This is a genomic window from Acidimicrobiales bacterium, assembly GCA_035512495.1.
Classification (GTDB): domain Bacteria; phylum Actinomycetota; class Acidimicrobiia; order Acidimicrobiales; family CADCSY01; genus DATKDW01.
The window spans coordinates 1-56,924 of the sequence record DATKDW010000083.1 but is presented as its reverse complement, the minus strand read 5'-3'; the positions used below and the strand labels follow the sequence as shown (position 1 = coordinate 56,924).

At 69.7% G+C, this 56,924-nt stretch carries 59 protein-coding genes (1 of these 59 running past the window's edge); 32 read left to right on the top strand and 27 right to left on the bottom strand.

Annotation, left to right across the window (positions count from 1 at the left end):
• Positions 1 to 1,708: the 5' portion of an aconitate hydratase gene (locus VMN58_12345; GenBank protein ID HUF33987.1), read on the bottom strand. The gene continues 569 nt to the left of window position 1, outside the view; 1,708 of the gene's 2,277 nt are visible here — the first part of the coding sequence; it begins with the start codon at positions 1,706 to 1,708; its stop codon lies off the left edge, out of view.
• A gap of 82 nt (positions 1,709 to 1,790) precedes the next feature.
• Here VMN58_12345 and VMN58_12340 point away from each other — a divergent pair, with 82 nt between their 5' ends.
• On the top strand, positions 1,791 to 2,513 hold the full coding sequence (locus VMN58_12340; protein HUF33986.1) for a GntR family transcriptional regulator: 723 nt from the start codon (positions 1,791 to 1,793) through the stop codon (positions 2,511 to 2,513).
• Between the two features lie 53 nt (positions 2,514 to 2,566).
• Entirely contained in the window at positions 2,567 to 3,169 is a 603-nt protein-coding gene (locus VMN58_12335) for a hypothetical protein (GenBank protein HUF33985.1), read from the top strand.
• Between the two features lie 18 nt (positions 3,170 to 3,187).
• Here the strand turns inward: VMN58_12335 and gltB are convergent, their stop codons facing one another.
• The 6 genes from gltB to VMN58_12305 form a co-directional block, all read right to left on the bottom strand.
• Positions 3,188 to 7,621, bottom strand: a complete 4,434-nt coding sequence (gene gltB / locus VMN58_12330) for a glutamate synthase large subunit (GenBank protein HUF33984.1) — start codon at positions 7,619 to 7,621, stop codon at positions 3,188 to 3,190.
• Positions 7,622 to 7,774: 153 nt separating this feature from the next.
• A complete protein-coding gene (locus VMN58_12325) occupies positions 7,775 to 8,698 on the bottom strand; it encodes a lysophospholipid acyltransferase family protein (protein ID HUF33983.1) in 924 nt (307 codons plus the stop codon).
• A complete protein-coding gene (locus VMN58_12320; protein HUF33982.1) occupies positions 8,699 to 10,267 on the bottom strand; it encodes a lactate racemase domain-containing protein in 1,569 nt (522 codons plus the stop codon).
• A gap of 26 nt (positions 10,268 to 10,293) precedes the next feature.
• Positions 10,294 to 11,484, bottom strand: a complete 1,191-nt coding sequence (locus VMN58_12315) for a zinc-binding dehydrogenase (protein ID HUF33981.1) — start codon at positions 11,482 to 11,484, stop codon at positions 10,294 to 10,296.
• On the bottom strand, positions 11,481 to 13,868 hold the full coding sequence (locus VMN58_12310) for an HAD-IB family hydrolase (GenBank protein ID HUF33980.1): 2,388 nt from the start codon (positions 13,866 to 13,868) through the stop codon (positions 11,481 to 11,483). Before VMN58_12310 ends, VMN58_12315 begins: the two co-directional genes overlap by 4 nt.
• Before the next feature lie 64 nt (positions 13,869 to 13,932).
• The gene (locus tag VMN58_12305) at positions 13,933 to 15,066 is read right to left on the bottom strand and encodes a D-alanine--D-alanine ligase family protein (GenBank protein HUF33979.1); all 1,134 of its coding nucleotides are present in this window, start codon (positions 15,064 to 15,066) and stop codon (positions 13,933 to 13,935) included.
• Positions 15,067 to 15,093: 27 nt separating this feature from the next.
• Between VMN58_12305 and murF the strand changes: the two genes are divergently transcribed.
• Positions 15,094 to 16,458, top strand: a complete 1,365-nt coding sequence (gene murF, locus VMN58_12300; GenBank protein HUF33978.1) for a UDP-N-acetylmuramoyl-tripeptide--D-alanyl-D-alanine ligase — start codon at positions 15,094 to 15,096, stop codon at positions 16,456 to 16,458.
• On the opposite strand, the gene VMN58_12295 is transcribed toward murF, so the two are convergent.
• A complete protein-coding gene (locus VMN58_12295; protein ID HUF33977.1) occupies positions 16,455 to 17,771 on the bottom strand; it encodes an MFS transporter in 1,317 nt (438 codons plus the stop codon). The two genes, murF and VMN58_12295, sit on opposite strands and share 4 nt — an antisense overlap.
• 65 nt (positions 17,772 to 17,836) lie before the next feature.
• Between VMN58_12295 and VMN58_12290 the strand changes: the two genes are divergently transcribed.
• Entirely contained in the window at positions 17,837 to 18,751 is a 915-nt protein-coding gene (locus tag VMN58_12290) for a D-isomer specific 2-hydroxyacid dehydrogenase family protein (protein HUF33976.1), read from the top strand.
• A gap of 29 nt (positions 18,752 to 18,780) precedes the next feature.
• Entirely contained in the window at positions 18,781 to 19,389 is a 609-nt protein-coding gene (locus VMN58_12285) for a DnaJ domain-containing protein (GenBank protein HUF33975.1), read from the top strand.
• A 25-nt stretch (positions 19,390 to 19,414) separates the two neighbouring features.
• Here the strand turns inward: VMN58_12285 and VMN58_12280 are convergent, their stop codons facing one another.
• Positions 19,415 to 20,065: a hypothetical protein gene (locus tag VMN58_12280; GenBank protein HUF33974.1), complete on the bottom strand. Its 651-nt coding sequence runs from the start codon at positions 20,063 to 20,065 to the stop codon at positions 19,415 to 19,417.
• Between the two features lie 45 nt (positions 20,066 to 20,110).
• On the bottom strand, positions 20,111 to 20,905 hold the full coding sequence (locus tag VMN58_12275; protein HUF33973.1) for a VOC family protein: 795 nt from the start codon (positions 20,903 to 20,905) through the stop codon (positions 20,111 to 20,113).
• 149 nt (positions 20,906 to 21,054) lie between these two features.
• On the opposite strand from VMN58_12275, the gene VMN58_12270 reads away from it, so the two are divergent.
• Positions 21,055 to 21,711 carry an acetoacetate decarboxylase family protein gene (locus tag VMN58_12270; protein HUF33972.1) on the top strand — a complete coding sequence of 219 codons (657 nt, stop codon included), beginning with the start codon at positions 21,055 to 21,057 and terminating at the stop codon, positions 21,709 to 21,711.
• Here VMN58_12270 and VMN58_12265 read toward each other — a convergent pair.
• Positions 21,695 to 22,111 (bottom strand): DUF1992 domain-containing protein, encoded by a 417-nt coding sequence (locus VMN58_12265; protein ID HUF33971.1) that lies wholly within the window; start codon positions 22,109 to 22,111, stop codon positions 21,695 to 21,697. The two genes, VMN58_12270 and VMN58_12265, sit on opposite strands and share 17 nt — an antisense overlap.
• 139 nt (positions 22,112 to 22,250) lie before the next feature.
• Here VMN58_12265 and VMN58_12260 point away from each other — a divergent pair, with 139 nt between their 5' ends.
• Both VMN58_12260 and VMN58_12255 read left to right on the top strand, forming a co-directional pair.
• Positions 22,251 to 22,610 (top strand): response regulator, encoded by a 360-nt coding sequence (locus tag VMN58_12260; GenBank protein HUF33970.1) that lies wholly within the window; start codon positions 22,251 to 22,253, stop codon positions 22,608 to 22,610.
• A gap of 76 nt (positions 22,611 to 22,686) precedes the next feature.
• On the top strand, positions 22,687 to 23,271 hold the full coding sequence (locus VMN58_12255) for a VOC family protein (GenBank protein HUF33969.1): 585 nt from the start codon (positions 22,687 to 22,689) through the stop codon (positions 23,269 to 23,271).
• A 38-nt stretch (positions 23,272 to 23,309) separates the two neighbouring features.
• On the opposite strand, the gene VMN58_12250 is transcribed toward VMN58_12255, so the two are convergent.
• Both VMN58_12250 and VMN58_12245 read right to left on the bottom strand, forming a co-directional pair.
• Positions 23,310 to 23,546, bottom strand: coding sequence for a hypothetical protein (locus VMN58_12250; protein ID HUF33968.1), 237 nt, complete (start codon positions 23,544 to 23,546; stop codon positions 23,310 to 23,312).
• Between the two features lie 17 nt (positions 23,547 to 23,563).
• A complete protein-coding gene (locus VMN58_12245) occupies positions 23,564 to 23,725 on the bottom strand; it encodes a hypothetical protein (protein HUF33967.1) in 162 nt (53 codons plus the stop codon).
• Positions 23,726 to 24,220: 495 nt separating this feature from the next.
• Between VMN58_12245 and VMN58_12240 the strand changes: the two genes are divergently transcribed.
• Positions 24,221 to 24,526, top strand: coding sequence for a hypothetical protein (locus tag VMN58_12240; protein HUF33966.1), 306 nt, complete (start codon positions 24,221 to 24,223; stop codon positions 24,524 to 24,526).
• Positions 24,527 to 24,574: 48 nt separating this feature from the next.
• Entirely contained in the window at positions 24,575 to 25,102 is a 528-nt protein-coding gene (locus VMN58_12235; GenBank protein HUF33965.1) for an HNH endonuclease signature motif containing protein, read from the top strand.
• Between the two features lie 6 nt (positions 25,103 to 25,108).
• Here VMN58_12235 and VMN58_12230 read toward each other — a convergent pair whose 3' ends face one another.
• The gene (locus VMN58_12230; protein ID HUF33964.1) at positions 25,109 to 26,896 is read right to left on the bottom strand and encodes a M3 family oligoendopeptidase; all 1,788 of its coding nucleotides are present in this window, start codon (positions 26,894 to 26,896) and stop codon (positions 25,109 to 25,111) included.
• A gap of 102 nt (positions 26,897 to 26,998) precedes the next feature.
• Here VMN58_12230 and trkA point away from each other — a divergent pair, with 102 nt between their 5' ends.
• Both trkA and VMN58_12220 read left to right on the top strand, forming a co-directional pair.
• Positions 26,999 to 28,345, top strand: coding sequence for a Trk system potassium transporter TrkA (gene trkA / locus VMN58_12225; protein ID HUF33963.1), 1,347 nt, complete (start codon positions 26,999 to 27,001; stop codon positions 28,343 to 28,345).
• Positions 28,346 to 28,371: 26 nt separating this feature from the next.
• Entirely contained in the window at positions 28,372 to 29,841 is a 1,470-nt protein-coding gene (locus tag VMN58_12220) for a TrkH family potassium uptake protein (protein HUF33962.1), read from the top strand.
• A gap of 14 nt (positions 29,842 to 29,855) precedes the next feature.
• Here the strand turns inward: VMN58_12220 and VMN58_12215 are convergent, their stop codons facing one another.
• Together VMN58_12215 and VMN58_12210 are read right to left on the bottom strand one after the other, a co-directional pair.
• Entirely contained in the window at positions 29,856 to 30,653 is a 798-nt protein-coding gene (locus VMN58_12215) for an SDR family NAD(P)-dependent oxidoreductase (protein HUF33961.1), read from the bottom strand.
• A gap of 1 nt (position 30,654) precedes the next feature.
• Complete coding sequence (locus VMN58_12210; GenBank protein HUF33960.1) at positions 30,655 to 31,215, bottom strand: carboxymuconolactone decarboxylase family protein; 561 nt, start codon at positions 31,213 to 31,215, stop codon at positions 30,655 to 30,657.
• Between the two features lie 152 nt (positions 31,216 to 31,367).
• Here VMN58_12210 and VMN58_12205 point away from each other — a divergent pair, with 152 nt between their 5' ends.
• The 4 genes from VMN58_12205 to VMN58_12190 all read left to right on the top strand — a co-directional run bounded on the left by VMN58_12205 (position 31,368) and on the right by VMN58_12190 (position 34,115).
• Complete coding sequence (locus tag VMN58_12205) at positions 31,368 to 32,393, top strand: LLM class flavin-dependent oxidoreductase (protein ID HUF33959.1); 1,026 nt, start codon at positions 31,368 to 31,370, stop codon at positions 32,391 to 32,393.
• Between the two features lie 34 nt (positions 32,394 to 32,427).
• Positions 32,428 to 33,486: a TauD/TfdA family dioxygenase gene (locus VMN58_12200; protein ID HUF33958.1), complete on the top strand. Its 1,059-nt coding sequence runs from the start codon at positions 32,428 to 32,430 to the stop codon at positions 33,484 to 33,486.
• Positions 33,487 to 33,588: 102 nt separating this feature from the next.
• Positions 33,589 to 33,855, top strand: a complete 267-nt coding sequence (locus VMN58_12195; GenBank protein ID HUF33957.1) for a type II toxin-antitoxin system Phd/YefM family antitoxin — start codon at positions 33,589 to 33,591, stop codon at positions 33,853 to 33,855.
• A complete protein-coding gene (locus VMN58_12190; protein ID HUF33956.1) occupies positions 33,852 to 34,115 on the top strand; it encodes a type II toxin-antitoxin system RelE/ParE family toxin in 264 nt (87 codons plus the stop codon). Before VMN58_12195 ends, VMN58_12190 begins: the two co-directional genes overlap by 4 nt.
• Before the next feature lie 372 nt (positions 34,116 to 34,487).
• On the opposite strand, the gene VMN58_12185 is transcribed toward VMN58_12190, so the two are convergent.
• Complete coding sequence (locus VMN58_12185) at positions 34,488 to 34,925, bottom strand: hypothetical protein (GenBank protein ID HUF33955.1); 438 nt, start codon at positions 34,923 to 34,925, stop codon at positions 34,488 to 34,490.
• 248 nt (positions 34,926 to 35,173) lie between these two features.
• On the opposite strand from VMN58_12185, the gene VMN58_12180 reads away from it, so the two are divergent.
• The 3 genes from VMN58_12180 to VMN58_12170 all read left to right on the top strand — a co-directional run bounded on the left by VMN58_12180 (position 35,174) and on the right by VMN58_12170 (position 37,239).
• Entirely contained in the window at positions 35,174 to 35,920 is a 747-nt protein-coding gene (locus VMN58_12180; GenBank protein ID HUF33954.1) for a glycosyltransferase, read from the top strand.
• A 105-nt stretch (positions 35,921 to 36,025) separates the two neighbouring features.
• The gene (locus VMN58_12175; protein ID HUF33953.1) at positions 36,026 to 36,484 is read left to right on the top strand and encodes a hypothetical protein; all 459 of its coding nucleotides are present in this window, start codon (positions 36,026 to 36,028) and stop codon (positions 36,482 to 36,484) included.
• Positions 36,485 to 36,861: 377 nt separating this feature from the next.
• Positions 36,862 to 37,239 carry a hypothetical protein gene (locus VMN58_12170; protein ID HUF33952.1) on the top strand — a complete coding sequence of 126 codons (378 nt, stop codon included), beginning with the start codon at positions 36,862 to 36,864 and terminating at the stop codon, positions 37,237 to 37,239.
• Positions 37,240 to 37,433: 194 nt separating this feature from the next.
• Here the strand turns inward: VMN58_12170 and VMN58_12165 are convergent, their stop codons facing one another.
• Entirely contained in the window at positions 37,434 to 38,258 is an 825-nt protein-coding gene (locus tag VMN58_12165) for a class I SAM-dependent methyltransferase (GenBank protein ID HUF33951.1), read from the bottom strand.
• 112 nt (positions 38,259 to 38,370) lie between these two features.
• On the opposite strand from VMN58_12165, the gene VMN58_12160 reads away from it, so the two are divergent.
• Together VMN58_12160 and VMN58_12155 are read left to right on the top strand one after the other, a co-directional pair.
• Positions 38,371 to 38,595 (top strand): hypothetical protein, encoded by a 225-nt coding sequence (locus tag VMN58_12160; GenBank protein ID HUF33950.1) that lies wholly within the window; start codon positions 38,371 to 38,373, stop codon positions 38,593 to 38,595.
• 542 nt (positions 38,596 to 39,137) lie between these two features.
• Positions 39,138 to 39,494 carry an antibiotic biosynthesis monooxygenase gene (locus tag VMN58_12155; GenBank protein HUF33949.1) on the top strand — a complete coding sequence of 119 codons (357 nt, stop codon included), beginning with the start codon at positions 39,138 to 39,140 and terminating at the stop codon, positions 39,492 to 39,494.
• A gap of 247 nt (positions 39,495 to 39,741) precedes the next feature.
• Here VMN58_12155 and VMN58_12150 read toward each other — a convergent pair whose 3' ends face one another.
• Both VMN58_12150 and VMN58_12145 read right to left on the bottom strand, forming a co-directional pair.
• The gene (locus tag VMN58_12150) at positions 39,742 to 40,281 is read right to left on the bottom strand and encodes a hypothetical protein (GenBank protein ID HUF33948.1); all 540 of its coding nucleotides are present in this window, start codon (positions 40,279 to 40,281) and stop codon (positions 39,742 to 39,744) included.
• A 278-nt stretch (positions 40,282 to 40,559) separates the two neighbouring features.
• Entirely contained in the window at positions 40,560 to 41,588 is a 1,029-nt protein-coding gene (locus VMN58_12145; GenBank protein HUF33947.1) for a GNAT family N-acetyltransferase, read from the bottom strand.
• Between the two features lie 245 nt (positions 41,589 to 41,833).
• Between VMN58_12145 and VMN58_12140 the strand changes: the two genes are divergently transcribed.
• Together VMN58_12140 and VMN58_12135 are read left to right on the top strand one after the other, a co-directional pair.
• Complete coding sequence (locus tag VMN58_12140) at positions 41,834 to 42,328, top strand: ATP-binding protein (protein ID HUF33946.1); 495 nt, start codon at positions 41,834 to 41,836, stop codon at positions 42,326 to 42,328.
• A gap of 64 nt (positions 42,329 to 42,392) precedes the next feature.
• Entirely contained in the window at positions 42,393 to 42,830 is a 438-nt protein-coding gene (locus VMN58_12135) for a pyridoxamine 5'-phosphate oxidase family protein (GenBank protein HUF33945.1), read from the top strand.
• 22 nt (positions 42,831 to 42,852) lie between these two features.
• Here the strand turns inward: VMN58_12135 and VMN58_12130 are convergent, their stop codons facing one another.
• Positions 42,853 to 43,386: an AAA family ATPase gene (locus VMN58_12130; protein ID HUF33944.1), complete on the bottom strand. Its 534-nt coding sequence runs from the start codon at positions 43,384 to 43,386 to the stop codon at positions 42,853 to 42,855.
• Between the two features lie 148 nt (positions 43,387 to 43,534).
• Between VMN58_12130 and VMN58_12125 the strand changes: the two genes are divergently transcribed.
• The gene (locus VMN58_12125) at positions 43,535 to 44,170 is read left to right on the top strand and encodes a DUF402 domain-containing protein (GenBank protein HUF33943.1); all 636 of its coding nucleotides are present in this window, start codon (positions 43,535 to 43,537) and stop codon (positions 44,168 to 44,170) included.
• 37 nt (positions 44,171 to 44,207) lie between these two features.
• Here VMN58_12125 and VMN58_12120 read toward each other — a convergent pair whose 3' ends face one another.
• On the bottom strand, positions 44,208 to 45,131 hold the full coding sequence (locus tag VMN58_12120; protein ID HUF33942.1) for a phosphotransferase: 924 nt from the start codon (positions 45,129 to 45,131) through the stop codon (positions 44,208 to 44,210).
• A gap of 527 nt (positions 45,132 to 45,658) precedes the next feature.
• Here VMN58_12120 and VMN58_12115 point away from each other — a divergent pair.
• Both VMN58_12115 and VMN58_12110 read left to right on the top strand, forming a co-directional pair.
• Positions 45,659 to 46,363 (top strand): GNAT family protein, encoded by a 705-nt coding sequence (locus VMN58_12115; GenBank protein ID HUF33941.1) that lies wholly within the window; start codon positions 45,659 to 45,661, stop codon positions 46,361 to 46,363.
• Positions 46,364 to 46,550: 187 nt separating this feature from the next.
• Complete coding sequence (locus VMN58_12110) at positions 46,551 to 47,144, top strand: hypothetical protein (protein HUF33940.1); 594 nt, start codon at positions 46,551 to 46,553, stop codon at positions 47,142 to 47,144.
• Positions 47,145 to 47,285: 141 nt separating this feature from the next.
• Here VMN58_12110 and VMN58_12105 read toward each other — a convergent pair whose 3' ends face one another.
• On the bottom strand, positions 47,286 to 47,804 hold the full coding sequence (locus VMN58_12105; protein ID HUF33939.1) for a GNAT family N-acetyltransferase: 519 nt from the start codon (positions 47,802 to 47,804) through the stop codon (positions 47,286 to 47,288).
• 202 nt (positions 47,805 to 48,006) lie between these two features.
• Between VMN58_12105 and VMN58_12100 the strand changes: the two genes are divergently transcribed.
• A complete protein-coding gene (locus tag VMN58_12100) occupies positions 48,007 to 48,750 on the top strand; it encodes a hypothetical protein (GenBank protein ID HUF33938.1) in 744 nt (247 codons plus the stop codon).
• 759 nt (positions 48,751 to 49,509) lie between these two features.
• Here the strand turns inward: VMN58_12100 and VMN58_12095 are convergent.
• Positions 49,510 to 50,211, bottom strand: coding sequence for a class I SAM-dependent methyltransferase (locus VMN58_12095; protein ID HUF33937.1), 702 nt, complete (start codon positions 50,209 to 50,211; stop codon positions 49,510 to 49,512).
• A 215-nt stretch (positions 50,212 to 50,426) separates the two neighbouring features.
• Entirely contained in the window at positions 50,427 to 51,233 is an 807-nt protein-coding gene (gene pyrF, locus VMN58_12090; protein HUF33936.1) for an orotidine-5'-phosphate decarboxylase, read from the bottom strand.
• 363 nt (positions 51,234 to 51,596) lie between these two features.
• On the opposite strand from pyrF, the gene trpS reads away from it, so the two are divergent.
• Positions 51,597 to 52,658, top strand: a complete 1,062-nt coding sequence (gene trpS, locus VMN58_12085) for a tryptophan--tRNA ligase (GenBank protein HUF33935.1) — start codon at positions 51,597 to 51,599, stop codon at positions 52,656 to 52,658.
• Positions 52,659 to 52,958: 300 nt separating this feature from the next.
• Here trpS and VMN58_12080 read toward each other — a convergent pair whose 3' ends face one another.
• Positions 52,959 to 53,660: a DinB family protein gene (locus VMN58_12080; protein ID HUF33934.1), complete on the bottom strand. Its 702-nt coding sequence runs from the start codon at positions 53,658 to 53,660 to the stop codon at positions 52,959 to 52,961.
• Between the two features lie 166 nt (positions 53,661 to 53,826).
• On the opposite strand from VMN58_12080, the gene VMN58_12075 reads away from it, so the two are divergent.
• Positions 53,827 to 54,147 carry a nucleotide pyrophosphohydrolase gene (locus VMN58_12075; GenBank protein ID HUF33933.1) on the top strand — a complete coding sequence of 107 codons (321 nt, stop codon included), beginning with the start codon at positions 53,827 to 53,829 and terminating at the stop codon, positions 54,145 to 54,147.
• A 162-nt stretch (positions 54,148 to 54,309) separates the two neighbouring features.
• Entirely contained in the window at positions 54,310 to 54,822 is a 513-nt protein-coding gene (locus tag VMN58_12070; protein HUF33932.1) for a GNAT family N-acetyltransferase, read from the top strand.
• A 116-nt stretch (positions 54,823 to 54,938) separates the two neighbouring features.
• Here VMN58_12070 and VMN58_12065 read toward each other — a convergent pair whose 3' ends face one another.
• Positions 54,939 to 55,499, bottom strand: a complete 561-nt coding sequence (locus tag VMN58_12065; protein ID HUF33931.1) for a DinB family protein — start codon at positions 55,497 to 55,499, stop codon at positions 54,939 to 54,941.
• Positions 55,500 to 55,700: 201 nt separating this feature from the next.
• Between VMN58_12065 and VMN58_12060 the strand changes: the two genes are divergently transcribed.
• Positions 55,701 to 56,654, top strand: coding sequence for a TIGR03621 family F420-dependent LLM class oxidoreductase (locus tag VMN58_12060; GenBank protein ID HUF33930.1), 954 nt, complete (start codon positions 55,701 to 55,703; stop codon positions 56,652 to 56,654).
• Between the two features lie 55 nt (positions 56,655 to 56,709).
• Positions 56,710 to 56,924, top strand: a 215-nt coding sequence (locus VMN58_12055) for a hypothetical protein (GenBank protein HUF33929.1), incomplete at its 3' end; no start/stop codon positions are given.

Here is a 56,924-nt window from a genome sequence, read left to right as displayed (position 1 = left end):
TGGTGCACTTGCCCTGGGCCTTCACCAGTACGGGCAGGTCGAGGTAGTCGTTGCCGTCCCACGCCTCGAAGGGCTGCAGGAGCTGGAGGCGGTCGCTCTCGGGGTCGACGGCCACGGCGACGGACGCGCCGAGCGCCGAGGGGGCGATGAAGCCCGACTCACCGGCGTCGAAGCCGGCCGAGGGGAGCTCCTCGCCCACGGGCGGGTCGAGGAGCGTGCCCTCGCCGCCGTCGGCGTCGGGGATCGGGTCGGTCATGGGGTTGAAGTCGAGGGTGCCGGCGAGGGCATAGGCCACGACCGTCTCGGGTGAGGTCACGAAGGCGAGGGTGGCGGCGTTGCCGTCGTTGCGCTTCGGGAAGTTGCGGTTGTAGCTGTTGATGATGACGTTGACCTCGCCCTCGGCGACGTCGGTGCGGTCCCACTGGCCGATGCACGGCCCGCAGGCGTTGGCCAGCACCTGGGCGCCGATGGCCTCGAGGTCGGCCAGCAGGCCGTCGCGTTCGATGGTGGCGCGCACCTGCTCGGAGCCGGGGGTGATGAGCAGCGGGGTGCGGGACCGCAGGCCGCGGGCCGATGCCTGGCGGGCGAGGCTGGCTGCCCGGGTGATGTCCTCGTAGGAGCTGTTGGTGCAGCTACCCACCAGGGCGCTGCTGATGGTGAGGGGCCAGCCTGCCTCCTTGGCGGCCGCGCCGATCTCGCTGACGGTGTGGCGCAGGTCGGGGGTGTGGGGGCCGTTGATGGCCGGCTCGAGGGTGGAGAGGTCGATCTCGACCACCCGGTCGTAGAACTTCGCCGGCTCGGTCAGCACCTCGTCGTCGGGTCGGAGGTGGTGGGCCACCGCGTCGGCCCGGTCGGCGATCTCCTCGCGGCCAGTGGACTTCAGGTAGCGGGCCATGGCGGCGTCGTAGCCGAACAGCGAGGTGGTGGCGCCGATCTCGGCGCCCATGTTGCAGATGGTGGCCTTGCCGGTGGCGCTGATGGTGGCGGCGCCGGGGCCGATGTACTCGACGATGGCGCCGGTGCCGCCGGCGACGGTGAGGACGTCGGCCACCTTGAGGATCACGTCCTTGGCCGAGGCCCAGCCGCTGAGCTCGCCGGTGAGGTGCACGCCGATGACTCGGGGGGCCCGCACGTTGAACGGGAACCCGGTCATGACGTCGACGGCGTCGGCGCCGCCAACGCCGATGGCGACCATGCCGAGGCCCCCGGCGTTGGGGGTGTGGCTGTCGGTGCCGATCATCATGCCGCCGGGGAACGCGTAGTTCTCGAGCACGACCTGGTGGATGATCCCGCTGCCGGGCTTCCAGAAGCCCACGCCGTACTTGGCCGACACGGTGCGCAGGAACTCGTAGACCTCGGAGTTGACGTCGAGGGCGAAGGCGAGGTCGTCGCCTGCGCCGGTGCGGGCCTGGATGAGGTGGTCGCAGTGCACGGTGGAGGGCACCGCCACCTCGGGCAGGCCGGCGGTCATGAACTGGAGCAGCGCCATCTGGGCGGTGGCGTCCTGCATGGCCACGCGGTCGGGCTGGAAGTCGACGTAGGAGCGGCCCCGCTCGATCTCCTGGCCGGGGTCGCTCAGGTGGTTGACGAGGATCTTCTCGGTCAGTGTGAGCGGGCCGAGGCGCTCCCGCCCGGCGGCCACGCGCTCGTCGAGGGTCCCGTAGACCTGTTCGATCAGCTCGATCGGCGTCCCTGCGGTCACGGCCATGGTGTGCTCCTCGTGGTCTGTGCTGCCGGCGTTGCGTCCGACCCGAATGTAGACAAGTATAGGACAAGTGGAGGCGCGACGGGTGCGGTACCGGGAGATCGCCGACGAGCTGTCGGCCAGGCTCCTCGCGGGTGAGTTCCCCGCCGGGCGCCTCCTGCCCAGCGAGTCCGAGCTCTCCGCAGCCTACGGTGCCAGCCGCGTCACGGTCCGCAGAGCGCTCGAGCACCTGCGCACCGCCGGCCTGGTCGACTCCCGCCAGGGCTTCGGGTGGTTCGCCGCCGTCGACCCCCTCCGCCAGTCACTGGGGCGGCTCGGCACCATCGAGGCCCAGCTCGCGGCCTCGGGTGTCGTGCCCGAGCGGCGCGTGCTCGGTTTCGCCTTCGTCGCCGCCCCCGCGCCGGTGGCGGCCGTGCTGGGGGAAGGGCCGGTGCTCCAGGTCCGTCGGGTGAACCTGGCCGACGGGAACCCCTTCGCCCGGGTGACGGTGTGGTGCCCGGAGGCGCTCGGCGCCGAGCTGTCGAGGGCCGACGTGGAGCGCTCGCCGTTCTACGAGCTGCTCGGCATCGAGCTGGGCGGCGCCAGCCAGGTGATCGGAGCGGTGGCAGCCCCAGCTGACGACGCCGCCGTGCTCGAGGTGCCGGCGGGCTCGCCGCTGCTGCGGTGCTGGCGGGTCACCACCTCGGTGTCGGGGGAGCCGGTGCTGGTCAGCGAGCACGTCTTCCCGGCGCATCGCACCGAGTTCGTGGTCGAGCTGTCGACCTCGGCGCCGTCGATCGCCCCCACGGGGATCCGCCTCGTCGAGTAGCCATGCTCACCGGCCGGCGGGATCAGTATCCTGACGGGCGGAGGTGATCGCTCATGTCGATCGATGTGCACCAGTGCCCACGCTGCGAGCTCCGCTTCGCCAACAGCGCCGAGCTGCGCGACCACTTCGGGCGCGATCACCATGCCGACCCGGACACCTTCGACCGCTACCGCTACCCGGCCCGATCCGCCCGCGTCGACACCGATCGCCAGCGCATCCTCCTCGTGGCCAACCAGACGCTGGGCGACGAGCGGCTGGTCGACGAGGTGCGCGCCCGCGCCCAGGCGGGGCCGGTGCGCCTCACGGTCCTCGTGCCCGCCACCCATTCCGCCCACCATGCCTCGCCGCCGAGCGGGACGGTGCCGCCTCCCGAGAGTGCCGCTGCCGGCGACGATGTCGGCCTCGCCACCGCCCGCTGGAGGCTCCGCACCACGCTCGACCGCCTGCACGATGCCGGCATCGACGCCGACGGCCGCATCGGGCACCCCGATCCGTTCGTGGCCGTCACCCGGCTCCTGGCCGACGAGGAGTTCGACGAGATCGTGCTGTCCACGCTGCCCCCGGCACTGTCGCGGTGGCTCGACGTCGACCTGCCCAAGCGCCTCGAGCACCGCAGCGGCCTCCCCGTCACCACCCTCACGCCCTCCAGCGCCTGAACCGGCGCCGACCGAAGGTCAGCTGGTGGAGGCCACCCGGACGGCGGACTGCTGCTCGATGCGGCGGACGCGGTCGACGGGCAGGACGTGCCAGAAGTGCTCCTCGGCCGCGTCCCAGTCCTTGAGCAGCTCGGCCGCCCGGGTGGAGCCGGTGAGCTCGGCGTGGCGCTCCACGAGCCAGCGCAGCTCGGTCAGCGACTCGGCATCGGGTCGCTCGGCCTCGACGAGGGCGGCGTTGAGCCGGGACATGAGCTGGGTGTTGGGGTCGAAGACGAACGCCTCCCCGCCGGTCATGCCGGCGCCGAGGTTGTAGCCGACCTCGCCGAGGACGACGACGGTCCCGCCGGTCATGTACTCGCAGCAGTGGTCACCGGTGCCCTCCACCACGGCGGTGGCGCCGGAGTTGCGGACGGCGAAGCGCTCGCCGGCGGCGCCGGCGATGAACAGGTCGCCGCCGGTGGCGCCGTAGAGGCAGGTGTTGCCGGCGAGCACGGGGTCGCCGGCGTCGTCGGACGGCGGGATGATCACGATCCGGCCACCGCCCATGCCCTTGCCGACGTAGTCGTTCGCCTCGCCGACGAGCTCGATCTCGACGCCGTTGGTGAGGAAGGCGCCGAGGCTCTGACCGGCCGAGCCACGGAATCGCACGGCGGCGGTGCCCCGAGGCGACAGCTCGCCGTACTCGAGGGCCACGGCACCTCCGAGGGCGGCTCCGATGGCGCGGTCGGCGTTGCGGATCTCGTACTCGAGCTCGATGTCGTCGCCGTCCCAGATGGCGCGGAAGGCGTCGGCGAGCAGCCGGTCGCCGAGGTCGGACCGGGCCTTCTGGATGGGGTCGGTGGCCACGAAGTGGCGGACCGCCTCGAGGTCCTCCGGCGCCTCGAGCAGAGGAGCCAGGTCGACGGAATCGGCGCGGGCATCGCCCACGGCGCGCTGGCGGAGGCACTCGACGCGCCCGATGGCCTCGTCGAGCGACCGGAGCCCCAGTGAGGCCAGCAGGTGGCGGACCTCGTCGGCGATGTACAGGAAGTAGGCGGCCACCCCCTCAGGGGTGCCGGTGAAGTTGGCCCGCAGGTTGGGGCGCTGGGTGGCGATGCCCGGCTTGCAGGTGTCGCGGTGGCACGCCCTGAGCATGATGCAGCCCTCGGCGATCATGGCGGCGGTGCCGAAGGAGTACTCGTCGGCGCCGAGGAGGGCGGCGATGGCGACATGGCGCCCGGTCATGAACCCGCCGTCGACCCGGACCCGCACCCGGTCGCGCAGCTGGTTGGCCACCAGCACCTGCTGGATCTCGGCCAGGCCGATCTCCCACGGCATGCCGGCGTGCTTGATCGACGAGAGCGGCGAGGCGCCGGTGCCGCCGTTGGCACCGGAGATGTGGACGACATCGGCCAGCGCCTTGACCACGCCGGCAGCGATGGTGCCCACGCCGTCGCCGGCGACGAGCTTCACGGAGACGTCGGCCCCGTTGACCTGCTTGAGGTCGTAGATCAGCTGGGCGAGGTCCTCGATGGAGTAGATGTCGTGGTGCGGCGGTGGCGAGATGAGCGCCACGCCCGGCTGGGTGTGGCGGAGGCGGGCGATCTCCTCCGAGACCTTGTGGCCCGGCAGCTGGCCGCCCTCGCCGGGCTTGGAGCCCTGGGCCATCTTGATCTGGAGCTCGTCGGCGTAGGCCACGTACTCCGGGGTCACGCCGAAGCGGCCGGAGGCGATCTGCTTGATCTTGGAGTTCTTGTCGCCGGTGGCCTGGCCCCGCGTGCGGAAGCGCTCGGGGGCCTCGCCACCCTCGCCGCAGTTGGAGCTGGCGCCGATGAGGTTCATGGCCTCGGCGAGGGTCTCGTGGGCCTCCTTGGACAGCGCGCCGTGCGACATGGCGCCGGTGGAGAAGCGCTTGGCGATCTCCGATGCCGGCTCGACGTCGTCGACGGGGACGGGACCGGTCTCGAGGGGGACCAGCTCGAGCAGGTCGGCGAGCTCGGTCGCCGGCCGCTCGTTGACCATGGTCGAGAAGCGCTCGTACAGGTCGTAGTCGTCGCCCTTGATGGCGCGCTGGAGGAGGTGGGCGGCCGCCATCTCCTCGGTCTCCTTGACCAGCGACAGGTCGTTGAGGGCGTCGACGACCTCCTTGCTCTTGCCGTGGTAGTCGCCGTTCTTGCGCACCCGGTAGAAGCCGGGGGAGGTGAGCTCGACGGCGGTCTCGGCGTCGGCCGGGAAGGCGGCGGCGTGGTTGGTGAGGGAGTCGGCGCCGAGGTCGTCCCAGCCGACGCCCCCGACGACGGATGCCGAGCCGGTGAAGCACACGTCGACCACCTCGGCGCCGAGGCCGATGACCTCGAAGATCTGGGCGCCGCGGTAGGAGTCGATGGTCGAGATCCCCATCTTCGACAGGATCTTGAGCACCCCCTCCTCGATGGCCGACTGGAAGCGGTGCTGGGCCTCGGGGCTGACCACGTCGCCGCTGTCGTCGGCGTCGGCCTCCGAGGCCACGGTCTGCAGCGCCAGGCGGGGGCAGATGGCGTCGGCGCCGTAGCCGAGCAGTGCCGCGAACTCGTGGGTCTCGCGGGCGCTGTCGCTGACGACGACCAGGCTCGTGCGCGACCGCAGCTTCTCGGCGATGAGGCGCTGGTGCACGGCGCCGGAGGCGAGGATCGACGGGACGGCGGCACGCTCTGGGCCGACCGCGCTGTCGTCGATGATGAGGATGCCCGTCCCGCCGCGGACGGCGGCGACGGCGTTGTCGCACATCCGCTCCACGGCCGACCGGAGGCCCGCGGGTCCGTCGGCCACGGGGAAGGTGGCGTCGAGGGGGATGGTGATGAACGGGCAGCGGTCCTCGTCGTAGAGCTGGTCGACACCGCTCGGGTACAGGAAGAACGACCGCAGGGTGAGGATCCGGGCCGCGTCGGCGCTCTCGGTGAGGATCGGCTGACGGGGCCCGAGCAGCGTGCGCAGCGTCATGACGCGGCGCTCGCGCACCGGGTCGATCGGCGGGTTGGTGACCTGGGCGAAGCGCTGTCGAAGGTAGTGCTGCACCGGTCGCGGGCGGTCGGACAGGTGGGGGAGCGGGGAGTCGTCGCCCATGGAGAAGGTGGGCTCGTGGGCGTCGGAGGCCATGGGCTTGAGCACCATGGCCAGCTCCTCCTTGGTGTAGCCGTGGGCCGCCTGGCGGCGGGCGAGCTCGTCGGGCCCGGGGGTGTCGACGAGTGGCGCCCCGCGGGAGAGGTCCCGGAAGCCGTCGGCGGCCCAGCGGGCGTACGAGCCTGCAGCGATGCGCACCTTGATCTCGGCGTCGAGCTGCAGCCCTCTGGCGGGGTCGACGAAGAGCATCTGGCCGGGTCCGAGGCGCCCCCGGGTGACGCTTCCGTGGCCCGACACGTCGACGGCGCCGACCTCGGAGCACACGGCGATGAAGCCGTCCTCGCAGGCGGCGTAGCGCAGCGGTCGGAGGCCGTTGCGGTCGAGCGAAGCACCGACCCCGAGGCCGTCGGTGAACACGAGCCCGGCCGGCCCGTCCCAGGGCTCCATGAGGGCGGAGTGGTAGCGGTAGAACCCTCGGACGTCGGGGTCGAGGTCACGGGTGTTCTCCCACGCCTCCGGCACGAGCATGGCCACGGCGTGGCGGGGGTCGCGGCCTGCGCGCACCAGCAGCTCGACGGCGGCGTCGAGCATGCCGGAGTCGGAGTCCTCGGGGTCGAGCAGCGGCCGGAAGAGCCCCTCGGCCCCGAGCCCGGCCGCCTCGGTCCCGAGCTCGGCCCGGGCGAGCATGCGATGGTGGTTGCCCTGGATGGCGTTGATCTCGCCGTTGTGGCAGATCATCCGGAACGGCTGGGCCCGCTCCCACGACGGCGCGGTGTTGGTGGAGAAGCGCTGGTGGAAGATCGTGAAGGGCGCGGCGAAGCGCTCGTCGGCGAGGTCGAGGTAGAAGTCGCCGACGGCGTCGGCGGCGGCGAGGCCCTTGTACACGACGGTGCGGAACGAGCACGACACCACGTAGACGCCCTCGGTGGTGCCCATGCGCCGGCGGAAGCGGTAGGCGGCGATCTCGTGGGCCCGGTCGGTGGTGTCGCCGGGCGAGGTGAAGGTGGCCTGGAGCATGGCCGGGCGGGCCCGGCGGGCCTGGTCGCCGAGGTGGGCGTCGTCGGTCGGCGGCTCCCGCCAGTCGACGATGGCAAGACCCTCCTCGGTGGCGGCAGCCTCGATGGCAGGACGGGGGTCGACGTCGCCGCGCACGAAGAGGCTCGCGACGCCGTTGCCCTCGCCGAAGATGGCGGCGGGGATGGGGACGAGCACGCCGGCACCGTCGGCCGAGCGGGCGTCGGCGGCGACGGCGCCGCGGTGCTTCACGCAGGCGAGGCCCCCGAGGGCGGCGGTGACGATCTCCCGGCTGGAGCGACCGTGGGCGTCGGCCACGAAGCCGATGCCACAGGCGTCACGTTCGGTCAGGGGGCGCATGGGGCTCTCCTCCGTCGGGGGGATGACCGGGACGCTTCCTCGTTGAAGCAGGGGAGGCGTCGTTGCCCATGGCCCCGGTCGTGCGAGGGACGATCGTACCTGCCGTCCCCGGCGAGCGAAGAACCGATCGGGGGTCTCAGCCGGACGCTGCTCCTACAGATCAGGCCAAGGCCGGCGGGTGCGAGACGGCCGGCCCTTGCGGTCACCGAGGGCCCACGACCGGCGCCAACCGCTCGTCGCTGGTCCCGAGAGCGAGGGTGTCGCCCCGCTGGCCGCCCGACGGCGCGCCGACCACCAGTCGGTGGACGCTTCGTCGGCGAGGGCGTCGACGGCCCGCTCGACCCGCTGGGCGAACCGAGTGGCGTTCTCGCCCTCCTCGGGCCGCATGGGCGAGCCGAAGGTGACCCTTGTGGTGCCCGGGCGCGGGCGCGTGTCGCCCCGGCCGAAGATGCGGCCCGTGCCCTGGAGGTGCACCGGGACCACCGGGACGCCGCAGCGCGACGACAGGTAGGCGGCGCCGCCGCGGTGGTCCTGGGCCCACCCGTCGGGGCTGCGGCCGCCCTCGGGGAAGATCAGCAGGCTCCACCCCTTGCCGAGCAGCTCGGCGGCCTGGTCGGCCGAGCGGCGGGTCACCTTGCTGCGCTCGATCGGGAAGGCGCCCATGGCCAGGGCCGAGAGGGCGGAGCGGGCACGGCTGGTGAAGAAGTAGTCGGCTGCCGCCCCCACCACCATGCGGTGCCGCCAGGGCTCGGGGATGGTCGTGAGCATGAGCGGCGCGTCGAGGTGGCTCTGGTGGTTGGCGGCGAAGATCACCGACCCCTCGAGGGCGGCGAGGCGGTCGGTGCCGTGGACCGTGGGCGCGGCGAGGGCTCGGACCACCGCCTTCATGGGTCCCTCGACCACCAAGAAGCGGGCGTAGCGCGCCGGCTGGCGACGGGCCCAGCCGGTGGCGTAGTGGGCGCCGGTGGTGGGCTCCTGCTCGAGCGGCTCGATGCCGAGTGGGGTGGTGGGCGCCGACCAGGGGAAGCCGGGTCGAAGGAGCCGGCGGACCGGGTCGGGCAGGCGGCGGCCGGCCACTCAGCTGACCTCGGCCACCAGGAGCGGCGGGGCGTGGAGGTGGGTGACCGATGGGTCGCGCCCCACGGTGTCCTCGGCCATCTCGAGCGCGTCTCGCATGGTGGAGGCGGGGCGGAAGCCGAGGCGGCGCACCGCCCTGGCGTCGCCGCCGACGATGATCACCGCGCCGAGGTGCTGGAGGGCGTGTGCGCACCAGTACCACATGTAGAACGGGTGCACGCCGTGGTAGGCGTAGCTCGTCCGGTAGAGGTGGCGGTACCACTCGTCTTCGGCGAACGACGTCTCGAAGCGCTTCTCGATCTCGACCGGGTCGGTGGTCTCGGCCAGCACCTGCTCGAAGAAGTCGATGTAGCTGGGGTGGTGGACCGGGTGGAAGTCCCAGGGGGTGGGGTGGGTCATGATCACCACGCCGCCCTCGCGCACCAGGGGCTTGTTGCGGTACAGGTTGAAGAAGTACCCGAGCCCCTGGCAGGCCACCAGGATCGGGTTCATGATCGAGTTCACGTTGTAGGGGCACAGGTACGGCAGCCCCATGGTGAGGATGTCGGTCTGGCCCTCCACCTGGACGAGCTGTTGGTCCCACACCCGCTGGGTGGTGATGGCGTGGACCTCCTCGATGTCGCCGGCGGTGATGCCCGTCATGTCGTGGGGCGCCTCGATCGACTGGAAGATCGCCCGGCGAGCGCTCATGGGCAGCGTGTCGAGTCCCTTCTTGGCTGCCACGAAGGTCACGCGGTCACGTGCCGTCCACTCCCACTCCCGCTTCTGGAGGAAGTCGAATGGGGCCGGGAAGGTGTCGTTGTTGAGGGTGGTCTCGATCTGGAAGATCTTGATGCCCGCCTTGCGGATCACCTCGCCCATGCGCCAGTTGGAGGAGTGCAGCTCGGAGCGGTGCTGGTCCATGAACGACCGACTGTGGCGCATGGTCTTGACGTTGTGGTGGTGGCGCAGGCTCTTGTACGACGCCAGCCCGGTGGCGGTGGACTTGTGGCCGCCGTCCATCGAGACGAGGTTGATGTTGACGTAGACCAGCAGGTCGGACTCGGCGGCCCGCTTGTTGATCTCGACCTCCTCGCCCTGCTCGGTCTCGCCCAGGTGGGCCATGCCGTCGGGGTCCTCGGCGTCGTGGTTGTAGAGGGTGCCGTCGGGGGAGAAGGCGTCGTAGATGCGGTCGCCGAGGCAGTGGCGCAGCTCGGCCTCGGTCATGCGCCGGTGCAGCGCCAGGGCGGCGATGATGTGGACGTCGTCGACGCCGGCCTCGGCGGCCAGGTCGAGCACCGCCTCGATCACGCGCTGGCGGATGTCGGGCCGGCGCATCTTCGGCAGGGGCAAGGAGATGTCGTCGAAGGCGATCGTGAGCTTCATGCCGGGGAAGAGCTGGGCCGGCAGCGGGTCCTGGCCCACCGGGTTCAGCAGGGCGTGACGGATGGCGGCCTCGGGGTCGCGCAGGGTCGGCAGCGGCTCGCCGGGGTAGATGATCCGGCTGCGCCCCACTGGCAGGCGCTCGAGGCGGAAGCCCTCACCGTCCATGAACATCGTCGGCGGGGTCGAGCGGTCGACCTCCAGCACGAAGCCTGGCCGTGCCGTCTTACGAGTCACAGTCGGTCTCTTTCCTTCTCGGTGCGGAGGTCGAAGGCGATCTTGACCGCGCCGCGGCGACCTGCCTCGGCGGCGTGGGCGATGGCGTCGGTGAAGCGATCGAGGGGGTAGGTGGCCGAGACGAGGCGTTCGAGGCCGGCGTCGGCCACCAGCTCGAATGCGAGGTCGAAGGTGGGTCGGCCGGTGGGCTCCACGCCGTAGGCGTAGGCCCCGACCAGCTCGATCTCGCGGTGCCACAGCGGGGTGAGGTCGACGGTGAGCCGGCCGGGCATGCCGACCATCACGATGCGGCCGCCGGGAGCGGTGACGGCGAGGGCCTGGGCCAGGCTGTCGGCGCTGCCCACGCAGTCGACGGTGACGTCGACGCCGCCGGTGAGGCGTCCGATCTCGCCGTCGCCGGTGGCCATGGAGCCGGTGAGGCGGCGGGCCACCCGGTCGAGCTGGTCGGGCTCGACCACGGTGGTGGCCCCGAGCTCGCGCGCGAGGGCCCGCTGCTCGGGGTGCTTGGCGGCGGCGACGATGTGCTGGTCGTCGGTGAGCACCAGCCGGCGCAGGGCGGCGATGGTGCACAGGCCGAGGGTGCCGGCGCCGATGACGGCCACGGTGGTGGCGTCGGTGCCGGCTCGGAACGCGCCACGCACGGCGCAGGCGGTGGGCTCCACCATCACCGCTGCCTCGTCGCTGAGGGCGTCGGGCACCCGGTGCAGCTGGCTGTCGTGGGCCACGAGGGCGGTGGACCAGCCTCCGCCGGTGGCGGCGCAGTAGCCGGTCTGCAGGCCGGGATCGAGGTGGCCGAAGGCGATGTTGGCGCAGCGCCCCACCTGGCCCGAGGTGCACGCATCGCACGGCGGCTCGATGCCGCGAGCGGCGCAGCCGAGCACGGGTTGGAGCACCACACGCGTGCCGTCGTCGAGGTCGCCCACGACCTCGTGGCCCGGAACGAAGGGGAAGCTGACGATGGGCTCGAACCAGCGGCTCGAGGTGGCGTCGATGGTGGCGAGGTCGGAGCCGCAGATGCCGGCGAGACGGGGCCTCACGCGCTGCCAGCCGGGGCCGGGGAGGTCGGGAAGGTCGACATCGCGGAGGCGCAGGGGTCCGACCGTGGCGCCCCGGCCATGGGCCAGCGACCCGGCGAGACGGGCGGCGGCGAAGCGCGGGACCGAGCGCTCGAAGCGCAGTGCCTTCATCGTCGTGCCCCGGCGGGGCGGCGGAACGACGTGCGGCGGGTCATCGGGCCGATGGGGAGCAGGGGTCGGGGGGCGCCCGGGGCCTTGGTCCAGTCCTCGACCAGCCAGCCCCGCTTGCGGGCGATGGCCGACAGGCGGGTCTCGGGGTTGACCGCCACCGGGAAGCCGACGGCTTCGAGCATCGGCAGGTCGCTGGCCGAGTCGGCGTAGGCGACCGACTGCTCGAGCTCGAGTCCCTCGGCCTCGGCGTAGTCGGCCATGGCCTGGGCGCGCGCCTCGCCGGTGGGGGGCGCCGAGGTGAGCTCGCCGGTGTAGCGCCCGTCGACCACGCCCATGCGGGCGCACACGATGTCGTCGAAGAGGGGGGCGAGGTTGCGCTCCACCACGATGTCGAGCGCACCGGTGATGAGCACCGTGCGGTGGCCGAGCGCCCGGTGCTCCCGGACACGCCGGAAGCCGGCGGGGAACGACTTGGTGAGGATCAGGCGGCTGAACAGCTCGGCGGCGTCCTCGTCGAGCTGGCGGACCGGCGCGCCCTCGTAGCGCCGGTAGAAGTGGCGAAGGAAGTCGCCCCGGTCCTTGCGGTCGAGGGCGAGCAGCCCCGGTGCCTCGCGGAGCGTCTTGAGCACGAAGCGGAGGCGGTCGTCGGGCCCCAGCCGCCTGGTCGCCAGCCAGGAGTACGACTCGACCACGTTCGAGGCGATCAGGGTGTTCTCGAGGTCGAAGGCGGCGAGGTGGCGCTCGGGTGCCAGCACCTGGCGGCGCAGGCGGGAGCTGCGGCTCTCGCGGTTGGTGGCGCCGGGCGTGGTCTTGACCCGTGCGTGGGCCACCACCGACGGGAGGTGGATCGACGTGACGTAGTGGTCCCAGTCGACAACTCCGGGGTCGAAGCAGAACGTGGCACGGTCGTCGTCGTCGAGCGAGCGGAAGCGCTCGAGGAGGCGGTCGACGGAGAACTCGGCCTCGGTCTCGGCGTAGGCGCCGTAGAGCTCGACGTAGGTGAGGGCACGGTCGACGTCGGCCCGCTTGTCGTCGAGGGTGGCCGACCACCGGGCCTGGGTGCCCCGCAGCGGGAGGGTGGCGAGGGCCTTCTCGGCGCGGTCCATGATCGACGAGGCCCGCTCCAGCTGCTTCTGCACGCGACCGCGGCCGGGGAAGGTCCACTCCGGCACGAGGATCGGCTGGCCCTTGGCGTCGTAGAGGGGGTGCTCCGAGAACCAGCCCTGCACCAGGTCGACGAGGTGGCGGTAGCCGAGCGGGTTGGCGGAGCCGGATGCCACCTGCACCACGGCGGGCTGCTCCTCGGGGCCCCGGGCGGCAGCGTCGATGACCGCGGCGACGACCAGGTCGACGGGGATGACGTCGACCACGCCCTCGGGGATCCCGGGGAACTCCTTCAGCAGGCCCTGGGCGTAGCTGATGATGACCGGTTCGGCCATGCGGAAGCCTCGGATCCAGCCCGGGCTGGGTTCGGCGAGGGCCGACTCGATGATCGAGGGACGCACGATGGTGACCGGCACCGCACCGCGCGTCTCGAGCAGGGCCTGCTCGCCGAGCGCCTTGGTGTAGGCGTAGGCGTCGGGCCAGCCGAGGGACCGGGCACGTGCCCTGCCCGCCTCGACCAGCTCGCTGGCCACCCAGGCGTCGCGCCGCTTCTCGCCCTTGGAGGCCAGGAGCGGCGTGCCGGCGGCACCGAGCTCGCCACGAGCCTCCTTGCGGAAGCGGGCGAGCATCGCTGGGGTGCGACTGGCTGCCTCCACGTCGGCTCGGGTGCGGCGGGCAGCCGCCACCTCGGCCCGCCAGTCGACGTCGGGGGTGAACGGCTGGTCGAGCAGCGGCAGCTCGGGCGCCCGCCCCCGACGGTTCCCGGCCACGTAGCAGGTCGAGACGGCGACGAGGTGGGCGGTGGACCCGATCTCGTTGAGGGTGGTGGCGATGCGGGAGGGTCCGAGGAGGTTGACCTCCACGGCGCGGTCGAGGGGCGAGTCGAAGGCGACGGTGGCGGCGGAGTGGATGACCGTGTCGCACGTGGCGAGCAGCTCTCTTCCGGCGTCGTCGAGCCCGAGCCCGTCGCTGCTCACGTCGCCGGCCACCACTTGCACCCGGCGAGCCACCTCGTCGTCGAAGCCTTCGCCCAGCTCGGCGCGGAGGCGGTCGAAGGCATCGTTGCGGATGAGCTCGCGGGCGAGGCGCTGCTCGACGGTTCGCTGTCGGCCCGGGCGGATCAGGAGCACCAGCTCGCAGCCCGGCACGGAGCGCAGCAGCCGCTCCACCAGCGCGGTGCCGAGGAAGCCGGTCGAGCCGGTGACGAAGAGGCGCTTGCCGGCCAGCGCGTCGGCGATCACGGCCCCCTGTCTAGTGGAGGTGCCGAGGACGGCGGGCATCTGCGCCCTCCTGGCCCCTGGCGCCGCGCCTGCTCGCGGTCCCCCGGGGGCTGGTGCCGCGGTGTCAGTCGCGCGGGCGGCCGACCTTGGCGGCGCGGTGGGCGCGGCGCTCGAGGGCAAGGGCGACGAGGCGGTCGATGAGCAGGTCGTAGGGCAGCCCGGAGGCGGCCCACAGCCGGGGGTACATCGAGTGCGGGGTGAAGCCGGGGATGGTGTTGACCTCGTTGACGAGCAGCCCCCGGCCGGCCTCCTCGTAGAAGAGGTCCACCCGCGCGAACCCATCCGCCCGCAGGGCGGCGAAGGTGGTCAGGGCCAGCCGCTGCACCTCGGCGGTGACGTCGTCGGGGAGGTCGGCGGGCACGGCGAGGTCGGCCCCGTCACCCGAGTACTTGTCGTCGTAGTCGTAGAACTCGGCCGACGGCAGGATCTCGCCGGGGACCGAGGCGATGGGGTCGGCCCCCCCGAGCACGGCGCACTCGATCTCCCGGCCGACGATCGCCTCCTCGATGACCACCCACTCGTCGAAGCGCAGGGCCTCCTCGACCGCGGCGGCGAGCCCGTAGGGGTCGGCGACCTTCGAGATGCCGACCGACGAGCCGAGGTTGGCCGGCTTCACGAACACCGGCCACCCGAGCTCGGCGGTGACCCGGTCGACGAGGTCGGCCTCGATGCCCGTGTCGCGACGGGCGATCCAGCGGGGTTGGGCCACGCCGTGGTGGGCCAGCACCTCCTTGGCCTTGGCCTTGTCCATGCACAGCGCCGAGCCCAGCACGCCCGAGCCCACGTAGGGGACCCCGGCGAGCTCGAGCATCCCCTGGATGGTGCCGTCCTCGCCGAGGGGACCGTGGAGGAGGGGCAGGACCACGGTGGGGACGTCGTTGCCGCCACCGGGGCCGCGCCGAGCGGCCACCGTGGGGAGGGGGTCGAGCTCGGGGCCGGCGGCGGTGAGGGCAGACGGGAGGCCCGATGCACCAGCGGCGAGGGCGGCGATGGCGTCCTCGGCCAGGACCCATCGCCCGTCGGGGGTGATGCCCACCGGCTGGAGGTCGTAGCGGTCGGGGTCGGCGGCGGCCAGCACCGAGGCGGCCGAGGTGCACGAGACCTCGTGCTCGGCCGACTGGCCCCCGAAGAGCACCACGAGGCGAACCCGCTCGGGGAGGTCGGCGGTGCTCGGTGCGGGGGCGTCGTGTCCGGTCACGGCTCCTCGATCGCGGAGGGGGCGGGGTTGTGGCACGGTACCGCCCATGACGGCGACACCCCGGCGACCGACGTGCGCTTCCTGACCACAGAGGTGGCGGCCGCGACCGGGGGCCGGGTGGTCGGGCCCGACGTGGCGATCGACGGTGCGGTCATCGATTCGCGCCTGGTCGTGGGCGGCGAGCTGTTCGTGCCGCTGGTGGCCGAGCGCGACGGCCACGACTTCATCAGCGGGGCGCTCGAGTCCGGCGCCGCCGCCTACCTCACCTCGCGACCTCCCGTCGGCGGCACCGCCGTGGTGGTCGACGACACCACCGCCGCCCTCACGGCGCTCGGCCGCGCCGCGCGCGACCGCCTGCCCGAGCGCGTGGTCGGCATCACCGGGTCGGTGGGCAAGACGTCGGTGAAGGACCTGATGGCCGCGGCCATCGGCTCGACCCTCACCGTGGTGGCCAGCGAGCGGTCCTTCAACAACGAGCTCGGCGTCCCCCTCACCCTCCTCGCCGCCCCGGAGGGGTGCGACGCGGCAGTGGTGGAGATGGGCGCGCGCGGGGCGGGCCACATCCGGCTCCTCTGCGACATCGCCCGGCCGACGGTGGGGGTGGTCACCGCGGTGGGCCTGGTCCACACCGAGACCTTCGGGTCGCTGGAGGCGGTGGCCCGGGCCAAGAGCGAGCTGGTGGCCGACCTGCCGGCGACCGCCACAGCTGTGCTCAACGCCGACGACGAGCGGGTCGCCGCCATGGCGTCGGTCACCCCGGCCACGGTGGTCCGCTACGGCCTCGCCCACCCCGGGTCGCTGGCCGACGTCGTGGCCGAGGCGATCGTGGTCGACGACGAGCTGCGGCCATCGTTCCGCCTCCGCAGCCCGTGGGGTGACGCAGAGGTGCGCCTAGCGGTCCGGGGCCACCACCAGGTGGCCAACGCACTCGCCGCGGTCGCGGGCGCGGTGGCCTGCGGCGTCGTCGTCGACGACGCCGTCGCCGGGCTGGCCGACGCCGCTCTCTCGCCGTGGCGGATGGAGCTGGTCCGCACGCCCGTCGGCGCGCTGGTGGTCAACGACTCGTACAACGCCAACCCGGTCTCGGTGGCGGCGGCGCTGCGCTCGCTCGCCGCCCTCCCGGCCCGACGGCGGGTGGCGGTGCTCGGCACCATGGCCGAGCTCGGCGACGTGGCCGAGCGCGAACACCGGGCCGTGGCTGAGCTGGCCGCGGAGCTCGGGATCGAGGTGCTGGCGGTGGGCGAGCCCGCCTACGGGGTGCTCGACGTGGCCGACATCGAGGGAGCGGTGGCCCACCTCGGGACGCTGACCGAGGGGGACGCCGTGCTCGTCAAAGGCAGCCGGGTCGCCGGCCTGGAGGTCCTCGCCGAGCGCTTGGTGGAGGGTTACTAGAGGCCGGCGGCGAGGGCCTGGGACGCGGGCTGCTCGGCGGCGCTGCGGAGATCGGCGTACCAGGCCAGCCCCACGGCGGCCACGGCGCCGTAGAGCACCACTGCCGTGACCGAGGTGAGCTCGATGAGCGGACCGGCGATGAGGAGGCCGATGGGCACGGTGCCGCCGAAGGCCATGATCCACAGCGCCATGACCCGACCCCGCACGCTGTCCGGGATGTGCTCCTGGAGGATGGTCGACAGCGACACCACCGTGCTCATGTAGCAGAACCCCACCACCGCCACGACGGGGTAGGCGGGCCACGGCGAGCGCAACAGGGCGAAGGTGGTGAGGGCGACGGCGAACGCCAGGAGGCCGCCGCGCACAGTGCGCATGCGGTCGAAGCGGGAGAGGAAGGTGCCGACCGAGATTGCGCCCATCACGCCGCCGAGGCCGAAGCAGGAGTACAGGAGGCCGTAGGCGGTGCTCTCGACGTCCATGCCGAGGTTGCGTGCCGCCAGGGTGGGCAGCTGACCGATGAAGGGCAGGCAGAGCAGCGAGAACACCGACATGGTGATCAGGCACCGGCGCACCAGCGGGCCCCGACGCGCGATGGTGAGCCCCGCCACCAGCCGCCGCCAGCCCTTGGCGCCGGTGGGGTCCGGCTCGGTGGCCGGGAGGCGGATGACCAGCAGGGCGGCGATGACGAAGGCGTAGGTGGCGGCGTTGACGAAGAAGACGCCGGCGGCGCCGATCAGTGGCAAGGCGAGGCCACCGAGGGCGGGCCCGATGACCCGGGAGGCGTTCATCTGGGTGGAGTTGAGGGCGATGGCGCCGGCCATGTCGCGCCGACCCACGAGGAGGGGCAGGACGGCGGTGTAGGCGGGGGCGTTGATGGCGTTGCCGATGCCGATCGCCGCCACGACGGCGAGCAGGGCGACTTGAGGTGGGTCGCCGGCGAGGACGAGCACGGCGAGGACCACCGAGGCTGCCGCCTGCTCCACCTGTGCGATCAGCAGCAGGCGGCGGCGGTCGACGAGGTCGGCGAGCGCTCCGCCGACGATCGAGAGCAGCAGCATGGGACCCAGCTGGGCGACGTAGATCAGGCTCACGAACAGCGCCGAGCCGGTGAGCTCGTAGGCGTAGGCGCCGAGGATGACGTTCTGCATCCACTTGCCGATGTTGGAGGCGAACGACCCGCTCCAGACGATGCGGAACTCACGGTGCGCCAGTGCCGCGCGCGCTGTGCCAGGGGCGAAGGGGGAGTCGCCGGAGGTGGGGACCTCCTCGTGCTCCTCAGTGATGATGGGTTGCCGCCGTCGCAACGCTCGCACCGGTCGCACGATAGAGGTTGCAGAGGCCAACCAAACCTCTCCGCGCCCGGCGGTACCGTGGGCTGGTGCCCGCACCGCGCGTCGCCCTCGCCCCCGCCGGCGTCCCTCCCTGGGTCGCCGAGGCCATCGTCGCCGGGGGTGGCGAGCTCGTTGCTCCCGCCGAGGCCGAGGCCCTGGTGTGGTTCGGTCCCCCGGACCCCGACGGCCTCGAGCCGGTGCTGGCCGAGGCCACCGGCGCGTCGTGGGTGCAGCTGCCCTGGGCCGGCATCGAGCCGTACGTCGGGCTGCTCACGCCCGACCGCACATGGACGTGCGGCAAGGGCGTCTACGCCGAGCCGGTGGCCGAGCACGCCCTGGCCCTCGGCCTCGCCGGCCTACGTGGCCTGCCGCAGCGAGCCCGCGCCACGTCGTGGGGTCGCCAGGGTGGCCGGACGCTGATCGACGGACGGGTCACCGTGGTGGGCGGCGGTGGGATCACCGAAGCCCTCCTGGCGCTCCTCGCCCCGTTCCGCTGCGAGGTCACGGTGGTGCGCCGCCACCCCGACTCGGTGCCCGGGGCGGCCCGCGTGCTGGGGTCCGAGCACCTCGACGACGCGTTGCCCGGCGCCGACCTGGTGGTCCTGGCGCTGGCCCTGACCCCCGAGACGGCCGGGCTGGTGGGCGCCGCCCAGCTCGACCAGATGGAGGGGCACGCCTGGCTGGTCAACGTTGCCCGGGGCGCTCACGTCGTCACCGACGACCTGGCGGTCGCCCTGAGAGAGGGGCGCATCGGCGGTGCCGGCATCGACGTCACCGACCCGGAGCCGCTGCCCGAGGGTCACCCCCTCTGGGATGAGCCCCGCTGCATCATCACGCCCCACACCGCCAACACCCTCGCGATGGCGCGACCTCACGTCGAGGCCCGCATCACCGAGAACGTCCGGCGGTTCGGGGCAGGGGAGGACCTGGTCGGCCTCGTCGACCTCGACCTCGGGTACTGAGCACCCGCGGCGCCCGTAGCCTCGGCATCGTGGCCACGCACTACCAGACCCTCGGCGTCGGCCGAGGGGCCACCGCCGGCGAGGTGCGCCAGGCGTACCTGCACCGGGCTCGCGCGCTGCACCCCGACCGTGCCGCGGCGCAGGGCGAGACGGCGACCCCGCGGGCGATGCAAGACGTCAACGAGGCGTGGCGCGTCCTGGGCGACCCGGTCCGGCGGGCCGCCTACGACCGCTCGCTCGACGTGGCCGCCGCGCCCATGGGCGGGCCCCGGGACGCCGATGACGTCGATCGCCCCTACGTCGGCCGGCAGGCCGTCCCGGGCGACGTCGGGCTGTCGTTCGTCCGGGGGCTGCCGTGGATCGTCGCCCTCCTCGTGCTCGGGATCATCTTCGTGTTCACCGCGTTTGCCGGGGGCTCGGGCGACGGTGACGAGCGGGTGCGGCCGTCCGACCTCGTCGGTGGATGCGTCCAGGTGCAGCGAGGTGCCGACGTGGTCGCCGTGCCGTGCACCGAGCCCAACGAGGGGAGGGTCGACCTGGTGGTGCACCGCTCCTCGCGCTGCCCGAGCGACTCGTCGGCCACCCCGATGGCCGCCGACGGCGTGTGGCTCTGCCTGCGCGACGCCAACGCCCCCTGAGCGGCGGCGGAGTAGGTGCGTCCTGTCAGGACGTGGCGGGTCGCTCCCGGATGGCCCGCTTGAGCTCGGCGAAGCCGGGCCATCCGGCGATCTTGGTCACCGCATCCCACAGCTCGACGGCCTTGTCCCCTCGGGGGATGCGGGAGATGACCGGCCCGAAGAACGAGGGCCCGTCGGGCGGCTCGAAGGTGATCACCGGGGTGCCGACCTCCTTGCCGGCCCGCTCGAGGGCGGTTGTGGTGTCGGCACGGACGTCGTCGTCCCACGAGTCGTCCTCGGCGGCGGAGGCGATGGCCGGGTCGAGGCCGAGGCGCTCGAGCATGGGCCCCACCTCGCCCAGGAGGCCGGCCACACCCTCCGGCGTGCGGATGTCGAGGCCCTCCCGCTCGACGTGGAGGCGGGTCCCGAGGGCGGTGTAGAGCGGACCGAGGTGCTCGCGGCCGTGCTCGGCGCGCACGCGCGCCGCCACCCGCAGGAGGCTGAGGCCGGCGCCGTGGGCCTCCGGGTACCCGCGGGGGAACTTCGAGCCGTAGTCGCGGTCCTCGTTGACGATGCGAAGGGAGATGAATCGCCAGTCGACGTGGAGCTCGGTCTGGCTCGCCACCTCCTCGATCCACCGCGAGGTGATCCATGCCCAGGGGCACACCGGGTCCCAGAAGAAGTCGACGTCAGCCATGTCTTGCCCAACGCGCTCGGCCGCCCGATGATTCCCCGCCGTGGCTCACCCGGTGGCGGTGAGGCGGAGGCGCACGCCGAGGTTGTCCTCGGGCGCGACCTCCCACGAGTCCTCGCCGAGCGCCCGGGCGCCGGTGACGGCCCCCGGGTCGTCGAGCTCGAACGCGAGGTGGTGCACCCGGCCGGGACGCCCGCCCAGCCACCGCCGGAGCTCGTCGACGGGCTCCAGCAGTCGGACCCTGCCAGGGCCGGGCCAGGCCAGCTCGACCCACCGGCCGTCGGGTCCGTGACCCTCCTCGGTGCGCTCGCCGCCGAGGAGGTCGGCGAAGAGCACCAGCCCGTCGTCGAGGTCCGCCACGGCGTGGGTCACGTGGGCCAGCGCGGCGGGGCCTCGCGCCGCCTCGGGGAGGTCGGGCGGCGGGGGGCTGCTCCAGCTGCCCATCGACTGGGCGAGCTGGACCACGACGCCCCGCGCCGCCTTGGGGTGGAGGAAGGCCTCCTTCCAGTCGGCGTCGCGGAGGTCGACGCCGACGGGTTGGATGCCGGCTCCTTCGGCGGCGGCCAGCGCGGCGCTGATGTCGGCCACCTTGAACGTGAGGTGGTGCACGCCCGGGCCGCTGGCGTCGAGGAAGCGTCGGAGGAAGTCGTTGCGGTCGACCGACGCCGGCTGGAGGGCCTCGAGCTTCATGCCGTTGGCGTAGCTCACCTGGGCGGCGGCGAAGCCGATGCTGTCGCCGCCCGAGAGCCAGCGGCCGCCGAGGTCGCCGACGTAGCGGGGCCAGGCGTCGACGTGGCGCTCGACGGCGACGGCGACGTGGTCGAGGTCGATGCTCGTGATCACCGGTCGATCATCGCCGCCACCCGCCACGGGGCGAAATTCGCGCCTCGGCCCGCCCGGTCCCAGGCGGGGAGGCGTACGATCGGCACCGTGGCCGACAGGGCGCGCGTGGAGCGGTGCGGCGGCGCACCCCCGACGCGGGGGGAGCGCCGATGACCACCCCGGACGCGCCGTGGACCCTCGGCGGCGAGGCGCTCGTCGCCCTGGCCCGGCGACCGAGCTCGTCTCCCGCGCTGCCGATGGGCCTGCACCGCCTGCCGGGCCCGCTGCTCATCGTCGGGGCCTGCTACGAGTCCTCCCCGGTGGGGCCGTACCTCGAGCTGGCCGTGGGCGAGCCGGCCCGCCTGGGCCTGCGGCCCGGCTGGTGCTTCACCACCATGGTGGTCGACTCGCCCGAGTCCCGGCGGGCCGGACGCATCAGCTGGGGGCTGCCGAAGGAGGTCGGCCGGCTCACCTGGCGTCGCGACGGTGACGAGCGCGAGCTGCGCTGGGCCGAGCGCGACATCGTCGTCCGTGGCCAGCCCCATGGCGTCCCACTGCCGGGGCTGTTCCCCCTGCGGGCCCTGCAGCGCCGGGCAGACGGCCCCGTCGTGGCACCGGGGCGGCTCCGTGGGCGCGCCCACGTGGCGTCGGTCCGCTTGGTGGCGCCGGCCGCCGACCCACTTGCCGGGATCGCCGGAGTGCACCCGGGCGCGCACCTCACGAGCATGCGCCTGGTCCTGCGGCCGGCGCGCCACCCCGTGGGGCTCACCTCGACCCTGCGCGCCCCCCTGCGGGCCCCGGAGCCGGCGCTCAGCAGCTGCCGCTGAGCTCCTGGCGGGTGGTGCGCCAGTGCTCGACCGTCTCCTCGACGTCGAGGGTCATGAGGGTGGAGGGCGGTCCGCTGGAGGCGAGGCGGTTGACGCCCCGGATCCGCGTGTTGATGGCCTCGACGACCTCCCGGACCCGGCCTTCGTCGTCCAGCCCGGCGATCAGCGCCCGTGCCTCCTCGAGCTCCCGGCGGACGGCGATCGTCGGCGGGGTCACGGTCACCTGCTCACGTTGGAGCAGCTGCTTGACCCACCACATCTCGTCACGAGGGCGGTCGAGGTCGGGGAGGGGCTTGCCCGTCCCGGGGAGGTCGTCGAAGTCGCCCCGCTCGCGGCCCTCCCGGACGATGCGGTCGACCCACCCCTCCCACCGGACCCCCGGCGGCTTGCGCTCGGTCACGTGGTACCTCCATCGCTCGTGAATCTGTTCACGAGCCGGTAGGTCGATCGTCGCGCCGATGTCGCAGATGGTCAACCACTCCGCACGACCACCCGAACGGGCCATGGTCGGCACGCAGCGCTGTTGCTTACCTGGAGGTGTGCTTGTCCTCATCTGCGACGACGAGGCGCCCATCCGCACCCTGTTCCGGATGGCCTTCGAGGACGAGGGCGCCGAGGTGGTCGAGGCCGTCGATGGCAACGACTGCATCGCCTGCGTCGAGCGCCACACGCCCGACGTCGTCATCCTCGACCTCTTCATGCCCGAGCGCGACGGCATGGCGACCCTGCCCGAGCTCCGACGTCGCTGCCCGCATGCCGTGGTGCTCGTGGTGAGCGGGCAGGCGCCGGTCGACGTGTTCGAGCAGACCCGGCGGCGAGGCGCCACTGCCTGCTTCGACAAGGTCAGCTTCCTTCCCCGGATCCCCGAATTGGTCGCCCGGTACGGGAGCCCCGTCTGAGCGAGGGAGCCGCCGCGCCATCCGACCTGCTCCGCTGGGCGGAGCAAGGTGGCCGATCGGGCCGTACCGTGGAGCCATGACCTCCGTGCAGCCCCGTTGGCGGGGCATCAACCACCTGGCGCTGGTGACGACCGACATGGATGCCACGGTCCGCTTCTGGCACGGCGTGCTGGGAGCCAGGCTCGTGACCACCATCGGCGCTGCCAGCTTCCGGCACTACTTCTTCGACTTCGGCCCCGAGCAGACCGTGGCCTTCTTCGAGTACCGCAACGCCAAGATCGAGCCGTTCTCGAAGCCCGCCGGGGTCCCCGACCCGAGAGCGGCGCAGTTCGACCACCTGGCGTTCAACCTCGCCGACGAGCACGCCCTCGAGGAGCTCGCCGCCCGCCTCAAGGCCCACGGGTGCGCCGTCACCGATGTCGTCGACCACGTCTTCGTGCGCTCCATCTACTTCACCGACCCGAACGGCATCGCCCTCGAGGCCTCGTGGTGGGTCATCGACCCGACCGGCCGCGACGCCGACTATGGCGACCGCCGTCTCTTCTCCGACCCCGACCCGGTGCCGGCGGTGCGCGAGCTGATCGAGACCGGCGCCCTCGCCTCCACGCCCGCCACCGCCCTGGCGGGCGAAGACGGCGGCGCGAGCGTCGACCCGGCGTAGACCGAGCCACCTGCGAGGCGCCAATGCGCCCCTGCCGGTCAGGCCGAGACGTCGGCCTCGACGATGGTCGTCACCGTCTTGCGATTGAGCCCGGACACCTCGGCGAGCTGACGCAGAGATGCCCCGGCTCGATGAGCGACCCGGATCATGTCATCGCGGATGGCGGCTTCGCGTGCGGCTCGCTCGGCGCTGAGACCGACCACCGCAAGCGCGGCGCCAACCTCTCCTTCCTCCCCGGAGCGGTACTTGTCGATCGCGGTGTTCGCCGCGGTCACCTGGGCCTCGCTGTAGGTCATTGTTCCTCCCGGAGCGATGCAGCCAACTTGTTCCGGATGCCCATCAGCATCGGAACCCTTGCCGACATCTCGCGTCGAGCCTCAGCGTCGTTCAGGTGTGCCAACACCATCCCGAGCAGCTCCAGCGCCTCGACCCGTTCGAGTTCGACGTTCGCCATCGGCCCGATCCTAGCCACCAATGGCCCGAAATGGGCCACCCCGCTCCTGCTGCCGGCTAGCCCGTCGTCCCACAGGCCCGCGACCAAACGCCCGTCCCCAGGTTCTCGTGGCGATTCCTTGCGTTTCACGACCGCCGCGGGCCAGGGAGTGGAAGGAACCGCCATGAGAGTGGGGCGTCCTCGGTCGGTCCGTACTCGCAGAACCCGACGACATCGTGTTCGTCGGCGACCACCAAGACGCCTCCACCAGCGGCGACACGCTTCTCGGTGTAGCTGACCCAGTCCTGTTCCGCGCCTTCACGACTCGCTCCTCCGCCAGCACTTCGGGCACCTGACCGACGTTGGTGGCCCTCCACGTCGCGGCATGCACCAACGACAACGATGCCGCATCTCCCGGCGTGGACGGTCGAAGCTCCATGGCCTGTCCATCCCTCAGCATCCGGCGACGGCCCCATCCTCGCAGGTCATCTCAAGGCGCCGACGTACGATCACCGGGTGAACCTGCCGGACGATCAGACCGAGCTCTCGCTCGAGCGAAGCGCCGGGCTCTCACCCACGTGGGTGGCCGTTGCCCTTCTCGCGGTCCTGGCAGTGCTCGCCGTCGTCGGCGTTGTTCGACTCGGTCAGCTAATCGACCGGACGGATTCCCTCATCGTGGAACAGCAGCGGGCCACCTGCTACGAGCGGCTGCAGTGGCTGGGTGATCCCTTTGACGACCATCCCGAGGGGGATGACCTTAGGGGCGCGACCTCCCGTCACTGCGAGGGCGATGCCCCGCTCATCGGCTTCGAGGACGACTGACCGAGCGGTGCGCAGCTCGTTCCTACCTGGGGTGTGCAGCACAACTGCGTGCTCTTGCGGTTCGCGTGCGGCGGTCGGGTGCAGTTCGTGATGACGATCAACGGCGAAGCGGTCGGGGTCGGGCGCGCCGAGCGGGTGGTTCCCCGCTGGCTGCGCCGGCTGGTGACGCGGCGTGACGGTCGCTGCCGCTGCTGCGGCGGGCCCATCCACCAGATCCACCACCTCTGGCACTGGTCACGAGGCGGACCGACGGACCTCGACAACTTGGTGGCGTTGTGCTGGACCTGCCACAACAACATCCACAACCACGGGTGGCGCATCAGCGGCGACCCCAACGCCACCCTGACGTTCTTCAACCAGTGGGGGACCGCGGTGACCACCACCGTCCAACCCCTACGCCGAAGCGTCGCCAAGCGCATGGCGAAGTACGACCCCCTCGCCGAACGACGCTTCGCACCCACACCGCAGCCTTCGCCGGACGGTGCGCGGACCCGATCATCGCCGCCGACCACCACCGGCGGTGAGCTGCCTGCACGGGCCGGGCCCGGTCCGGGCACCGCGCCCAGCCGCTGCTGACTGCCCTCAGGTAGGCAGCGCGGCGAGCTTCTCGAAGTCGTCGATGCGGGTCCGGATGACGTCGAGGCTGGCGTCCCAGAAGGCACGGTCGCGCACGTCGATGTCGAACCGGGCGGCGAGGTCGGCGGCTCCGGCGAGGCCGACGGACGAGAGCAGGTCGTCGTAGCCGGCCCGGAACCGCTCCGGGTCGGCCTGGTAGCGGGCGTAGAGGCCGAGACCGAACAGCAGCCCGAACGTGTACGGCCAGTTGTAGAAGGCGCTGGAGTAGTAGTGCGGCTTGGCCGCCCACATCCACGGGTGGCGGTGCTCGTCGTGGAGGCCGTCGCCGTAGGTGGCCTCCTGGGCCTCGGCCATGAGGGCGCACGCCTCGTCGGCCGACACCGTCCGCTTGGCGCGTGCCTCGCCGAAGGCGCGCTCGAACAGGAAGCGGCTGTGGATGTCGACGACGATCTGGCACGAGGCCTGGAGGTCGCCCTCGATCAGGCCGAGGCGCTCGTCGCCGGTCGCGGCGGCGAGGCCGTCCTGCATGAGGATGGTCTCGCAGAAGATGCTGGCCGTCTCGGCAAGGGCCATGGGGAGCTGGCGTTGCATCGGCGTCCGGTCTGCGAGCGTCACGTTGTGGTAGGCGTGGCCGAGCTCGTGGGCGAGGGTCGAGACGTCGCGCGCCGAGCCGTCGAAGTTCATGAGCACGAGCGACCGGTCGCCGTCGAAGCCCATGCAGAAGGCACCGTCGCGCTTGCCGTCGCGGGGTTCGGCGTCGATCCACCGCTCGTCGACGGCCCGGCGGGCGAGGCGCTCGAGCTGCGGTGAGTAGGAGCCGAACGAGGAGGTGACCGCGGCGGTGGCCTCCGACCACGTCTGCGACGGCTCGCCGCCGACCGGCGCGAACAGGTCCCACCACGGCAGACCACCCTCGTGGCCGAGGATCCCGGCCTTGGTACGCAGGTAGCGGCGGAAGTCGGGGAAGGCATCGACGCAGGCGCCTTGCATGGCCTCCAGGGTCTGGCGGTCGACCCCGTTGGAGAGCAGGGCGGGCTCGAGGTCGTCGGCGAACCCTCGCCTGCGGTTCAGGGTCGACGCCTCCCCCTTGATGGCGTTGAGGGCGGCGATGACGGGCACCGAGCTGGCCCGCCAGGCTCCCAGCTCGGCGTCGAAGGCCTCCCGTCGCCGCTCGGTGTCGGCGTCGTATGCGAGGCCGCGCACCTGGCTCATCGGCAGCTCCTCGCCGGCTACGGCGGCGGTGAGCTGGGAGGTGAAGGTGGTGTAGAGCCGCTGCCACGCGCTGGAGCCGGTGAGGGAGAGGTCGGCCTGGAGGGCTTCCTCGGGCTCGGTCATCTGGTGGGTGGAGCGCACCGTCGCCCGCTCGAGGGGGTAGGCGTGGTCGGCGGCGAGCTGGGAGCGCTTCGTGAGCTCCTCGTCGCCGAGTACGGCGACCCATGCGTCGAAGCGGCTCCGCAGCTTGGACAGCTCCGCCAGCTCGGCCTGCAACGACGACAGCTCTCCCTGGGCGAGGTCGTGGCGCGCGTCGGTGGTGACGAACGACGAGATGAAGGCGTACAGGACGCGCACCCGCTCGAGCACGTCGTTGGTCGCGTCCAGCACGGACTCGAAGGCCTCCACGGTCACCTCGTCGACGGGGCGGGTCTCACCACCCCGCACGTCGTGCTCGTCGTAGAGGCCTGACAGCCGGGTCAGCTCGGCGCCGAGCTCCTCACGGGCGGCGGCGAACTGGCGCGAGCCGAGATCGGGGAAGACGTCGCTCACGTCCCAGCGGGGCGGCAGGTCGATGCTCATGCCCTGATCCTACGAGGGCGGCACGACGCCGGCGGGAGCCCCGGGCGAGTCCTTCCCGTGGCATGGCGCCCGGTACCCCCTCCTACCCGCAAGACTGCGGCGGTGCACGTGGTCATCGTCGGAGCCGGTGAGGTTGGGTGGTACCTGGCGGAGCGTCTGGGCACCGAGCACGACGTGGTCGTGATCGAGCAGGACGAGTCCACGGCGAGCGCCATCGGTGAGGACCTCGACATCCAGGTCATCGTGGGGAACGGGTGCCACCCCTCGGTGCTGGCCGAGGCGGGCATCGAGCGCGCCTCGCTGCTGGCGGGGGTGACCCAGAGCGACGAGGTCAACCTCATCGCCTCGCTCCTCGCCAAGGGCGCGGGCGTCCCGAAGACGGTCGTGCGGGTCCAGACCGAGGAGCTGCGGGGTCCGGCGGGGCGGGAGCTGCTGTTGGCTGTCGGGGCCGACGTGGTGATCGACCCCGACGCCGACACGGCCGAGGAGATCCTCGAGCTCGCCCACCTGTCCGGCGCCGACGAGGTCTACCCCATGGTCGGTGGGGAGCTGGTGGTCATCGGTGCGGTCATCCGGTCGGGCTCGGCGGTGGCCGGCCGTCGGCTGAGCGAGGTCGGGGCGGAGTTCGAGCCGCACTGGCAGTTCCTCTTCGGGGCGGTGACCCGAGGTGGTGAGACCATCATCCCCCGGGGCGACGAGGTGCTCGAGGTCGGTGACCACGTGCGGGTGCTGACCACCAAGGTCGCTCGCCGCGAGACCCTGCAGCTGATCGGCGCCGTCAGCCGGCGGGTGCGTCGCTTGATGATCCTCGGCGGGGGCGCGGTGGGGTCGATGGTCGCCACGGCCATGTCGGCCGAGGGTGCCGAGGTGGTGATCATCGAGCGCGACCTCGTCCGGGCACAGCACCTCGCAGCCGCGTCGCCGAAGGTGCGGGTCATCCACGGCGACATCACCGACGTGGCGCTGCTGTCCGAGGAGTCGATCGCGACGATGGACGTGGTGGTCGCGACCTCTGGCGAGGACACCGCCAACGTGCTCGCCTGCGCCTACGCCGCCGCGGAGGGGTCCGGCTTCACCGTCGCGGTGATGCACCGGCTGGCGCTGCTGCCCCTTGTGGGCAAGTTCGGGATCGACGCGACCCTCAGCCCCCGGACGGCGTCGGCGAACGCGGTTCTGCGCGAGATGCGCGGCGGTGGCGGCTCGGTGGCCACGTTCCTGGAGAGCGACGTGGAGGTCAACGAGTTCACCGTCGCTCCGGGGAGCCCCGCCGACGGCGCCGTCGTGGCGGATCTCCACGTATCGCGCTCGGTCCTCCTGGGTGCCGCGGTGCACGCTGACGGCACGGTGGAGATCGTGCGCGGTCCGACGAGGCTGGTCGCCGGTGACAAGGTCGTGGTGTTCGCCCGCGCCAGCGACCTGCACAAGGCCAGTCAGCACCTCACCGCATGATCCTGGAGGGCGCCAGGGGCTGGTTGGTGCCATCCCAGCCGCGCCCGTCCCTGCCCATCCACGTCGCCGCGCTGTCGGCCACGGTGGCCGGGGTGGCCATGATGATCGCCGCGATGGTCGACCGGATCGACGGCGGGCCCGATGTCGCCGCCCTCGCCGTGTGCGGCGTTCCCACGACGGTCATCGGCCTGGTGGTCTGGCGCAGCACCGTCGTCCCGAAGGAGGTGCGCAGCCTCGGGGTCTTCCTGACCGTCACCATGGCCTGGGTCGCCCTCGCCGTCGTCGGCGCCGCACCGTATCTGGTGTCGGGTCGCCTCACGTCGTTCGACCAGGCGCTGTTCGAGTCGATCTCCGGCTTCACCACGACCGGCGCCACGATCTTGCGGCCGATCTCGGAGACGTCACAGGGGCTGCTGCTCTACCGGGCGATGACCCAGTGGATCGGGGGCATGGGGGTGATCGTGCTGGTCATCGCGGTCCTGCCCACCGTCGGCAGCGGGGCGATGAGCCTCATGACCGCCGAAGCACCCGGCCCACCCGGCGAGCGCTTGACGCCGAAGGTCCGTCAGACGGCGCGCAACCTCTGGTCGGTCTACGCCGGGTTCACGGCGGTGGTCGCCGTCGCCTACCTGGCCGCCGGGATGAGCATCTTCGACGGCGTCGCCCACGCCTTCACGACCGTGTCGACAGGCGGGTTCTCACCGCACGACGCGTCGCTCGCGCACTTCGAATCGGCAGCGGTCGAGTGGATCGCCATCACGGCCATGTTCCTGGCTGGTGGCAGCTTCGCCCTCTACTACCGGGCGCTGCGCGGCCGCCCGAGCCCGCTGCTCCGCTCGACCGAGTTCCGCGCCTATGCCGCGCTGGTGCTGATCGCGTCAGGCGTGGTGTTCGTCGTCGCCGACGTCGAATCGCCCATGGGGGAGCACGCTCGCGCCTCGCTGTTCTCGATCACGTCGGTCGTCTCGACGACCGGTTACGCCACGGCCGACTTCGGAGGGTGGAGCCAGGGGGCGCAGCTCATCGTCATGGTGCTGCTGCCCCTCGGGGCGATGGCCGGCTCGACCGCCGGCGGGGTGAAGATCGTCCGGCTCCTCGCTGTCGCCAGCTACGCACATCGCGCTGCCCTCAGCCAGCTCCACCCTCGCCTCGTGCGCCCGGTGCGCGTCGGCGACCGCGCCATCCCCGAGGAGATCGCCACGCGGATCGTCGGCTTCATGATCCTGGCGCTGGTGATCTTTGGCGGCGGTGCCGTGCTGATCGCCCTCACCGGGCCCGACATGATCACCTCGTTCTCGGCGTCGGCCTCCAGCTTCGGCAACGTCGGCCCGGGCCTCGGCGCCGTGAGCCCGGCGGGGGACTACCTGGCGCTGCCGTGGACGGCCCGCCTCGTCACCATGCTCCAGATGCTCCTCGGCCGCCTGGAGATCTATCCGGTGGTCCTGGCGCTGTCGGTGGTCACCATGCGGCGCAGGTCGCGTGCCACCACCGACTGATCGTCGGCAGCGGGTCAGAGCGACTGGCCGCCGTCGACAGAGAGGAGCACCCCGGTCACGAAGGCCGACTCGTCCGACGCGAGGAACAGGGCGGCGTTGGCGACGTCCCACGCGGTCCCCTGGTGGCCGAGCGGCACGACCGCGGCCCGGGCGGCGGCGATCTCGTCGCGGGTCCGGCCCGAGGCACGTGCTGCGGCGTCGACTGCCATGGGCGTGTCCATCAGCCCCGGCATGATGGCGTTGGCACGGATGTTGAACCGGGCGTTGCTGGCGGCGAGGGACTGCGTCAGGGCGTTCACACCGGCCTTGGAGATCTTGTAAGCCACGAGATTGCCCGGCACCTCGATCGCGGCGATGGACGAGATGTTGACGATGGCCCCGGCCCGCTGGTCCCGCATCACCGGCAGCACGTGCTTGCAGGTCAGCCACATGGCCTTGAGGTTGACGTCCATGATCCGGTCCCAGGCCCGCTCCTCGAGCGACGAGACTCCAGCGTCGCCTGCCCCGATGCCCACGTTGTTGTGGAGGATGTCGATCCGGCCGAGCGCGGCGTGGGCCGCCTCGATCATCCTGCGGCACACCTCCTCGGGCCCGATGGATGCCACGTGCGCCGTCACCTCACCGCCCGCCTCGCGGATCATGGCGACGGTCTCGTCGAGCGACTCCCTGTCGCGGTCGACCGCGAAGACGCGGGCGCCCTCGCGAGCGAACGTGAGGGCGGTGGCGCGGCCGTTGCCCACCGTCTCGCCCGGAGTCTGGCCGGCACCGACGACCACCGCCGTCTTGCCCGCCAGCCGTCCCCCGTCGCTCACCTCAGACCTCGCCCAGGCCGGGGAGCGGCCCCTCGGGTTGCACGCCAAAGGAGTTCAGCGCCCCGGCCAGCATGGCGTAGTGACCGGACAGGAAGGTCAGCTCGATCATCTGCTGGTCGGTGTAGCTCGATGCGAGCGCCTGCCAGGTCGCGTCGCCGAGGCAGTGCGCATCGTGGAGCTCGTCGACCGCGGTGACGAGGGCACGGTCGTGGTCGCTCCATCCGTCGGCCGACGGGCCTTCGGCGACCCGGAGGATCTCCTCGTCGCTGAGGCCGGCATCACGGGCGATCGAGATGTGCTGGCCCCACTCGTAGGCGGCGGCGCAGCGGAGCGCGGTGCGCAGGATCACCAGCTCGCGGTCGCGCTCGGGCAGCTTGCCGCCTCGTAGCAGCTTCCCGGCGAAGGTCGACCACCGCCGGTAGAGGCCTGGAGCACGCACCAGCGTGGCGAAGATGTTCAGCGGTCGGCTCTGGCCCGCCGCGCCCACCAGCTCGCGCTGGTCGTCGGTCATCTCGTCGAGGGTCAAGGGGGTGAGACGAGGGGCCGAAGGGTGGGTGCTCATGGCCGTGACCCTACGCCGCTGGCCTCTCCTCGGGCGTCGGTCCGCGGCACCTGTCGAGCGGGCGGTCACGAGGATGCGGGACGGGCCGGCGCGCTACCGTCGCGCCGACGGCGATGACCGATCGCCGTCCTCGCCCCGGGAGGAGCGCTGACGTGGAGCTGTGGAGCACCCGCACCCCCGAGGTGCGCACCGCAGAGGGCCAGGCCGAGCGGGCCGAGCTGGCGGGATGGGACGGCATCACCTTCACCGACTCACAGAACCTGGTCGGCGACCCGTTCGTGGCCGTGGCGCTCGCCTCCCGGGTGACGGAGAGGCTGCGCTTCGCCACGGCCGTGACCAACCTCGCCACCCGCCACCCCGCTGCTCTCGCCAACGTGGCCGTCACCGTGCAGGAGGAGTCGGGCGGGAGGTTCCTGCTGGGCGTCGGCCGGGGCGACACCGCCCTGTTCCATCTGGGCCGCACGCCCATGCCGGTCGCCCCGTTCGGCGAGCGGTTGCAGGAGCTGCAGACCTACCTGCGGGGTGGCTCGGTGGAGCTGAACGGGTTCGCGAGCCGGCTCCGGTGGCTGGACCGGACACGGGAGGCGAAGGTCCCCCTCGACGTGGCCGCGTCCGGGCCGAAGGTGATCGACCTTGCCGCTCGCGTCGCCGACCGCATCACCTTCGCCGTCGGCGCCGACCCCGACCGGCTCGCCTGGGCCATCGAGCTTGCCCGCTCGGCCGTGGCCGACGCGGGCCGGGAGCCCGGTGCGGTGGCGTTCGGCGCCTACGTCAACATCGGCTGCCATCCCGACGCAGAGACGGCTCGCTCTCTGATCGCCGGCGGCGTCGCCGCGTTCGCCCACTTCTCGTCCATGCCGGGCTCCACCGGGGCGGGCCTGGCCGAGAGGGACAAGGCGGTCGTGGCCGAGGTGGGGCATCGCTACGACAGCCACCAGCACCTGCGCAACGACGCCGCCCACACCGACGTCCTCGAGCCGGATTTCGTCGACCGCTTCGCCGTCGTCGGCAAGCCCGATCGCTGCGTCGAGCGGCTCGAGGGGCTCGCTCGCCTCGGGCTCGACCGCTTCGTCCTCACGGGACCGACGTTCGGGGGTGACCGTGAGGCATCCCGCTTGGCCGACCGACTGGTGCGCACCGAGGTGCTCCCGGCACTGCGCGAGGCAGCTCCCGCATGAGCGAGCACGACCCGCCCACCACCGGAGGTTCCCGATGACCACGACCGAGACCAGCACCGCCGTCGACCCGTCCGACCTCGAGCCGCTGGAGGAGCAGTGCGAGTGGCGCCGTGACGACCTCGGCGAGAGCTACGTCTTCCACCTCAGCGACGAGCACGTGTCCGAGCTCGACGCCGCCCTCCACGAAGCCGAGCGCCGCTGCGACGACGTGCTCGACGTCACCAAGGACCACTTCCCCCTCCCGACCCTCGGCCCCGAGCTGGCCCGCATCACCGACGAGCTCATCAACGGCCGGGGGGTCACGCTGATCCGCGGTCTGCCCATGGAGCGCTACTCGAAGGAGCGGGCGTCGACGATCTACTGGGGCGTCGGTGCCCACCTCGGTGCGCCCTGGCCGCAGAACGCCAAGGGCCACCTGCTCGGCGATGTGACCGACCAGGGACGCAGCTACACCGACGGGACCTCACGGGGCAACGAGATCGGCGGTGTGCCGTTCCCCTTCCACTCCGACGGCTCCGACCTCGTCGGGCTGTTCTGCCTCGACCCCGGCCTGCGAGGCGGTGCCAGCTTGGTGGCCAACATCGTCACCATCCACAACGAGCTGGTGCGCACCGACCCGGAGCTGGCCGCCGAGCTCTACCAGCCCTATCCCTACGACCTCCGAGGCGAGCAGCCGCCAGGAGGGAAGAGCTGGTACCTGATGCCGATCTGCAGCCGGAAGGGCGCCCGGCTCTTCGTGCGCTACATCCGCCCGTACATCGACTCGGTGACCCGCCACGAGGATGCCCCGCTGATCTCCGACCGGGCCCGGGAAGCCCTCGACCGAGTCGACGAGATGTGCGCCGACCCGAAGCACCACGTGAGCATGGTTCTGCAGCCGGGCGACATGCAGTTCATCAACAACTACCACGTGCTCCACGCCCGCAAGGGCTACGAGGACGACCGCGCCAGCGGCAAGGTCCGCCACCTCAAGCGCCTGTGGTTGGAGACCGAGCTGCTGGCCGACGACGAGAAGCCCGCACACTTCCGCCTCGGGCGCACCGACTCCTACTGGTCCCGCCAGGGCCGCACCAAGAGCGAGCTGGCGATCTAGCGCCGGAAGGCGCAGGCGCGTGGTGGGCGCAAAGGGACTCGAACCCCTGACCTCTGCCGTGGAAGGCGCCCGAGCCCGAGGAGGCGCCCCCGCCGAGGCTTCATGTACGATTCGTACATGAGCGATATCGCCGTGAGCGAAGCGAGGAGCCGGCTTGCCGAGATCATCGACGAGGCGAGGCGATCACGCGAGCCCGTCTATGTCACGCGGCGAGGTCGACGCGTGGCCGTGATCCTCGACGCCGACCTGTACGACCAGGTCGTCGAGGCGGCTGAGGACGCGATCGATCGATACGAGCTCGAAGCCGCTCGGGAAGAGGACGACTACGTGCCTTGGGATGAGGTCAAGGCGGACCTGGGCTTGGCGTGAGCCGCTATGAGGTCCACATCGCGCGTCGAGCGGTGAAGTCGCTTGCCCGTTTGCCCAGGCGTGAGCAGCAGCGGATCCGAGCTGCGATCGACCTGCTGGCAGACGAGCCTCGTCCGCCGGGGTGTGTGGCCCTCAAGGGCGAGGAGCGCGCCTACCGAGTTCGGGTCGGTGACTATCGGATCATCTACGAGGTGCACGACCGTCGCCTCGTCGTGCTCGTGGTGAGCGTGGGTCACCGCCGAGACGTCTACAGATCCTGACCAGTCGGCGCGGAGAGGCTCACCGCGGCAGTGCCGGCGTGCTGACCACGCGCTCTGGAGATCGGTGCCGCCGATAGGCGTCCGCATTTGAGGCTTCCGCGATCGGTAGACATCGCCCAGAGGCGTGTGGCGTCCTGCTCAGACGGCCCGCCGAGTGGCCTGGCATCGCCGACAGGAGGCCCGTGATCAACGCCCGTCTTCCGTCACGGTCAAGCCGTGGGCCAGCTGGAGGCGACAGCGACACCTCGTCGAGGTTGCTGCTCTCGGTCTCAAGGGGGGTCGACACGACGCATCGGATGCCGGCGATCGCGCTCGCTTCGGGGCACACCGCCCCCAGGCTGCCCGGTTTCCGCTCATGGCGGGCCGGCACCGTCAGTCGGCGAAGACGTCGCGGCTGAGCTGAATGAAGAAGGTGTGGTCGTGGCCCTTGTGCGGGTCCTCGGCGTTGTAGGCCTTGGGATCGGTGCCGTCGGGCACGGCTTCCTCGGTATAGATCGCACCGACAGGGCAGACGTCGGGTTGGTAGCAGGCGGTGCACGACGTGCACTCCTCCAGGTTCACGTACAGCAGGCTGTCCCCGAACACCCCGATGGAGTCCGGGTCGGGCGCGTGGGTGTTCTCGATCTCGCCGCTGCCGGCTTCGTCCTCGGAGAACAACACACCCTTGGCCTGATCGAGCTCGTAGATGCACTGGACCGGGCACACGTCGACACACGCACGGTCCTTCACGCCGATGCACGCTTCGGTGATGATGGCGAGGCCCGACATGGTGCGCTCCTGATCCATGGCCGTGTCGTCCCAGTCTCGCACCGACGGATCCGCACGTCGATCTGCTGAGCGGGCAGAGCGCTCCGGCGTGCTCGAGACCATCACTCAGACACGCGGCTGGCCCAGGATTCCTAGCCGCCATCCGTCCTGATCGACGCTGGAGATGCGCCGATCGGGGCGGAGGCGATGCGCCAGCTCGTGGGGATACTGAGTGCCCGATAGGTGCGATCGTCGTCGATACTCGTTCTGTGTCCGGGAGCATCGGTCAAGGCCGGGTCAGCGTCGTCACCGTGTCGTTCAACACCATCGAGTTCACCGCGCTGCTTCTTTGGTCGCTACACCGCGTCCTCGACGATGACGTCGAGGTGGTTGTGGTGGACAACGGCTCGAGCGACGGGTCAGGTCGGCTGCTCGCCGAAGCGTCCGAGGCAGGCCTCTGCCGACTGCTCGCCAACGACGAGAACACTCACCACGGCCCAGCCCTGAACCAGGCGATGGGAGAGCTTGTCGAGCAACCGACACCGCCCCGCTACGTGTGGATCCTCGACTCCGATGTGGTCATACGCCGTGGCGACGTGCTCCGTGAGGCACTGGCCGTCGCTGGGAGCGGCGCCGCGATCGTCGGCGAGCGCCACTGGGATCCATGGCATGAGATGCACCGCTTGGAGCTGTACAGCCTGCTCATCGATCCCATGCAGATCTGGCACCCTGGTGCACCCACCTTCCGGGACGATGGTGACCCGTCGTTCGAGCTCCTCGCAGCCGCCCAGCAGGCTGGCCTTGCTGCCGAGAACTTCCCTTTCGCAGCCGACGGGTATCTCATTCACCGGGGCAGGGCAAGCCTCGCGGGCGTCGTGACCAGCGATGATCGCTCTCACCCGCTCTACGAGTGGGCCCTCGAGCATCACGCACCCCACTTCGGAGGCATCCCAGGTGCCCGCGAGAGATACGAGTCGATCCTGACCCGCTTCCGATCTGAGGTGGGAGCGCTCGACGGGCCGTCTCTGATCGCCGCTTGCGAGTCACCTCCGACCTGACAGAAGACTTGACCGCTCGCGACGCGCCGATCCTTCTCGCCGGAGAGGCGGCCGCGTTCGATATTTGGTGTCGGTGATAGGTAGTCGCTCCTACGGTGGCGGTTCGTGCGCATCACCTTCTTCAAGATGGTGGAGGACCGCCTTTCGTACTGGGAGGCAGTTCGAGGGAAGCGAACCAGGATCCCCGGCACCCCGATGGCCCTCGGCCGCGGCGGCATGCCGCACGACCTCCTCCAGTTGCTGGTCGAAGGTACCGTCGGCATCGATGATGGCTTCTGGGGCAGCGTCGCCGCGGGGGCGACCTTCAGGAGCACCGGTCGCAAGCGGACCAAGCCCGGTCGCGCGGTGATCGCGCAGAACCGCGGCGGCATCGACAGGGCTGAGCACGTGGTCGGAGAGCACCTTCGCCGCTGGACGCACGGGGAACCGACCCCGTGTGCGGAGGTTCTCAACTTCTACGCCGGTCGGTGGGTGGCGCTTGATGATGGCGAGGGACTCACGATCGATTGGCCGAGCCTGACCTTCCTCAGAACGGTCGAGAGCGCCGGGAGCCCTGTTCGGTGACACCGGTGCTGTAGGCCAGTCTATGACCGATCACACTCCCCTCCACGGCGACGAGGTTCCCATCGACGACTCCCTCGCGCGCTCTCTCGTCGACACCCAGTTCCCTCGCTGGCGAGGGCTGCCGCTGCGGCGTCTCCGGTCGTCCGGGACCGTGAACGCCATCTTCCGGCTCGGTCATGACTTGGTCCTACGGCTTCCTCGGGCGCCGAGCTTCGCGTCGAGCTACGAGGCGATCGAAGCCCACCACCGCTGGCTCGACTGGGCACGCCCCCAGTTGCCGCTGGCCATCCCCGAGGCAGTCGCCATGGGCAACCCTTGCGAGGCGTACCCCTTCCCCTGGCCCGTAGCCCCTCGCCCGACCGGTCCGAGTCCGGGTGGTGACCGCGCGCCAGGACACCGCAAAGCGTCAGATGCTGTCGGACCTCGGACTGACCGTTGTCTCGCGTTGGTGGGTGTGTCCTCTGGACCCTTCCCAGCCAGCGGAGGTCGGTTTTGCCGAGGTGGAGCTCGCAGGGGTCACGGCGATGCTCGTGCCTGCGCCGCCGGTCTATGCGCCTGGCGGACCGGTCTGCATCCTCGGAAACATCGACTCGGAGGTGGCAGTGCGAGCGGTAGCTGAGGCCGAAGCCGCAGGTGCTGTGCTGGCGGTCGTCACCCGGGATGCCGCACCCGACCCAGCACCCCAGGAGGAGCGCATGTTGACCGCCGCCGGCTTCGACAACGTCTCCGAGTTCTTTGAGGGCCATCTCATCTAGATCGACTGATCTCGGTCCCGCAGCCGAAGTGCCGATCGCGAGGACTCGCCTGGCTAGCACCCGCCGTCCCGATCGCCGCTGGAGAAGCGCCGTTCTGCTCGGGTCAAGTGCAGGAGCCGATGCGGATTATGGAGCGCGCGCTCGGTGCGGCATCAGTTGCTCGGTCTCGCCGACCTTGGCGATCAATGGCGGCTCTACTCGGGCGGCGGAGAAGCAGCCAACGGTCGCGTGAAGGTGCAGGCGTAGCCGGAGAGTCTCCCGATCATGCGGTAGACGTGCCAGAGGCAGTCGCCGAGCATGATGTCGTAGTGGTCTTGTCCGAACTTCTGGATGTAGTGATCGGGCCTTCTCAGTAGTCGAGATGCGAACAGGAGTCGTCGAGCAGGTTCTCCGTCCTGCTCCTGGGATCGTTCCGCCCACTCGCCGCTGTAGTCGATGCGGTCGTTGACAGTGAGACCGTTGCGTTCAAGTGCTGCGTCGATCTCGGCCGGGCGAAGCGTTCGGCCGCGCATGAGATGGTCGAAGTGGTCGGCCTCGGGCTCGCTCATCAGTGGACCGGTGAGGACGAGGTAGACGAGACCTCGGCCGCCGGGACGCAAGACGCGGTGGAACTCGGTTGCCGTCACGGCGAGGTCACCGAACATGATCGAGTCACGGCAGAAGATCAGGTCGATCGAGGAGTCCTCGACTGGCAGCTGCTCGAATCTCCCCTCGGTGAAGCGCACCGATCCGGCCGTCAGGGGTCGCTCGGCGAGCTGTTTGTCGATTGGCGCGTGCCGGTCGACGGGGTCGACGCCGAGCACGTCGAAGCCGAATCGCCGCGCCAGCTCCAGTGACTGTCGCCCGCGGCCGCACCCGGCGTCGAGCACGACCGCGCCGCTCTCGAGTCCGAGCCCAGCGACGATGTCGAAGAGCGCATCTGGACCACGGGGGTCAAGGCTCGCTTCCAGCACGGCATGGAACTGCGGTTCGACTTCGTCGAAGGAGCTGTGCACCGCGAGCGCGTACGGATCGGACATGGTCTCTCCTAGGTCGGTGGGACTACGGTAACTTGGTCCCATGGTCCCGACCCAACGGAATGCTCCGACGCGCGTCGATCGCGTCCAAATCGGCGTCCGGATGGAGCGGAGCATGGTGAAGGTCCTGAAGGCGCTCGCCGAGCTCGAAGGACTCACCCTCGGACAGCTCCTCGAAAAGATCGTCCTGCACTCTTTCGAACCCGTGAAAGGACAGGAGGGCGAGATGGCGGCAAGCCCGCATGGGAAGCGAGCGTTGGCAGCAATCGAGGACTTCAAGCGCATCTACCAAATGGAGCTCGATAGCCACGCACTCCGGCAGCCCGCCCCTGACGCCTGAGCCGCCATCCCTCTGGTGTCAGATGCCATCTCGTGGGCGGCGGCGCGCTACGCGCCGATCGGTACGGATTGGAGCACGCGAGGCCCGGGTCCATTGCGCGGGTGATCGGTGCTGCTCAGCCAAGCCACGCCAGCAGCGATCTGAGGTCTCTGACGCAACTCGCGATGTCGGCGTGGTCGTCAGCCTGGCAGGACCCGTCTCGATCCATGTGGACTGACGGCAGGCCGGACCTGGTTGCTCCGCCGATGTCGTCGTGCAGGTTGTCGCCAACGAACAGGATCTGTTCCGCGGCCTCGCCGGGATCGGTCGGCGCGTTCTGCTTGCCCGCTCGGTGCGGCCTCGGCGCGGAGCTGCTGGAACCGTCGATCGGTCGCGCTCGCGGAAGGAAGCAGTCTGCGTTCTCGGTGCGAGGAGAGGTGCGTCGGCTAGGTTGCGTTGCGATCCGTGTTCCCAGCCCGGATCTAAGGCGAGGCAGTCGCTCGGGTCCTGTCTTGTTCCGTCGGGTGGGAATCGACTGACCCAGACAGTCGAGGAGGTTTGCAATGGCAGACGAAGTCTCGTGGGTGATTCAGGTCGCTGTGAAGAACGGCGAGCTCGACAACCTTCGGTCGCTCATGGCCGACATGGTGTCGTCTACGAAGGACGAGTCGGGCGCCTTGGGTTACGAGTGGTTCATCGATGAAGCCGAAGGCAAGCTCGCGATCTACGAGCGATACTCCGATTCCGCCGCGACGATGGTGCACCTCGGGAACTTCGGAGCCAACTTCGCGGAGCGGTTCCTGGCATGCGTCGATCCGGTGAGTCTGCAGGTGTTCGGAACGCCGAGCGACGAGGTCAAGGGCGTCCTCGACGGCTTCGGGGCCACCTACTTCGGCCCATTCGGGGGCTTCTTCCGCTAGCCCGATCAGCGGTCCGTAGGAGCACCCGTCGGCGGCGCCGTCCCAGGAGCACGCGCCGCGGCCCGGCCGTTACCTATTCCTCATGTGCGAGTCGATGCCAGGCAACTCCCTTGAGCGCAGCAGAACGTTCAGCTCGTCGAACAGCTCCCGGCGCGCCGATTGCCGGCTCGCGCGCCGTCACGGCCAGCGCGACTGGATGATCGGAGCGGTCTCCCCCGGAGCGGTCCCGGCGGCAGCCCGCTGGCACTCAGGCGTGTTGCGTCGGAGCGGTGACGGCAGCCATCACGTCGGCTGCGATCTCGTCGGGGCCGCGTTGAGTCGTGTCGAGCTCGAGGTTCATGACCGGGAGCAGGTCGCTGAGCCCTCGCAGCCGATCGTTCGAGTCCCGGACAAACGTCGGATCCTTCGAAATGCCTCGGGTCGGATCGCTCTGGACACGGGTGATGGCGACCTCGGCTGTGACGCGGAGCAGAATGTGGTGGACGTCGACTTCGACCGGTTGCGCGTGCCGGAGGATCTCGAACCCACCGGACTCGAAGAACGGGCCGTGTGTGATGACAACGTCGACGCCGGCGTCGAACCATGCCCGAATGAGCCCGGCCGTCGCGACTGCCGCCCGCCGCCAGAACTCCTCCACATCGTCGCCGCCGCACTGCATGAATGCGACGTCGTCCATGTCGACGTCTGCCGCGGTCATGCCGTTCTGCCTCACAAGCTGCGCAAGCCGACCGGCGACCGTGCTCTTGCCGGCGCCGACCGGCCCGACGAGTACGACCAGATGAGCCATGACCGCATGGTGCCCGTCGGGCCCGACGCTGTCACGCGCGCCATGCGCGCTGGTGACTCGGACCCGCGCCGATTGCCGGCTCGCGCACCGTCGAGGCCAGCGGGAGTGGATGATCGGAGCGGTCGCTCCCCGGAGCGGTCCCGGCCGGAGGCTCGCTGGTGATCGGCACGTCGGGGCTTGGTTCGGTGCCGGGGCTACGGGCTCGGACTGGTCTCTGGCGAGGGCCGCAGGTTCGAGACCGAGCGAAGCCCTCGCGGCGGGTTGTGAGAAGGGAAAAGCTAGGCTTGACTCTTCTCCACCAGTAGCTCCCAGTGGCGAATCGCGAACAGGGGCCGATAGCCCATGGCGTGGTTGATGGAGAGCATGGCTTCGTTGCTTGTCGCGTTGTCTGTTCGGATGTCGGAGACGCCGGGCCGCTCCGCGAGGACGCGCAGTGTCATGGATGCCTTCAACCACTTGCCGAGAGCGTGGCCCCTGTCCTCTCGCCGCACTCCGGTGGAGCCGGTCCACATCACCTGCGGGAATGCTGGGACCCATGCGAGATCGTGGAGTGCGGCGAGCGCGCCGTCGCTCGACCGGCGCGCCACCAGGAACCATCGCTGCTGTCCGACCGCCGCAGCTTGGGCTTGAACGTCTCGCCACTGTCCAGGAGAGATCGTGAAGTCGTTGAGTTCGAGGTCATCGGTCGGGGCATCGTTCATCACGAGGAGAAGGTCGAGGAACGCCCCAAGGTGTTCGTCGGGGACGGTGTCGTCCCATGACAACAGCTCATAGCCGTGGGCTCGCTGCGAGCCGTCGCGTACCCACGACTCCAAGAGTGCTCGGTCAACTTCAGCCAACGGCAGGTGGTTGGTGTGAGACTCGCTCTTCTGGACAGCGCCAACTCGTCGAGCGAACTGCGCGCCATCGGGAACTCGCGAGTAGGTCTTCCCGACGAGGCGTCGGCGACCATGACTCCGAGCGAACTCCGTCACGCGTTCCAGCAGACCCGTCCCGACACCCTGTCGGCGGTATTCGCCTCGGACGATGATCTGGCACGTCAACAAGTCCGGGTTGTCGTCGTGTTCTGAGTCGACCGCGACCTCGACCTCTCCAACCAACGTTCCGTCGGACCAAGCACGGAACGCTGTACGCCCAACCGTCGAGGGAACGGCGCGTGATCTGGCGATCGCATCGCCCACGGGCGTGACCGGATCCTCGGGCCACACCTCAGCCTCAACGGTGTTGTAGAGACGAACGCCCGCAGCAAGTTCTTGATCAGTGAACTCGGCAGGGTCGTGCCTGGTGATGACGTACTCAGGGGCCACATCCCTATCTTTCCTGGTCCAATAGCAGATGCCCGTCGATTTCTGGCTTGGGCGCCTGCCAGGCAGCGCCGATTGCCGGCGGGACGAACGTGGCACCGAGGCCGCTGACGGGTCACTGCGACGGCGTTCGGTACGCACGATCGGTGCGGTGCCAAGGTGGCGAGGGCTCGAGCGAGTCGGAGGGAGAGCGCCTCGGCGTCGCGCCAGCACAAGGGCCTGAGTCCCGCATCCTCCGCTGTGCAATCGTGGTCCTCGTGGTGGACAGCAGGTCAGGCGTGGGACGACTCGTGGTGATCACCGGGCTTCCTGGCAGCGGCAAGACCAGTCTCGCTCTTGAACTGGCAGCGTCGATGCCTGCGGCTCGGATGTGCCCGGACGACTGGATGATGGCGTCTGGGATCGACCTCTGGGACGCCGACGCCCGGGCCCGCATCGAGCAGTTCCAGTTGGAGCTCGCTCTCACACTCCTTTCTGCTGGAGAGAACGTGGTCATCGAATGGGGTGTCTGGGCGCGTGAGGAGAGGGAGGCTCTACGGGACTCCGCCCGCTCCGTCGGCGCCCTCGTCGAGTTGCGCTATGTCACGGCTCCGGTTGAGGAGCTGTGGAGGCGGATCGTCGAACGCGACCTCGAAGGGAAGTGGGCGTCGCGCTCGATCGCTCGTGCGGAACTCGACGAGTGGTGCGGTAGCTACGAGGCGCCCTCGGACGAAGAGCTGGCGACCTACGACCCACCGACGTGACCCACCTCAAGAGCTGACCCGTTCGACTTTGAGGTCCACGCGTGCCGCGTGCGACGATCCGCGTGTGCGAGGGGACCAGGTCGACATCAACGCCTTCCTTCAACGATCACTCGTTGCCAGGGTGGCCACGAATGGACCGACCTTGCGCCCCGTCTGGTACTTGTATGAGGAGCGAACGTTCTACTGGCTCACAGACACCGCGAACGTACTTCACCGGCTCGTCAGCGCCGGCGAGCGACTCGTAGTCGTCGTCGACGTCTGCGACATCGTCACCGGGGAGGTAGTCCACGTCCGCGCCCGAGGCAGGTCCGAGATCATCCCCGTGGTCCGTGGCCGAGCCATGAGGACGTTTGCGAGGTACCTCGGCGCCGACCAATCCGCGTGGGATCCGCGGTTCGTGCCATCGCTAGATCTCCCGACGACAAGGATGTGCCGCTTCACACCCTCCTCGATCGACGCGGCTGACGCCTTCTTCGCAGTCCAACATGGGCCGAACACCTGACCCGTGCTGGCCTCGGTCGACGTTATCTGTGCTGGTGACCGTCGAGATCGAGCCAGGCGGTGAACTCTCGGTCGTTGCGCAAACGGTGCACGGACAGGTGCGGGTACTGGCCGCTGGCGAGCGTCTCCTCGATGAGCTTCGAGTAGCCCGGCCATCTCTTGATCAGCCGCACGACAGAGGCTGGGCTCAACGTCGAGATCCCTTGCCGGTTCGTGTCCCAGAGCTCGGTGCGTCGGACGAGGCGACCCACGCTCCGACGAAGGGCGCGACCGATCGCGATCCGGCGGGGCGGATCGAGCCACACGAGCGTGTCGGCCCGCGGCAAGACGATGTCGCGACCAACCTCGTCGAGGTAGTTGCCCTCGATGACCCACGCTGGCGTGTTGGAGACGGTCCGGACGTCGCTGCGGAACTGGGTGAGGTCAGTCGGCACCCAGTCCGGCTGCCACCACAGGGCGTCGAGCTCGACCAGCGGGGCGTCCAGTCGGTCGGCGATGAGGCGAGCGACGGTCGACTTCCCAGACCCGGGACCTCCGACTACGGCAACCCTTCTCACAATGTCAGTCTGCTCTCGATCACCGAATACGCGGCGATAGGTAGTTCCCGGTCGGGTAAGGGTGACGGATTTCGGAGCGGCTGATAGCTGGTGCCAATTACTGGCACTTGGGGAGAGGTGCTCTCCGCATCCGGTGCAGACTCGACGCATGCGTCGTGACCGACCGTTCTCCTCGGGAACCCAGGTGGTGTGGCGATCCCGCCCGGGTGGTGACGTCGGGTATGTCTTCGGGTGTCGGGTCCTGCTTGATGAGCCCGACGTCGCTGCGGTCGTCCAGCCGACTGGCTCGCCGATCGTGCGGCGAATTGCCGAGCGCGGCGGACCGCGCGGCAGGTCGTTCCTGCCGGGCACATGGGATGGGTCGAGACGCCACGACACCTGGGACCGTCCGCCCTGCGTACGCCTCCATCCCGTCGGCCGCAGCTACTCGGTAATCCGAACCTGGGATGTCACGGAGAATCGGTTCGTGGGGTGGTACGTCAACCTCGAACAGCCTTGGGCCCGTACCACGGTCGGCTTCGACTCGCGTGATGACGTCCTCGATGTCACGGTCTCTGCGGACTTGGACGAGTGGCGGCTGAAGGACGCCGACGAACTCGAGTTCGCAGTCGAGGTCGGCCTGTTCGGCTCCACCGAAGCTCGATCGATTCACGCCACCGCCGAGTTAGCCATTGCGGACATCCGCGACCGGACGTGGCCGTTCGATGAGGCGACCTGGACCCGTGGGGTCCCCGACGAGATGCTCGAACCAACTGAACTGCCCGACGGATGGGACGCCCCCTGAGCGGCATTCGCCCGAACGGAACGAGCGAACTCTCTGTTCAGATGAGGGCAGCGTGTTCGGCCAGGACTGCGAACAGCTCGTCGACCCACTGCGCAGGCGTCCCGCCGCCCGGGAGATCGACCCCGGCCAGCGTCCGCCAACGGGCATCGCCCAGACGAGTCAGCACATGCCAGGCAAGTGCGCGCTCCAGATCGTCGTCGTGACCGGCGCGGCGAAGCCCGTCGAGCACCGCACGGACGTAGGTCTGCTTGGGGGCGTTGTCCGGCAAATACCGGACCTCGAAGGAAGGGTCACCGACTGCGAGGCTCTCGAAGTCGCACACCGCCGCCAGATGCTCTCCGTCCCAGACGAGGTTGTAGCCGTGCAGGTCGCCGTGCAGGACGACCGGATCAGGCCCTGGTGTTGCGAGGACGAGCTCGACCCGTTCAAGCAGTGCGAGCACGCGACGCCACTGATCGGGACGAATCATCGGTTCGAGGTCGGCCCGGAGCTCCTCGGGGTCTGCCTGGGCCCTGGGCGGCTTCGGGTCGGCGAGTGCGACGAGGTCGTTTCGCAGCCCGGGGGAGCGAAGCTCCACGAGGGCCTCGACGAGCTGGCCGGCGAAGCGGTCGAGGCCCCTCGGGCTCAGTTGACCGAGGCCCGCTGGGGTCACGGGCCCGCCCGGCACGAGGCGAGTCACGAACAGAGCCTTGTCGGGGTGGACGGCAACGATCTCCGGAGCGGGAAACGACGTGCGTCCGAGGATCTCCAGGATGCGGCCTTCGCGTGCGATCGGGTCGGCGGCCTCCTCCGACCACGCGAACTTGGCGAAGAGCTCGCCTCCTGCGAGCAGGACGCCGCGCCGGTGGTACCGGGGATCGCCGTCGGTGTCCCACTGACCCCAGTCGACAACGGTTGAGTCGACCCCGGGGAGGAGCCCAGCGAGTACGTCTGCGACAGCCCTCGGCGTCGGCTCCGACACCGGCCGAGGCGCTCTCCGATCTGCATCTGGAGGTCGTTCCACCAAGCCCATTCTCACCGATAAACGATGCCGTGACCTGCCCAGATCGCCGGCTACGCAGCGCTTCGGCGAAGCGCAGTGCTGCTCGGCTTGCCCGATCGGCATGACCGTGTTCTGGAGCGCGCGTTCTGGGCGGCTGCAGCGAGCCGTTCCACGGTGTTCGGGCGGCGTCGGGCGTTCGGTGCGGATGTTCGCTGCGTCACAGCGAGGCCTGCCTGCCCTCTGTGCCCAACCATCTCCTCAACTTCGTCACCGCCAGAGGTTGAACGACATCTGCGGCGGAAGGCGTCTTTTGTCCGCGTGCCCAACTGTCGGAGCGGACGATCACCCGTCGTCGAGGCTGGCCTCGTCGTCGGCGGCGGTCCGGTTCGACTAGGCGTCGCCCACGTCGACCGTGGGCGAGTGCGGCTGCGGTTCAGTGCCCGCAGTATCCCGGAACGGCCGGAAAGCGCACCTGCCAGCGAAGTCACCGTCGCTACCGTCATGAGGTGCACGACGTCAACCAGTTCGGTCAGCCGGTCGGCGTCGCCCTCGGCGCATGGGCCCCGCCGGCGATGCCATCGCCCACCGGTCTGACCGGAGACCTCGTTCAATTGGAGCCACTCGACAGGCGGCTGCACACCGACGGTCTGTTCGCCGCCTTCGCCGAGGCGTCCCCATCCCTCTGGACCTACATGGCCATCGGCCCGTTCCAGAACCCGGAGGAGCTGACAAGCGCACTCGATGCCATGACAGGACACTCAGACCGGCAGCCGTACGCCATCACCCTTGACAGCAAACCTGTCGGCTTCGCCAGCTACCTCCGAGTCGACCAACAAAGCGGTGTTCTCGAGATCGGCTCGATCGCCTTCTCTCCGTCGCTGCAACGAACCACAGCAGCGACCGAAGCTCTCTACCTCATGATCGACCACTGCTTCGACCTCGGTTATCGACGCTGCGAGTGGAAATGCGATGACTTGAACGCCCCGTCACGGTCGGCCGCCGAGCGACTCGGCTTCCTCTACGAGGGAACGTTCCGGCAGGCGACGCACTACAAGGGCCGCAACCGCGACACCGCCTGGTTCGCCATCACCGATGCTGACTGGGAAAAGCTCCGTCCCGCCTTCAAGAATTGGCTGTCCGCAGACAACTTCGTTGAGGGAGGCGGTCAACGGAGGTCCCTTCGAGAGTTGGCAGAGGACGCGCATCGGTAGCCGTACCGAAGTGCCGCTCGGGACGGCGCTCCTGGTCGCCAGTCGGCAACCCGCTCGTCGCTGGAGAAGCGCCGGTCTGTGCGGCTCTGCCGTGACCGGAAGCCGGATTCGCGAGCGCGCGTTTGGCGCTCGCGACTAGGATGTCTCGGTGAGGCGACGGCGCGCTCCGAGAGCACGAGCCGGGCTGGTGACTGCAGCCGCGCTCATGGTCGTTGGCTCCTGCGGCGATGACACCGGTACGGACGGCAGCAGCCAACCGAGCGCGAGCGCAACCTCGACGTCTCGCACCGAGTCAACGGCAGACGAAGTCCATCTCATGCTGCTCGGCGAGCCGACGTGGCAGCTGACGGAGGCGGTCGACTACCGGGCAGGCCTCGGCGCACTTGAGGCGCGGGACCCGGATGTTGACTGGTTCGCGGAGTACGACGGACCTCGCAGGGACAACGCCGATGGCTCGTACACGATCCCGCACGTCACAACTTTCGGTCACAGGACAGGTCTCGAACGGCGGCGCGGTCAACTCCCGGGCTTCGAGCTCCGATCGGAGGTCGTCGACGGGCAACCGGCGCTGGTGTCGGCCGCGGTCGACGGCAATCCGGCGGTCGTGATCCTCGAAGTGACGGCCGACTACACCACGACGTTGCTGACATACGACGTCGGCGTCGATCTCAACGAGCTCGCTGCGCACCTCGTTGCCGTCGATGAGCAGCAATGGACCGCAGCCGGCGGGTCGCTGCTCGACTGCGTTCCCTTCGAAGCTGGCTGCCCGCGCGAGAACTAATCGGCTCCGGCACGGAGCGTGCGCGCGATGCGCCGTTCTCTTGCGCGTCTTGGGGTCGAGACGGTGGCATTCGGGACGCGCGTTCTGTTGCAACCGAACCCGAGCCTGGTTCGGGTGCCTTCCGTGCGGTCCAGCTCCGACTCAGGCTGGCTTTGACATTTCGGCGATCCTCGTCGTGTGGAGGAAACGCGAACCGTCACTGCGTTCAGCTTCCCAGGAAGCTTCGGACTCACCGATCCTGCGGTAGCCCAAGTGCTCGTAGAGACGGAGGGCGCGTTCGTTGTCTGGCTCGACACCTAGCCGCAAGTTGGTGATGCCGCGCTGTGCTGCCCGGAGCTCGAGCTCTCCGATGAGCGTCGTGGCGAGCCCGAGACCTTCGAGCCGAGGGTGGGTAGCCAGCTGCCAGATGGTGCCGGCGCCAGGCTCCTTCGCGAAGTCGACACCGCCCTTCGATACCGGTTCTCCGTCGACGAAGACGGCCAAGTACTGGACCTCGCCCGAAGGTACTCGTTCGAGCTGGCGCGCCACGTTCTCGATGTGGGTGGGGTTCCCGGACCAAGTGATGGCGACAAGATGGTCGGGACTGAGCGCCCGGACCTCGAGGCGAGCGGTGCCGCTCGCAATGCACCGCCGAATCTCCTCGTAGTCCGCATCACCCACGACGCGAGTCTCCGTCCTCAAGCCAGCGTCCGCACGTCACTTCTTGCCGCGCCGACGGTCGGCGTTCTGTACGCCTCGCTGAGACCAGCCGGGTTCGGGCCGGACCACGTCGGCCATGGGGCCGAAAGTCTCGTGCTCTGTCACCACGGCGGCCGTAGGGTGCGCCGCGATGTCGAATGGGGGAGCCAGGTGGCCATGGCGGGTGGTCGTGCTCGCCCACCCGCGCAGTGGCAGCAACAGCCTGGTCGAGATACTCGACCGGCATCCACAGGTGTCGATCGTGAACGAGCCGTTCAACGAGAACTTCGCAAGCTGGGATGCGAGCAACCCGGACTATGTGGCCCGGCTCGGCAACGGTGAGTTGTTCGAGGGCCTGCTCGACGAGCTGTTCGCCGCCTTCACGGGGCTCAAGGAGCTCAGCTACCAGATCGACGACGCGGCGCTGGCGGCACTCGTGGGCCGGCCAGAGGTGAAGGTCGTCGCGTTACGGCGGCGCAATGTGCTGCAAACCGCCGTCTCGCAGGTGGTCGCTGAGCGCACGGGGTTGTGGAAGACGTGGGACGCGGAGAGGGACCTCGCCGACTACTACAGGGGCCATCCGGCCCTCGATGTCGCGGAGGTGGCCAGTCGCATGGAGTGGACCTGCGGCGAGACGGCCCGCGTCGACGCGGCGGTCGCTGGCCTCGGACCGGATCGACTGATGAGCGTCGACTACGAGGACCTGTACGAGTCGTCGCCGGGCGACGCCCGGGCAGTCATGAGCGACCTCTGGTCCTTCCTCGACCTCGAGCCCGTCAACGACGCCGCCGTTGACCACTTCCTGTCCGAGTCGGTCCGCCAAGCCCGCCCATCGACCTACGGCCAGATCCCCAATCTTGCGGAGGTCGAGGCTGCGCTCGGCAACGACACCACCGGACACCTCCCCGCTTGGACAGTGCGATCGTGATGCCATCAGGCCGTGGCCGGCTCGACGTAAGACGAGTGCGCGACGTTGCAGTCGAGATCCTCCGCCGCGCCGACTGGGACTGAGCAGCGGGCCCGCGTATGCGCCAATATCCGAGAGGTGTTGGAGTGTGGTCGTTTGGATTATGGAGCGGCTGATCGGCGGTGCCCTCGGGTCTCTGCCAATTAGGGCGAGCTGCGATCCGCGCATTCAGACGCCTGCCCTTCGATGTGGCCGTCGAGGCACTCCGAACGCCAGCACCTCGACTGCTCGCTCGCGGCGGCGTGGGAGCAGTGTCTCTCGCCGAGGTTTGGCTTCATCACGACGACCTTCGGCGAGCGAACGGTCTGGAGCCGCCAGACGAGCCAGCAACTCTCACCGAGGCGCTCACCTTCATGCTGCGGTACCAGCGCAAGGCGCTCGGAACGACACTCGTTGACCGTACGGCAAGCAATGGGGATCTCTTGCGGTGGCTCGCGGGCCGACCAAGCACGATTCCGCGTCACGATCCGCCACTGCGATTCTGAGTTCGCGGTCGCCGCGCGGGCCCGTCCGTGCGCTCGCGACACGCCGTTAGGGACGCTCGGCATCGACCGAAGTCGGGATTATGGGGCGGGTGATCTATGCGCTGCGCACGGGCACCTCGGGGCCATGCCCCATGCCGATAGGCCGGCACGTTCTGGGAGAGACCCGTGGTTGAGAGCTCACGGCTCTCGGAATGCCCGCGAGCATGCTGCCTCAGGCCGGAGACGCTCCCGACGACTACCGCCTGACAGCCCGGACGTTCATGAACAACGGCAGGTCCCCCCACTGCTGGTAGCGGTCGTCGCCGACTGGCTTCGGCTCTCGGATGGCTTCGATCGCGAAGCCGGCGTCTTCAAGCGCCACCGCGTAGTCCTCCAGCGTGTAGGTCCAACCGCGGAAGGTCATTCGCAGACCGTCCTTCTCGACCGTGTCCTCGACTCGAGTGCTCTCGAAGTACGGGACTCGCAGTGCGAGGCTCGACGTCTCGTGCGCATGGATCCACTGTCCCATGTCGGTAACGGGATGGGCGACGCAGAAGCACAGATGACCACCTGGGCGAAGCACTCTGGCGCTCTCGACCACCGTCTGGGCCATGTCATCGACCACTTGCAAGGCGTTGTACGCGACGACGAGGTCGAAGGAGCGGTCTCTCACCGGTAGCCGAGCCCCCTCGCCCACGAGATAGAGGCCTTGCGTGTCTGCGTCGCGCGCGTGTTGGACGAGGGCACCTGCCGAGTCGAGCGCTGTGACCTGGTGTTCCCGTTCACCAAGGTCGCGAGCGACCCGTCCTTCACCGCACCCGATCTCGAGCGTGCGTCCGCGAGGAGTGGGAAGAAGCGAGTCGAAGAACGCGTCCCGGTAGTACCAGTACGCGTCGAAGCCGGGGGTCCTGGCCCACCGCAGCCAGTTCTCGGTCTCGTCGTCCCACTCGCCCGGCACGGTGAAGAACGTAGACGGCCGCACCCTGCGAGACGTTCCAGAACAGCAACGACAACAACCTGTGCTGCCACCAACGTCGGAACGAATCACCCAATCGTCGGGCCTTCTGGGACGCCTACCGGGGGCGGCTCGGCCTCCACGCGGCCACCGGCACTTTGCGGACACCTCACATCGCTGGCTGACCCGGTGAGTTGTCGCTTTCCCCAGTGCGCTGGTCAGCCTCCGAGGAGCTGGCGGAACTCGGCGGCGAGCTCCCCAACGTCGTCGCGCAGCCGAGAAGGATCCGCGGTGGTGAGCAGCGAACGCGACGCGCTCGGGAACACTCGGTCCGGACACGAGCTGAAGACACGGGCCACATCGTCCGGAGTCGCTCCCTGCTGACCGACGCCCGGCGCCAGGTACAGCGCGTTCGGTGCAGCCAAATCCAGGCGGGGGTCCATGTGCGTCGGCCCGATCACCGCGCCGACCGGTCCGATCTCTCCGGGCGCAAGCTCAGCGTTGAGCTCGCGGATCGCGTCGAGCAATGACTGCTCCACCGAGCGGCCCCCGCTGCCGATCGATGCCTGAACCGAGCGTCCCTCGATGTTCGACGACCGAGTCACGACGAGCAGGCAGCTTCCGGACTCAGCCGCTCGCTCGATGAAGGCCCCCATGGCGGCGACGCCGAGATAGGGATGGAGCGTGAGTGCATCTACCCTCATCGGAGCATCGGGGCCGAGGTAGGCCTCAGCGTAAGCCTGGTTCGTGGAGCCGACGTCACCTCGCTTGGCGTCGAGAACGATCAGCAGTCCGGCGCTGCGGGCCTCGTCGATCAACCGGGCCAGGGCGCGGATCCCTCGCCAACCATGACGCTCGTAGAACGCAGCTTGGGGCTTGATGAGCCCAACCGTGTCAGCGGCCACCGGCAGGACGATGTCGATGAACCGTTCGAGACCATCCGAGGTGTCCCCGAGGCCCCAGTCATCGAGGATGTCGCCGGATGGATCCATCCCCCATGTGAGCGGTCCTCGCAGCCTCCTCACGGCGTCGAAGCGAACTGCGAAAGAATCAGCCACGACGAGAAGTCTCGCGCACGACCAACGATCACAAGGTCCACCATCGCCACTCAATGAGGTGTCCAGCGCCGGCCAGAAATCGCTCAAGAAGCGCCGATAGCTAGCGCCTTGAGGAGGCTGTCCGGCGTGATTAGGGACGGGTGATCTGTGCGGCCTTCACCACGCACTTCGGGGCTGGGCTGAGCCCGCGGATTGTCAGTTGCGCCTGCCCGCGTAGGGGTGCCATCGTGACGATCGTGAAGTTTGCACGTGCGCAGTGGTGGTGGTCGTTCTCGTAGGCGACCGTCCGCGTTCACGCACGACTTGACCGGCCGCCTCGCTGAGGCGGCCGTGTTCGTTCATGAGCGGTTGGCGATCGGCGGGGAAGCCCTGACCGACAAGGACAACCTGACCATGAGCCGAATCGTCACCGGCATCAAGCCCTCGGGCACGCCGCACGTGGGCAACTACTTCGGAATGATCGAGCCTGCTCTCGGCCTCGCCCAGGGCCATGACGCGACCTACTTCGTGGCGGACTACCACGCTCTCACGACGGTACGGGACCCAGAAGAGCTTCGAGATCTGACCTTGCAGGTCACGGCGACGTGGATCGCGCTGGGCCTCGACCCGAACCGCTCGGTGCTGTACCTCCAGTCCGACCTGCCAGAGGTGTGCGAACTGGCCTGGTTGCTCGGGTGCGTGATGGCCAAGGGCCTCCTCAACCGCGGACACGCCTACAAGTCCGCAGTCGACGACAACCTCGAGCAGGGCCGTCCTGTCGACGATGGTGTCAACGCGGGGCTATACAACTACCCGTTGCTGATGGCCGCTGACCTCTTGTTGCACCGGGCGGACCTCGTACCGGTGGGCGAGGACAACCGTCAGCACGTCGAGATCTGTCGAGATGTGGCCACGGCGTTCAACCACAACTATGGCGCTGTCCTTGCCGTCCCCGAGCTCCGAGTACAAGACGGGGTCGCGGTCATCGCCGGGACTGACGGCCGCAAGATGAGCAAGAGCTACAGCAATGTCGTGCCGATCTTCGCCTCGACGGACGAGGTCCGCCGCACGGTCATGTCCATCGTCACCGACTCGTCCCGGCCGGAGGACCCGAAGGACCCGGACGCGTGCAACGTGTTCAACTTGTACCGCCACCTTGCAGCACCAGAGGACGCGAGAGCCCTCGCCGTCCGCTATCGGACGGGTGGGATCGGCTACCGCGAGGCGAAAGAGCTCGTCGCAGAGGCTCATGAGCAGCGGTTCGCTGGGTCCCGAGACCGCTACCTCACCCTCATGGACGACCCAGGAACGCTCCGACAGACCCTGCACAATGGTGCGGAACGAGCCCGAGATGCGTGCGCCGGGCTTCTCGCAGCTGCTCGTGCTGCAACTGGGATTCTCGCAGGCGTGTGAACTGCCACAAGCGGCGAAGCCGTGACGCTGAGCGCCCCAGGGGCCCGGACTCGCGCGAGGCACCGACGGGTCCGAAGCTCGAGAACATGCTCGCTGCCTGCTGACCAACGGGTTGGCACGAAAGGCGCCACAGGAACCCGCTGGTCGGAACGACGATTCGCTGGCCTGGCGGCGGTGGTGCTCGGACGGCGCCGCCATTGTGGGTTGTGTGATAGGCGCGGCCGCGAGCTGGTGCGCGCCTGACTCGGGTTCTCGATCTGTCGCGCCGGAAAAGAGGATTCGTCTGAAACTGCCCCGATCTCAGGAGAGCGCAAGCCTTGCGTTGTGCAGTAGCGCCGCGGTGACGTCGTTCTCGGCGCGCTCGTGGCCAGCGAGCCGTCGCAGGACCTTCCGCGTAGTCCACACTTCATCGTTGGTCACCACCACCAAGTCGGATGGCAAGTGCTCGATCGAACGCTCGACGTGGGCTTGGGACACCGCGAGCAGGTCCAACAACGTTGCGGTCGACGGTGCTGGCAGCGGCGTCGTCAACTCGGCGAACGGTGGCGGACGGCTCACCCCGACGCTGGCAAGGTAGTAGCAGGACTCCGTGATCGCGCAGTGCCATGCCATTTGCCTCGCGGTGTGCCACCACGCCCAGTCGGGCAGGCGGCGACTGTCGTCGACCCAGTCGAGCTCGGTGTCAGTCGCGGTCTCGAGCAGCCGGACGAGATCCTCTCGCGCCCAGCGGTACAGCTCTAGCGTCCGCTGTCGCTCGGCAGCTGTCGCTGGCGCTCGCTCGAAATCGAAGGCACCTTCGTCTGTAGGAGGCTGACGTTCTGCTACCTCGACTTCTTGAAACGGACCGCAGCTCGCTCCGTGTTGGGAGAGGAACCGAGCGAAGCTCTCGTGGGCGTGCTCGAGCGCGGCCAGCGCTGATGTCTCGTCGGCGCCGTCTGCGAACAGGCCCCAATGTTCGAGGTCGAATACTGCGACGGACGAGCCAGCAATGCCCACGATCACCTTGAAAGCGTTGCACAGCCCAAGCGTCGTCCGCGTTCTAGGGGGACGTCCGCGTCAGCCGCGGAAGATGCGCCGTTCGGCGCTCTGGGGACCACTGCGGCCGCGTCTTCGCGCGCGCGTGATAGGTGCGTGCCGTCGTCAGGACCGATTGTGATGGACTTCGCACATGGCTGACCTCACAGAGCTCCAGGACCGGATCGCCGAGTTCGTGGAGGTACGCCGCTGGGGCGAGTTCCAGACGCCGAAGAACCTGGCGATGGCGCTAACCGGCGAGGTTGGTGAGTTAGTTGAGATCCTTCAGTGGCTCACGCCCGAGCAAGCCAAGGCCGCCGGATCGGATGCTCAGCTCCGGCCTCGGCTCGAGGACGAGGTGGCCGACGTGCTGATCTATCTGCTCAGTCTCGCGAGGTCTCTCGACATCGACGCTCTCGAGGCCGCCCTTGCGAAGGTCACTCGGAACGAGCTGCGCTTCCCACGCGACCCGTAACGTCTCGCCTCCGATGCGCCGTTCGGGACGGCTCCGGGCCACCGCTCGGCGTCGTTCGGTGCGGACGATAGGTCCGGCGCCAAGGTGGCGTGGGCCTGCGCGAGCCGGCAATCGGGGCGGGTCAAGACGGTGTCTCAGGGCTAGTGCCTATTGTGAGGAGGCATGGCTCGGGACCCGGAACGGCGGATCGAAACAGAACGGCTGCTGTTACGCGACCTGGACGTGTCGGACACCGAAGCACTGATCCCGGCGTGGGGCGACGAGCAGGTACGTCGGTTCATGGATGACTTCGGGCCACGTACAGAAGCCGAAGTTCGCGAGTGGGTTCCTCATGCAATCGCCGCGACGGGTGCCGACGCGTCGTCGTTCGGATGGGTCATCGTCCTCAAGGAGACCGGATCGACGATTGGATGGATCGGGTTCGGCGGGAGCAGTCGTGGAGTTGCTGACGTTGACTTCGCGTACGTCATCGCTCCGGCGTTCCGTGGACGCAGCTACGCCTCGGAGGCGCTGCGAGGCGTCATTCAGTTCTGCTTCGATGAGCTCGAGGTCCAGTCAGTCTGGGGAGAGTGCGCCGAGGACAACCAAGCGTCTGCCCGAGTAATGACGGCGGCTGGACTGACACCGATTGGCGTGGTCGAGAATCAACGCCGCTTCCGCGTTGAGCGCTTCTAAGTAGGTGCCGCTCGTTGGTGCCGCCGCGCTGACCGACCTCGGCGGGAGCAGCCGCTCGCGATTTCAGTTCGGCATGGACGCACCGCTCGGCAACCGGCAATGGGTGCGGCGGACCGTCAGCGCAGCCCGGAGGACCACAGGTCACGGAGCAGGCCGATCTCTGCGCTGTGGTGCGCTAGTTCCATGTTGATGTAAGCGAGGAAGCCCACCCTTGGGCCGTCGAAGGGCCCTGCCACCTCGCCCAGAGGTCGCATCAGGTGATCGTCGTCGCAAGACGCGATGATGGCGCTCCACCACGCGTGTACTTCGTGGAGGGCAGCGACTGCAGCGTCAGCTCCCAGCGGAAGGGAGGGAGTCGAGGGCGCAGGCGAGTCCGGGGCATCCATGACACCGAGCCATTGCGGGTTCCGCCGACTGCCGAGGACATCGCACACGACGTGGGCGAGCCGCCATCCAATCGTGCTGACCGGCCCTGGCGTCCCGTCGAAGTGACGGAGGCCCGTCGGTGGAGCGTCCGGCACCCACCGTCCATCCAGCTCTTGGACAGTCAGACAGTCCCGTACCGGTCGCCAAAGTAGTTCGTCGTCCGTTAGCCCTGCGATCCGGGTCAGCAGGTACTCGAACGGCTTTTGAGTTCCGGCGAGGAGAAACGTGCGCCCCGCTGCCGCAGTCGTCATGGACGAGGACACTATTCAGGTGCTCCCGCCGACGCCGGGTTCGCGCCCTGCGGTGGTCTCCTATGTGCCTGATCGTTGACCAGCGCGTCGCCGCACGGGATCGCTAGGGAGCTGACCGCGCCGATCATCGCGCTGGCCTCGGTGCCACCCGAGCCGGCATCATTCGGAGCGGCACTGAGCAGAACCCGCCATGCTGGAGCCATGGCATCCGAGGTCACGAGCAGCGTGCCGTTCCGGTTCAGCCTCCAGATCGCCAGTGCGGGTTCCCGGCGGGAGTGGATCGACCTCGTCAAACGGGCGGACGACTGCGGTTTCGACATGATCGTGACCGCCGACCACCTGGAGCAGTGCTTGGCCCCGCTCCTGCCGCTCGCTACGGCCGCCGAGGTCAGCGACCGCCTTCGCCTGGGCGTGATGGTGCTCAACAACGACTTCCACCATCCCTCGCTTCTCGCCCGGGACCTGGCGACCCTCGACCTCCTCAGCGACGGGCGTGTCGAAGTCGGGCTCGGCGCCGGCCACTCCAAGCCGGAGTACGAGCGAGCAGGACTGAACTTCGACGGCGCCTCGACTCGGGTCGACCGTCTGGAGGAGGCCGTCATCGTCCTGCGACAGCTCCTTGGTGGCGAGAGCGTGACGTTCGCCGGAGATCACTACCGACTCACCGACGAGCGCTGCGAGCCGTCGCCAGTGCAGGAACACGTTCCTTTGCTCGTGGGGGGCGCCGGACGTCGGGTGCACGCGATCGGCGCTCGACACGCCGACGCCGTTGGCTTCACCGGATTGGGGCGTGTTCTCGACGATGGGCAGAAGGCGGAGTCGGCCAGGTTCAGCAGCCGACACGTCGATGAAGACGTCGCTGCGCTTGCGGCTGCGGCAGCTGGCCGGTCAGCGCCGTTGGAGTTGCAGGCGTTGGTGCAAGCCGTCGTCGTCACCGACGATGCGAACGGCGTCGCGGCACAGATCGCGGCGAAGCACATGCCATCGCTGACACCACAGGACATCTTGGATACGCCATACGTCATGGTGGGCAGCGCGAGCTCGCTAATCGACAAGCTGCTCGAACATCGGGAACGGTGGGGCTTCACTCACTACACCGTGCGCCGCGAGGCCCTTGACCACCTCGAACCCGTCATCCACGCGCTCGGCCGGTAGGACATAGGTGCCGCTCGGGATGGTGGACAAGCCGCAGCCATCTCCGGACGTCTGGATGGACGATCGTCTGGCAGTCGGTGAGTCGCCCATCGAGGGGCGAGGGCTGTTCTTCTCGACCGACGTCCCGAGCGACACCGTGGTCATCCGCCTGGGCGGGCGGCTGGTGTCTTCGGCGGAGCTCACCGCGATGATCGCCGTAGCGGAGGGCGATCCAGAGGCCCCGTACGTGGACACGATCACCATCCGAGAGGATGAGCACCTCGTCTTGCC

Excerpts from the sequence above, each read along its gene's own strand:
- VMN58_12335 (HUF33985.1), top strand. The coding sequence starts at position 2,567 with ATGTCGATCGATGTGCACCAGTGCCCACGCTGCGAGCTCCGCTTCGCC.
- gltB (HUF33984.1), bottom strand. The coding sequence starts at position 7,621 with ATGCGCCCCCTGACCGAACGTGACGCCTGTGGCATCGGCTTCGTGGCC.
- VMN58_12165 (HUF33951.1), bottom strand. The coding sequence starts at position 38,258 with ATGTCCGATCCGTACGCGCTCGCGGTGCACAGCTCCTTCGACGAAGTC.
- VMN58_12315 (HUF33981.1), bottom strand. The coding sequence starts at position 11,484 with ATGAAGGCACTGCGCTTCGAGCGCTCGGTCCCGCGCTTCGCCGCCGCC.
- VMN58_12230 (HUF33964.1), bottom strand. The coding sequence starts at position 26,896 with ATGAGCATCGACCTGCCGCCCCGCTGGGACGTGAGCGACGTCTTCCCC.
- VMN58_12245 (HUF33967.1), bottom strand. The coding sequence starts at position 23,725 with ATGGCGAACGTCGAACTCGAACGGGTCGAGGCGCTGGAGCTGCTCGGG.
- VMN58_12070 (HUF33932.1), top strand. The coding sequence starts at position 54,310 with ATGGCTCGGGACCCGGAACGGCGGATCGAAACAGAACGGCTGCTGTTA.
- VMN58_12075 (HUF33933.1), top strand. The coding sequence starts at position 53,827 with ATGGCTGACCTCACAGAGCTCCAGGACCGGATCGCCGAGTTCGTGGAG.
- VMN58_12195 (HUF33957.1), top strand. The coding sequence starts at position 33,589 with ATGTACGATTCGTACATGAGCGATATCGCCGTGAGCGAAGCGAGGAGC.
- VMN58_12150 (HUF33948.1), bottom strand. The coding sequence starts at position 40,281 with ATGGCTCATCTGGTCGTACTCGTCGGGCCGGTCGGCGCCGGCAAGAGC.
- VMN58_12125 (HUF33943.1), top strand. The coding sequence starts at position 43,535 with ATGCGTCGTGACCGACCGTTCTCCTCGGGAACCCAGGTGGTGTGGCGA.
- VMN58_12255 (HUF33969.1), top strand. The coding sequence starts at position 22,687 with ATGACCTCCGTGCAGCCCCGTTGGCGGGGCATCAACCACCTGGCGCTG.
- VMN58_12160 (HUF33950.1), top strand. The coding sequence starts at position 38,371 with ATGGTGAAGGTCCTGAAGGCGCTCGCCGAGCTCGAAGGACTCACCCTC.
- VMN58_12210 (HUF33960.1), bottom strand. The coding sequence starts at position 31,215 with ATGAGCACCCACCCTTCGGCCCCTCGTCTCACCCCCTTGACCCTCGAC.
- VMN58_12270 (HUF33972.1), top strand. The coding sequence starts at position 21,055 with ATGACCACCCCGGACGCGCCGTGGACCCTCGGCGGCGAGGCGCTCGTC.
- VMN58_12155 (HUF33949.1), top strand. The coding sequence starts at position 39,138 with ATGGCAGACGAAGTCTCGTGGGTGATTCAGGTCGCTGTGAAGAACGGC.
- VMN58_12060 (HUF33930.1), top strand. The coding sequence starts at position 55,701 with ATGGCATCCGAGGTCACGAGCAGCGTGCCGTTCCGGTTCAGCCTCCAG.
- VMN58_12200 (HUF33958.1), top strand. The coding sequence starts at position 32,428 with ATGACCACGACCGAGACCAGCACCGCCGTCGACCCGTCCGACCTCGAG.
- VMN58_12280 (HUF33974.1), bottom strand. The coding sequence starts at position 20,065 with ATGGCTGACGTCGACTTCTTCTGGGACCCGGTGTGCCCCTGGGCATGG.
- VMN58_12310 (HUF33980.1), bottom strand. The coding sequence starts at position 13,868 with ATGCCCGCCGTCCTCGGCACCTCCACTAGACAGGGGGCCGTGATCGCC.
- VMN58_12065 (HUF33931.1), bottom strand. The coding sequence starts at position 55,499 with ATGACGACTGCGGCAGCGGGGCGCACGTTTCTCCTCGCCGGAACTCAA.